The organism is Mycolicibacterium agri (genome assembly GCF_002553505.1).
Taxonomy (GTDB): Bacteria; Actinomycetota; Actinomycetes; order Mycobacteriales; family Mycobacteriaceae; genus Mycobacterium; species Mycobacterium agri.
Map to the genome: position 1 here is coordinate 1 of NZ_PDCP01000026.1, position 57,671 is coordinate 57,671.

At 67.9% G+C, this 57,671-nt stretch carries 52 protein-coding genes and 2 pseudogenes (1 of these 54 running past the window's edge); 30 read left to right on the plus strand and 24 right to left on the minus strand.

From position 1 onward, the window contains the following. Positions 1–845 precede the first annotated feature (845 nt). Together CQY20_RS15700 and CQY20_RS15705 are read left to right on the plus strand one after the other, a co-directional pair. Complete coding sequence (locus tag CQY20_RS15700; RefSeq protein WP_097941011.1) at positions 846–1,172, plus strand: transglycosylase family protein; 327 nt, start codon at positions 846–848, stop codon at positions 1,170–1,172. Positions 1,173–1,413: 241 nt separating this feature from the next. After that, positions 1,414–1,893, plus strand: a complete 480-nt coding sequence (locus CQY20_RS15705) for a transglycosylase family protein (RefSeq protein ID WP_097941012.1) — start codon at positions 1,414–1,416, stop codon at positions 1,891–1,893. On the opposite strand, the gene CQY20_RS15710 is transcribed toward CQY20_RS15705, so the two are convergent. Genes CQY20_RS15710 through CQY20_RS15720 form a run of 3 tightly spaced genes read right to left on the minus strand, consistent with a single transcriptional unit; the run spans position 1,885 to position 4,012 of the window. Next, positions 1,885–3,048, minus strand: coding sequence for an FAD-dependent oxidoreductase (locus CQY20_RS15710; protein ID WP_097941013.1), 1,164 nt, complete (start codon positions 3,046–3,048; stop codon positions 1,885–1,887). The genes CQY20_RS15705 and CQY20_RS15710 overlap by 9 nt on opposite strands. Positions 3,049–3,089: 41 nt before the next feature. Continuing rightward, the gene (locus CQY20_RS15715; RefSeq protein ID WP_097941014.1) at positions 3,090–3,620 is read right to left on the minus strand and encodes a PaaI family thioesterase; all 531 of its coding nucleotides are present in this window, start codon (positions 3,618–3,620) and stop codon (positions 3,090–3,092) included. Beyond that, on the minus strand, positions 3,617–4,012 hold the full coding sequence (locus CQY20_RS15720; protein WP_097941015.1) for a winged helix-turn-helix transcriptional regulator: 396 nt from the start codon (positions 4,010–4,012) through the stop codon (positions 3,617–3,619). Before CQY20_RS15720 ends, CQY20_RS15715 begins: the two co-directional genes overlap by 4 nt. A gap of 66 nt (positions 4,013–4,078) precedes the next feature. Between CQY20_RS15720 and CQY20_RS15725 the strand changes: the two genes are divergently transcribed. From CQY20_RS15725 to proB, 13 genes are all read left to right on the plus strand, one after another. Beyond that, positions 4,079–6,070: a S9 family peptidase gene (locus CQY20_RS15725; protein ID WP_097941016.1), complete on the plus strand. Its 1,992-nt coding sequence runs from the start codon at positions 4,079–4,081 to the stop codon at positions 6,068–6,070. An 11-nt stretch (positions 6,071–6,081) separates the two neighbouring features. Next, positions 6,082–7,338, plus strand: a complete 1,257-nt coding sequence (locus tag CQY20_RS15730) for a saccharopine dehydrogenase family protein (RefSeq protein ID WP_097941017.1) — start codon at positions 6,082–6,084, stop codon at positions 7,336–7,338. Between the two features lie 90 nt (positions 7,339–7,428). Further along, on the plus strand, positions 7,429–8,055 hold the full coding sequence (locus CQY20_RS15735; protein WP_097941077.1) for a DUF937 domain-containing protein: 627 nt from the start codon (positions 7,429–7,431) through the stop codon (positions 8,053–8,055). A gap of 115 nt (positions 8,056–8,170) precedes the next feature. Next, complete coding sequence (locus tag CQY20_RS15740) at positions 8,171–10,819, plus strand: valine--tRNA ligase (protein ID WP_097941018.1); 2,649 nt, start codon at positions 8,171–8,173, stop codon at positions 10,817–10,819. Next, the gene (gene folC / locus CQY20_RS15745) at positions 10,816–12,255 is read left to right on the plus strand and encodes a bifunctional tetrahydrofolate synthase/dihydrofolate synthase (RefSeq protein ID WP_097941019.1); all 1,440 of its coding nucleotides are present in this window, start codon (positions 10,816–10,818) and stop codon (positions 12,253–12,255) included. Before CQY20_RS15740 ends, folC begins: the two co-directional genes overlap by 4 nt. 56 nt (positions 12,256–12,311) lie before the next feature. Beyond that, the gene (locus CQY20_RS15750; RefSeq protein WP_097941078.1) at positions 12,312–12,650 is read left to right on the plus strand and encodes a DUF4233 domain-containing protein; all 339 of its coding nucleotides are present in this window, start codon (positions 12,312–12,314) and stop codon (positions 12,648–12,650) included. Positions 12,651–12,761: 111 nt separating this feature from the next. Next, entirely contained in the window at positions 12,762–13,865 is a 1,104-nt protein-coding gene (locus tag CQY20_RS34865; RefSeq protein WP_163700635.1) for a hypothetical protein, read from the plus strand. Positions 13,866–13,919: 54 nt separating this feature from the next. Further along, complete coding sequence (gene ndk / locus CQY20_RS15760) at positions 13,920–14,330, plus strand: nucleoside-diphosphate kinase (RefSeq protein ID WP_097941020.1); 411 nt, start codon at positions 13,920–13,922, stop codon at positions 14,328–14,330. 299 nt (positions 14,331–14,629) lie between these two features. Beyond that, positions 14,630–17,407 carry a ribonuclease E gene (gene rne, locus CQY20_RS15765; RefSeq protein WP_097941021.1) on the plus strand — a complete coding sequence of 926 codons (2,778 nt, stop codon included), beginning with the start codon at positions 14,630–14,632 and terminating at the stop codon, positions 17,405–17,407. A gap of 155 nt (positions 17,408–17,562) precedes the next feature. Continuing rightward, positions 17,563–17,874 (plus strand): 50S ribosomal protein L21, encoded by a 312-nt coding sequence (rplU, locus tag CQY20_RS15770; RefSeq protein WP_097941022.1) that lies wholly within the window; start codon positions 17,563–17,565, stop codon positions 17,872–17,874. A 13-nt stretch (positions 17,875–17,887) separates the two neighbouring features. Then, positions 17,888–18,154: a 50S ribosomal protein L27 gene (rpmA, locus tag CQY20_RS15775; protein WP_097941023.1), complete on the plus strand. Its 267-nt coding sequence runs from the start codon at positions 17,888–17,890 to the stop codon at positions 18,152–18,154. Between the two features lie 83 nt (positions 18,155–18,237). Continuing rightward, positions 18,238–19,683, plus strand: coding sequence for a GTPase ObgE (gene obgE / locus CQY20_RS15780; protein ID WP_097941080.1), 1,446 nt, complete (start codon positions 18,238–18,240; stop codon positions 19,681–19,683). Continuing rightward, positions 19,680–20,792: a glutamate 5-kinase gene (proB, locus tag CQY20_RS15785; RefSeq protein ID WP_097941024.1), complete on the plus strand. Its 1,113-nt coding sequence runs from the start codon at positions 19,680–19,682 to the stop codon at positions 20,790–20,792. Before obgE ends, proB begins: the two co-directional genes overlap by 4 nt. 38 nt (positions 20,793–20,830) lie before the next feature. Here the strand turns inward: proB and CQY20_RS15790 are convergent, their stop codons facing one another. The 4 genes and pseudogenes from CQY20_RS15790 to CQY20_RS15805 all read right to left on the minus strand — a co-directional run bounded on the left by CQY20_RS15790 (position 20,831) and on the right by CQY20_RS15805 (position 25,099). Further along, positions 20,831–21,667, minus strand: a complete 837-nt coding sequence (locus tag CQY20_RS15790; protein ID WP_097941025.1) for an NAD-dependent protein deacetylase — start codon at positions 21,665–21,667, stop codon at positions 20,831–20,833. Positions 21,668–21,684: 17 nt separating this feature from the next. Then, positions 21,685–22,163, minus strand: a pseudogene (locus CQY20_RS15795) (hypothetical protein). Then, positions 22,160–24,415, minus strand: a complete 2,256-nt coding sequence (locus tag CQY20_RS15800; protein WP_371871095.1) for a molybdopterin oxidoreductase family protein — start codon at positions 24,413–24,415, stop codon at positions 22,160–22,162. Before CQY20_RS15800 ends, CQY20_RS15795 begins: the two are co-directional and overlap by 4 nt. Before the next feature lie 144 nt (positions 24,416–24,559). Next, the gene (locus CQY20_RS15805; RefSeq protein ID WP_097941027.1) at positions 24,560–25,099 is read right to left on the minus strand and encodes a cysteine hydrolase family protein; all 540 of its coding nucleotides are present in this window, start codon (positions 25,097–25,099) and stop codon (positions 24,560–24,562) included. Positions 25,100–25,156: 57 nt separating this feature from the next. Between CQY20_RS15805 and CQY20_RS15810 the strand changes: the two genes are divergently transcribed. After that, complete coding sequence (locus tag CQY20_RS15810) at positions 25,157–27,214, plus strand: NAD(+) synthase (protein ID WP_097941028.1); 2,058 nt, start codon at positions 25,157–25,159, stop codon at positions 27,212–27,214. A 4-nt stretch (positions 27,215–27,218) separates the two neighbouring features. On the opposite strand, the gene CQY20_RS15815 is transcribed toward CQY20_RS15810, so the two are convergent. Both CQY20_RS15815 and CQY20_RS15820 read right to left on the minus strand, forming a co-directional pair. Then, positions 27,219–28,067 (minus strand): class I SAM-dependent methyltransferase, encoded by an 849-nt coding sequence (locus CQY20_RS15815; RefSeq protein ID WP_207767279.1) that lies wholly within the window; start codon positions 28,065–28,067, stop codon positions 27,219–27,221. A 108-nt stretch (positions 28,068–28,175) separates the two neighbouring features. Beyond that, positions 28,176–28,376 carry a hypothetical protein gene (locus tag CQY20_RS15820; protein WP_097941029.1) on the minus strand — a complete coding sequence of 67 codons (201 nt, stop codon included), beginning with the start codon at positions 28,374–28,376 and terminating at the stop codon, positions 28,176–28,178. Positions 28,377–28,439: 63 nt separating this feature from the next. Between CQY20_RS15820 and CQY20_RS15825 the strand changes: the two genes are divergently transcribed. Beyond that, on the plus strand, positions 28,440–28,922 hold the full coding sequence (locus CQY20_RS15825; RefSeq protein ID WP_097941030.1) for a pyridoxamine 5'-phosphate oxidase family protein: 483 nt from the start codon (positions 28,440–28,442) through the stop codon (positions 28,920–28,922). On the opposite strand, the pseudogene CQY20_RS15830 reads toward CQY20_RS15825, so the two are convergent. The 4 genes and pseudogenes from CQY20_RS15830 to CQY20_RS15845 all read right to left on the minus strand — a co-directional run bounded on the left by CQY20_RS15830 (position 28,912) and on the right by CQY20_RS15845 (position 31,230). Further along, a pseudogene (locus tag CQY20_RS15830) lies at positions 28,912–29,319 on the minus strand (methyltransferase family protein). The gene CQY20_RS15825 and the pseudogene CQY20_RS15830 sit on opposite strands and share 11 nt — an antisense overlap. Positions 29,320–29,333: 14 nt before the next feature. Further along, positions 29,334–29,942 carry a cation efflux transmembrane domain-containing protein gene (locus tag CQY20_RS15835; protein ID WP_097941031.1) on the minus strand — a complete coding sequence of 203 codons (609 nt, stop codon included), beginning with the start codon at positions 29,940–29,942 and terminating at the stop codon, positions 29,334–29,336. Then, a complete protein-coding gene (locus CQY20_RS15840) occupies positions 29,942–30,271 on the minus strand; it encodes an ArsR/SmtB family transcription factor (RefSeq protein WP_097941032.1) in 330 nt (109 codons plus the stop codon). The genes CQY20_RS15835 and CQY20_RS15840 overlap by 1 nt, the downstream gene beginning before the upstream one ends. 50 nt (positions 30,272–30,321) lie before the next feature. Beyond that, on the minus strand, positions 30,322–31,230 hold the full coding sequence (locus tag CQY20_RS15845) for a LysR family transcriptional regulator (RefSeq protein ID WP_097941033.1): 909 nt from the start codon (positions 31,228–31,230) through the stop codon (positions 30,322–30,324). 101 nt (positions 31,231–31,331) lie between these two features. On the opposite strand from CQY20_RS15845, the gene CQY20_RS15850 reads away from it, so the two are divergent. Next, entirely contained in the window at positions 31,332–32,378 is a 1,047-nt protein-coding gene (locus CQY20_RS15850) for a YeiH family protein (protein WP_097941034.1), read from the plus strand. On the opposite strand, the gene CQY20_RS15855 is transcribed toward CQY20_RS15850, so the two are convergent. Both CQY20_RS15855 and CQY20_RS15860 read right to left on the minus strand, forming a co-directional pair. Beyond that, positions 32,364–33,752: an MFS transporter gene (locus CQY20_RS15855; protein ID WP_097941035.1), complete on the minus strand. Its 1,389-nt coding sequence runs from the start codon at positions 33,750–33,752 to the stop codon at positions 32,364–32,366. The genes CQY20_RS15850 and CQY20_RS15855 overlap by 15 nt on opposite strands. Then, complete coding sequence (locus CQY20_RS15860; protein ID WP_097941036.1) at positions 33,749–35,020, minus strand: hydroxyacid-oxoacid transhydrogenase; 1,272 nt, start codon at positions 35,018–35,020, stop codon at positions 33,749–33,751. Before CQY20_RS15860 ends, CQY20_RS15855 begins: the two co-directional genes overlap by 4 nt. Before the next feature lie 206 nt (positions 35,021–35,226). On the opposite strand from CQY20_RS15860, the gene CQY20_RS15865 reads away from it, so the two are divergent. After that, positions 35,227–35,991 carry a sulfite exporter TauE/SafE family protein gene (locus CQY20_RS15865; protein ID WP_097941082.1) on the plus strand — a complete coding sequence of 255 codons (765 nt, stop codon included), beginning with the start codon at positions 35,227–35,229 and terminating at the stop codon, positions 35,989–35,991. Positions 35,992–36,026: 35 nt separating this feature from the next. Here the strand turns inward: CQY20_RS15865 and CQY20_RS15870 are convergent, their stop codons facing one another. Continuing rightward, complete coding sequence (locus CQY20_RS15870) at positions 36,027–36,371, minus strand: DUF202 domain-containing protein (protein WP_097941037.1); 345 nt, start codon at positions 36,369–36,371, stop codon at positions 36,027–36,029. Beyond that, the gene (locus tag CQY20_RS15875) at positions 36,364–36,735 is read right to left on the minus strand and encodes a YidH family protein (RefSeq protein ID WP_097941083.1); all 372 of its coding nucleotides are present in this window, start codon (positions 36,733–36,735) and stop codon (positions 36,364–36,366) included. Before CQY20_RS15875 ends, CQY20_RS15870 begins: the two co-directional genes overlap by 8 nt. Positions 36,736–36,942: 207 nt before the next feature. On the opposite strand from CQY20_RS15875, the gene CQY20_RS15880 reads away from it, so the two are divergent. Genes CQY20_RS15880 through CQY20_RS15900 form a run of 5 tightly spaced genes read left to right on the plus strand, consistent with a single transcriptional unit; the run spans position 36,943 to position 44,359 of the window. Next, positions 36,943–38,472: a 4Fe-4S dicluster domain-containing protein gene (locus CQY20_RS15880; RefSeq protein ID WP_097941038.1), complete on the plus strand. Its 1,530-nt coding sequence runs from the start codon at positions 36,943–36,945 to the stop codon at positions 38,470–38,472. A 9-nt stretch (positions 38,473–38,481) separates the two neighbouring features. Continuing rightward, the gene (locus tag CQY20_RS15885; protein WP_097941039.1) at positions 38,482–41,397 is read left to right on the plus strand and encodes a molybdopterin-dependent oxidoreductase; all 2,916 of its coding nucleotides are present in this window, start codon (positions 38,482–38,484) and stop codon (positions 41,395–41,397) included. A 1-nt stretch (position 41,398) separates the two neighbouring features. After that, on the plus strand, positions 41,399–42,271 hold the full coding sequence (locus tag CQY20_RS15890) for a molecular chaperone TorD family protein (RefSeq protein ID WP_097941040.1): 873 nt from the start codon (positions 41,399–41,401) through the stop codon (positions 42,269–42,271). After that, positions 42,265–43,377: a P-loop NTPase gene (locus CQY20_RS15895; protein WP_234816267.1), complete on the plus strand. Its 1,113-nt coding sequence runs from the start codon at positions 42,265–42,267 to the stop codon at positions 43,375–43,377. The genes CQY20_RS15890 and CQY20_RS15895 overlap by 7 nt, the downstream gene beginning before the upstream one ends. 37 nt (positions 43,378–43,414) lie before the next feature. Further along, on the plus strand, positions 43,415–44,359 hold the full coding sequence (locus tag CQY20_RS15900) for a LysR family transcriptional regulator (protein ID WP_097941041.1): 945 nt from the start codon (positions 43,415–43,417) through the stop codon (positions 44,357–44,359). Between the two features lie 128 nt (positions 44,360–44,487). Here CQY20_RS15900 and CQY20_RS34870 read toward each other — a convergent pair whose 3' ends face one another. The 4 genes from CQY20_RS34870 to CQY20_RS15915 form a co-directional block, all read right to left on the minus strand. Beyond that, entirely contained in the window at positions 44,488–44,661 is a 174-nt protein-coding gene (locus CQY20_RS34870) for a hypothetical protein (protein WP_163700632.1), read from the minus strand. 140 nt (positions 44,662–44,801) lie between these two features. After that, positions 44,802–45,809 carry a tripartite tricarboxylate transporter substrate binding protein gene (locus CQY20_RS15905; RefSeq protein WP_097941042.1) on the minus strand — a complete coding sequence of 336 codons (1,008 nt, stop codon included), beginning with the start codon at positions 45,807–45,809 and terminating at the stop codon, positions 44,802–44,804. Next, entirely contained in the window at positions 45,799–47,373 is a 1,575-nt protein-coding gene (locus CQY20_RS15910) for a tripartite tricarboxylate transporter permease (protein WP_097941043.1), read from the minus strand. The genes CQY20_RS15905 and CQY20_RS15910 overlap by 11 nt, the downstream gene beginning before the upstream one ends. A gap of 28 nt (positions 47,374–47,401) precedes the next feature. Then, on the minus strand, positions 47,402–47,956 hold the full coding sequence (locus CQY20_RS15915; protein ID WP_165789264.1) for a tripartite tricarboxylate transporter TctB family protein: 555 nt from the start codon (positions 47,954–47,956) through the stop codon (positions 47,402–47,404). A 722-nt stretch (positions 47,957–48,678) separates the two neighbouring features. Here CQY20_RS15915 and CQY20_RS15920 point away from each other — a divergent pair. Further along, positions 48,679–49,470 (plus strand): IclR family transcriptional regulator, encoded by a 792-nt coding sequence (locus CQY20_RS15920; protein ID WP_097941045.1) that lies wholly within the window; start codon positions 48,679–48,681, stop codon positions 49,468–49,470. Positions 49,471–49,566: 96 nt separating this feature from the next. Here the strand turns inward: CQY20_RS15920 and CQY20_RS15925 are convergent, their stop codons facing one another. Continuing rightward, a complete protein-coding gene (locus CQY20_RS15925; protein ID WP_097941046.1) occupies positions 49,567–50,964 on the minus strand; it encodes an MFS transporter in 1,398 nt (465 codons plus the stop codon). A gap of 254 nt (positions 50,965–51,218) precedes the next feature. Between CQY20_RS15925 and sauS the strand changes: the two genes are divergently transcribed. The 5 genes from sauS to CQY20_RS15950 all read left to right on the plus strand — a co-directional run bounded on the left by sauS (position 51,219) and on the right by CQY20_RS15950 (position 56,363). Further along, complete coding sequence (gene sauS, locus CQY20_RS15930) at positions 51,219–52,643, plus strand: acylating sulfoacetaldehyde dehydrogenase (RefSeq protein ID WP_097941047.1); 1,425 nt, start codon at positions 51,219–51,221, stop codon at positions 52,641–52,643. 3 nt (positions 52,644–52,646) lie between these two features. Further along, a complete protein-coding gene (locus tag CQY20_RS15935; protein ID WP_097941048.1) occupies positions 52,647–53,825 on the plus strand; it encodes a succinate--CoA ligase subunit beta in 1,179 nt (392 codons plus the stop codon). Then, entirely contained in the window at positions 53,825–54,715 is an 891-nt protein-coding gene (locus CQY20_RS15940) for a succinate--CoA ligase subunit alpha (protein WP_097941049.1), read from the plus strand. The genes CQY20_RS15935 and CQY20_RS15940 overlap by 1 nt, the downstream gene beginning before the upstream one ends. Positions 54,716–54,832: 117 nt before the next feature. Further along, positions 54,833–55,627, plus strand: coding sequence for an IclR family transcriptional regulator (locus tag CQY20_RS15945; protein ID WP_234816268.1), 795 nt, complete (start codon positions 54,833–54,835; stop codon positions 55,625–55,627). Between the two features lie 10 nt (positions 55,628–55,637). Beyond that, positions 55,638–56,363 carry a sulfite exporter TauE/SafE family protein gene (locus CQY20_RS15950; protein ID WP_097941051.1) on the plus strand — a complete coding sequence of 242 codons (726 nt, stop codon included), beginning with the start codon at positions 55,638–55,640 and terminating at the stop codon, positions 56,361–56,363. Between the two features lie 7 nt (positions 56,364–56,370). On the opposite strand, the gene CQY20_RS15955 is transcribed toward CQY20_RS15950, so the two are convergent. Next, complete coding sequence (locus tag CQY20_RS15955) at positions 56,371–57,387, minus strand: phosphotransacetylase (RefSeq protein WP_207767280.1); 1,017 nt, start codon at positions 57,385–57,387, stop codon at positions 56,371–56,373. A 28-nt stretch (positions 57,388–57,415) separates the two neighbouring features. Continuing rightward, a protein-coding gene (locus CQY20_RS15960) for an ABC transporter ATP-binding protein (protein WP_234816269.1) crosses the window boundary here: on the minus strand, positions 57,416–57,671 show its end. Its footprint extends 560 nt past the window's final position; the window shows 256 of its 816 coding nt (coding positions 561–816); its start codon lies off the right edge, out of view; the stop codon is at positions 57,416–57,418.

Consider the following 57,671-nt stretch of genomic DNA (forward strand, 5'->3'; position numbering starts at 1 on the left):
AGGCCGCCCAGCATCACAACCACTCACCTGCACCCACAAAGAACCTCAATCGAGCGCCAGGTGAAAGATCGAGGCTAACCGGCGAAACTGCTGGTCCAAAGGCGCGACAGCGTGCTACCGCAGCGCTGATAGGCTGCATGGAATATGCTGTGGCACTCTTACGTCATGAAACACGTTCAGAACCAACATGTTTCCAGCAGATCGTGGTGGCGTTGATCGACGCTTCGGTTGTTCTGGCACGCTGGTGCGAAGATACTGTGTGCCACGAAAAATGCTATGGCACAACGAAAAACAGACAGCTCGCCGTGAAAAGGGGCAGCAGCGAACCTTTTCAGTTGCTGACATCGCGAAAACCGCTGATGAGGGCCATATCTGGGGCTGATCCGGTCCAATTCCCCGTCGTGTCAACCCCGTTAAACGTGTCACGGGTCACAAAATGCACGTGATCTGACTCACGAAAATCCGGCGGGCAACGGCAATCTGACGACGCCGTCAAACGTCGCGATGACCTGCGCGGACGACGGTGAAAAGACGTCGTGATCTGTCCGTGATCTAACCGCGATCATGCCTATACCCGATATGACTTTGACGGAAACGGTTTGTACCGTCCCTGACGGCTCCAAAAGAGCAAACAAGTTCAGATAACCACGAACCTGCGTGTGAGTGGGGCTGCAGAGGTGGGATCGCCTTTGTAGCCGCCGGGCATCAAGCCCGGTGGAGGTCTGCCACAAACCTCCCGCTGTCGTGCCTGACCGAGAGGGCACGTCCCAACTCCCCTGCCTGAAAGGCACCTACGCCCGCGTCGACGGGCGTGGTTTTGGCGCGCGCTTGGCGAAAGGAAAGCAGTGAAGAACATCCGCAAGACGTTTGGGCTGGCCACCATCACCGGCGCCCTGGCCCTGGCACCGATGGCCCTGGCGACCGGCACCGCGAGTGCGGAAAGCGGCGTGAACTGGGACGCCGTCGCGGCCTGCGAGTCGGGTGGCAACTGGTCCATCAACACCGGAAACGGCTACTACGGCGGACTGCAGTTCACCATGAGCACCTGGCGCGCCAACGGCGGCAAGGGCTCGCCCCACAACGCCAGCCGCGAGGAGCAGATCCGGGTGGCCAACAACGTGCTCAAGACCCAGGGCATCGGCGCCTGGCCGGTGTGCGGTAAGCGCGGCTAATCCGCGGTTAACCAGGTCTTTGTGGGGGTGCCGGGCCTTCGGGCTCGGCACCCCCTCTTTTTCTCACCTATCACATCAAGCTCATCTGGCGCATCTTTCTCGCAAAACTCATTTAACTCATTTTTCCCATCGCTAGCTGGGATAAATCGCGTCTCGATAACGTCATTGCACCTCCCTTGTAACGCGTGACCCAACTCACTCGAAAGACCCATCAGTTACAAGGTCGGGGGAAGGACCGGAGATGAAGATTCGCCAGATAATCACCGGAGCGGCTCGCAAGGCCGCCTGGCTGGTCGCGATCACCGGGGCTCTTGCAGTGGCGCCTGTGGCCTTGTCGGCCACCGCGAATGCCGACACCGTCGACTGGGACGCCATCGCACAGTGCGAGTCGGGGGGCAACTGGTCCGCCAACACCGGTAACGGCCACTACGGCGGGCTGCAGTTCAAACCGACGACCTGGGCTGCACACGGCGGCTTTGGCTCGCCGGCGGCGGCGTCGCGCGAGCAGCAGATCCGCGTCGCCGAGAACGTGTTGCGCACCCAGGGCCTGCGCGCCTGGCCCAAGTGCGGATCGGCGGCGGGCGGACCGGCCGTGTGGACCGCGGTGACACCGATACCCGGACAGACGGGGTGCAAGGCCATGCGGAGCGGCGCGGTGCTCGGCCTCGTCGATCTGCGCCAGCTGTGCTCGACGTTCCTGGGCCCGCTCGGCCTAGGCTGACGCCGTCGCAGGCGCCTGAAACGCCGAGCGCGACGCGATGCCGGCCATGTGCCGCATCAGCACGGCTTCGGGCACGAGCGCCGACGCCCGGGTGGCCAGTGTGCTCAGAAGCGCCGGCCGCAGGTTGACGACCGTGCCCAGCAGCGCCGACTCGCGCACCAGCGCCCGCACCCGTGGGCGACGGAACTGAGCGAAGCGCGCGAACGCCGCGGCCAGGTCGTTAGTCCGGTCGACGAACGCGGCCAGGATCGCGGCGTCTTCCAGGCCCTGGCAGCCGCCCTGGCCCAGATGCGGGCGCATCGCATGGGCGGCGTCGCCGACCAGCACGATCGGCCCGCGCGACCACGCCCGCGCCTCGTCGCGGTCATAGAGGTCGTTGTGCAGGACAACGTCGGGGTCGGTGGCGGCCAGCAGCGTCGGCATCGGCTCGGCCCACGACGCGAACTTCTCCTTCAGGTACGCCAGCTCACCCTGGGCTGCGACCCGTCCTTCCGGCGCGCGTTCGGTGGCGAACCAGTAGGTGTGGCCGGGGCCCATCGGCACGTGTCCGCACTCGATGCCCGGGCCCATCGTCTCGCCGGCCAGGTCCGGATCGATCGACGTGTCCGCGACGCCGCGCCACGCCGTGTAGCCGACATAGCGGTTGCGCAGCGGCCCGTTCAGGTGGCGGGCCACCGAAGAGTGCGTGCCGTCGGCGCCGATCACCGCGTCCGCCCAGCGTGTGCTGCCGTCCGAGAGCATGACGCGCACGCCGTCCGGCGTGGCCTCGAACTGCTTGGCCGCGACGCCGTAGTGCACCGTGCCGTCGCGCAGCGCACCGGCCATCACGTCGTTCAGCGCCGAGCGGCGCACCACCACGAGCGGCTCGCCCAGCGCCTTGACCATTCGGTCGTGGGACGGGCGGCGCAGCCACGAGCCGTTGCGCCACCGGACCGCGCCTGCGGTCACCCTGCCGCCGGCCTCACGGACGGCGTCGCCGAGGCCGATCTGATCGAGGGCGGCCAGCGCGTTGGGCCAGATGCTGATGCCTGCGCCACTCGACGTGTCCGTGCGCGCCTCGATGACCGTGACGTCGTGGCCGTCCCGCTGCAGCGCGACCGCCGTCGCCAACCCCGCGATGCCTGCACCTACGACAAGGAACCGATGCCGCGCCACCCGTCGAACCTAGCGTGCGACGCCAAGGCTCTATAGATCTCCTACAGGTCGAACACCAGCAGTGTGCTGGTGGCGGTGGCGACGACGGCGCCGTTGGCGTCGGTGACCACACCCTCGGCGAAGCCGACCCGTGACCCGGATTTCACCACCGTGCCGGTGGCGGTCAGCGTTCCGCTGGACAGCCGCACGGCCTTCAGATAGTTCACCTTGATCTCAATCGACGTGTAGCCCTTGTTTTTTGGCAATGTGCTGTGAACCGCGCAACCGGTCACCGAGTCCAGCAGCGTGCAGACAAGGCCGCCGTGCACCGCGCCGATCGGGTTGTACATCGACTCGTCGGGCTCGCACTCGAACACCACCCGTCCCGGCTCGACCGACACGATTTTCGATCGCATCAGCCCGGCGATGGGCGCCCCTGGCAGTTCACCGTCGACGATGGCGCGCAGATAGTCGATGCCGGCCATGGCGAGGCCCTTGGCGGTGCTCGGCGCGGGGTCGTGCCATGTCACCGTGCGGGACCGCTGCGGGCCCCATCCGTCGCGGGTCGTCGCCTCGGCCAACTCTGCGGTCATCGGGATCCTCGCTTCATCAACTCGGTCATGGGTCGGTACCTGGGCCTGCGATCGGGATCGTCGGGGGCGACGGCGTGGCGCTTACCCCACTCCAGCAGGGCATCCAGCACCGGCAGCAGCGCACGGCCAGACTCCGTGAGCCGGTACTCGTAGCGCGGCGGGCCGTCGTGGTACGGCGTTCGGGTGACGATGCCCGCCCATTCCAGCGCCTTCAACCGGGCCGCGATGCGGTCCCGCGGCGCTCCGGTGCCCGCGACGATGTCGCTGAAGCGGGTGGAGCCGAGGGCAATCTCCCGGACGACGAGCAGCGCCCACCGCTCGCCGACGATCTCCAGGGCCGCCGCGATGGGACAGGGTCGGCCGGGCAGCTCCGCCAACGCCGTTGTGGTCACGCGAACCAGCCTGCCATCAGTAAGTTTGAAAATCAAACTTACTGTGTGTTGTGCTACCAAAGTCGGGTGAGCGAAACCCCATTCGACGACCTCGACCGCTACTTCGCGCTGCCGCGGGTGTCCGGGCTGGCGGTGTCGCCCGACGGCTCCCGCGTCGTCACCACTGTCAGCGAGCTCAACGACAAGCGCACCGAATACGTCACCGCCGTGTGGGAGCTGGACCCCGACGGTCGGCGCGCGGCGCGCCGGTTGACCCGCGGCGCCAAGGGCGAATCGTCACCGACATTCACCTCCGACGGTGATCTGCTGTTCGTGTCGGTGCGCCCGACGCCCGAGGACGACAAACCACCCGCGGCGCTGTGGCGCCTGCCCGCATCCGGCGGCGAGGCGATCGAGATCCTCGCCCCGCCAGGCGGAGTCGACGCCGTCAAGGCCGCGCGCGACGCCGCCGCGACGGTGGTCCGCACCTCGATGTTGCCGTCGGCGGAAAGCCTCGACGACGACCGCCGTCTGCGAAACCTGCGCAAAGACAACAAGATCGACGCGATCCTGCACACCGGCTACCCGATCCGATTCTGGGACAAGGACCTTGGGCCCGCGGCCCCGCACCTGCTGGCGCTCGACGATACTTCTCGACCCAACGACCTGACACCGCAACCCGAGGCGGCGCTGCGCGAAACCGACTACGACGTCAGCGCCGACGGCCGCTTCGTGGTGACGTCATGGCAGCGTCCCGGCCGCGGCGCAGCCCGGCGTTCGGTGCTGGTGCGGATCGACCTCGCCGACGGCACCCACACCGTCATCGCCGACGACCCCGACGCCGACCTGTGGAGCCCGGCTATCGCACCGGACGGGTCGGCGGTGGCGTTCCTGCGCGAGGGTTACTCCACGCCCGCGCAGGCGCCGCGAATCAGCCTGGGCTACTTGCGATTCGGCGAACAACCGCGAGGGCTCGCGCCGGAGTGGGACCGCTGGCCGGCCTCGGTGACGTGGTCGCGCAGCGGTGATGCGCTGATCGTCACCGCCGACGACGGCGGCCGGTGCCCGGTGTTCAGAATCGGCATCGGCGACGGCGCGGTCGAGGCGTTGACCGCCGACGACTACGCCTACACCGACGTGACGACGGCACCCGGCGGGGTGATCTACGCGCTGCGCAGTTCGTATGCGGCCACGCCGCATCCGGTGCGCATCGACGCCGACGGCACGGTCACGGTCCTGCCGTGCATCGACCAGCCGCAGCTGCCCGGCACGCTCACCGAGATGACGGCCACCACGGCCGAGGGGTGCGCGGTGCGCTCGTGGCTGGTGCTCCCCGATGTCGACAAATATGAAGCGCAGGCCCCGCTTCTGCTGTGGGTGCACGGCGGCCCGCTCAACAGCTGGAACGCCTGGCACTGGCGGTGGAACCCGTGGGTGCTGGCCGCGCGCGGTTACGCCGTCCTGCTGCCGGATCCCGCGCTGTCGACCGGATACGGCCAGGATTTCATCCAGCGCGGCTGGGGCCATTGGGGCGCGGCGCCGTACGAGGACCTCATCGCAATCACCGACGCAGCGTGCGCCCACCCGCGGATCGACGCCTCCCGCACCGCCGCGATGGGCGGCTCCTTCGGCGGCTACATGGCCAACTGGATCGCAGGCCACACCGACCGGTTCAACGCGATCGTCACCCATGCCAGCCTGTGGGCGCTCGACCAGTTCAACTCCACCACCGACGCCGCCTACTACTGGGTCCGCGAGATGACGAGGGAGATGGCGGAGGCCAACTCGCCGCACCGATTCGTCAAGGACATCCGCACGCCGTTGCTCGTCATCCACGGCGACAAGGACTATCGCGTGCCGATCGGTGAGGCGCTGCGGCTGTGGTACGAGCTGCTCAGCGAGTCCGGCCTGCCCGCCGCCGAGGACGGCACGAGCCCGCACCGGTTCCTCTACTTCCCGTCGGAGAACCATTGGGTGCTCAATCCCCAGCACGCCAAGATCTGGTACGAGGTGGTGATCGCCTTCCTGGCCAAGCACGTGCTCGGCGAGGACGTCGAACTGCCCGAGGCGCTGGGGTAGCGTCGGATTCGATGACGCAGGACCAACGTGAATTCGACATCGTCTTATACGGCGCGACCGGGTTCGTCGGGAAGCTGACGGCCGAATACCTCGCGCGGGCCGGCGGCGCCGTGCGGATTGCGCTGGCCGGTCGGTCCCAGGACAAGCTGCGGGCCGTCCAGCAGACGTTGGGCGAGAGCGCGCGGTCGTGGCAGCTGATCACCGCGGACGCTTCGCAGCCGGACACACTCAAGGCGATGGCCGAACGCACCCGGGTGGTGGTGAGCACGGTCGGGCCGTACAACCGCTACGGTGTGCCGCTGGTCGCCGCATGCGCAGAAGCGGGCACCGACTACGCCGACCTGACCGGCGAGCCGATGTTCATGCGCAAGTGCATCGACCTGTACCACAAGCAGGCCGTCGACACCGGAGCCCGCATCGTGCACGCGTGCGGATTCGACTCCGTCCCTTCGGATCTCAGCGTCTACGCGCTGCATCGGCGGGTCACCGACGACGGCGAAGGCGAACTCACCGACACCACGTTCGTGGTGCGCAAGATGGTCGGCGGCCTGTCCGGCGGAACGATCGCGTCGATGACCGACGTTCTCCGGGCCATGGCCAACGACCCGGAAGTGCGCCGCCTGCTTGAGGATCCCTACACGTTGACCCCGGACCGGGCCGCCGAACCCGAACTCGACCCGCAGCCCGACATGCCGTGGCGGCGCGGCAGCCAGATCGCGCCGGAGCTGGACGGAATCTGGACGGCCGGCTTCATGATGGCACCGGTCAATACGCGAGTCGTTCGGCGCAGCAACGCATTACAGGACTTTGCATACGGCAGGCGGTTCCGCTACTCGGAATGCCAGAGCGTCGGGTCCTCGCCGGTGGCGCCGGTCGCGTCGGCGGCGTTCGCGGGCGTCGGTGCGCTGGTGACCAAGGTGGGCACCCGCTATCTGAACAAGGTGCCCGAGCGCTACATCGAGAAGATTCTGCCCAAGCCGGGCAGCGGACCCAGCGAACGAACCCGCGAGCGGGGCCATTACACGGTCGAGACGTACACCAGGACCACCACGGGTGCGCGGTACCGGGCGAGGATGTCCCAGCAGGGCGACCCGGGCTACAAGGCCACGTCGGTGCTGCTCGGCGAGTGTGCGTTGGCGCTGGCGTTGGACCGCGACCGGCTGTCCGATCTGCGCGGTGTATTGACGCCCGCGGCAGCGATGGGTGACGCGCTGTTGGCCCGATTCCCCGCTGCCGGTGTGTCTTTGGACGTCACACGGCTGAATTGATCGGCGCGAGCCGAAGCCGTGTCAACCAAGATCAGCTGGACTAGTGTCATCTTCGGCATGCGGTAACCAGCGACGAGGGTGGAGTACGACATGGCAGGCCTTGACGATCTCTTCGCACAGATCCCGGTAAGCGACATCGCGAGCAAACTCGGCGAAGACGAGGGCGAGGTGAACAACGCCGTCAAGACGCTGGTTCCCGCGCTGGTGGGTGGGCTCGCCCAGAACGTGCAGTCCAATGACATCGACTCCAGCAAGCTTGAGTCCGCGGTCGCCCAGCAGGGCGGCAGCGGACTGCTCGATGGGGGAGTCAACGTCGAGCAGGTCGACGAGAACGAGGGCGACAACCTGGTCGCGCACCTGTTCGGCGGCAACGACAGCACCGCCGTCGCCTCCGCGCTCGGCGGAACCGGCGCCGGTAGCAGCGACCTGATCAGGAAACTGCTGCCGATCATCACGCCGATCGTGCTGGCCTACATCGGCAAGCAACTCAACAAGGGCTCCGCGCCGACGCCCCAGCCGCAGGGCCAGCAGTCGGGCGGCGGCCTCGGCGACATCCTCGGCAGCATCCTCGGCGGCTCGACCGGCGGTGGCGCTTCCGGCGGCGGTGCCGGCGGCGGGGACAACCCGCTGGGCAGCATCCTCGGCAGCGTGCTGGGCGGTCAGCAGGGCGGCGCGATCGGCGACATCCTGGGCGGGCTGCTCGGCGGCAGGAAGTAGCGGCTGGAAAAAGCGGCGGCAGCAGCGGCGGGGACCAGCCGCAGGAAACAGCCGGGAGATAGCCCGAGCAGTAGGCGCACCTGAGCGCGCGCAGCGCACTCCATAGAATGGCGCGGTGACCGCCAGTTCGAAGCCAGCTGCCGCCCTGCCCAAGTCGTGGGACCCGGGCGCGGTGGAAAGCGACCTCTACCAGGGCTGGGTCGACGCTGGCTACTTCACGGCCGACCCGCACAGCGACAAGCCGGCGTATTCCATTGTGTTGCCGCCGCCGAACGTCACCGGCAGCCTGCACATGGGCCACGCGCTCGACCACACGCTGATGGATGCGCTCACCCGGCGCAAGCGGATGCAGGGTTATGAGGTGCTGTGGCTGCCCGGCATGGACCATGCGGGCATCGCCACCCAGACGGTGGTGGAAAAGCAGCTGGCCGTCGACGGTAAGACCAAGGAGGACTTCGGCCGCGAGCTGTTCGTCGAGAAGGTCTGGGACTGGAAACGCGAGTCCGGCGGCACCATCGGCGCGCAGATGCGCAGGCTCGGCGACGGCGTCGACTGGACCCGCGACCGCTTCACCATGGACGAGGGCCTGTCCCGCGCGGTCCGCACAATCTTCAAGCGGCTCTACGATGCCGGGCTGATCTACCAGGCCGAGCGGCTGGTCAACTGGTCGCCGGTGCTGGAGACGGCCATCTCAGACCTCGAGGTGTCCTACTCCGACGTCGAGGGCGAGCTGGTGTCGTTCCGGTACGGGTCGATGTCCGACGACGAACCGCACATCGTGGTGGCCACCACCCGGGTCGAGACGATGCTCGGCGACACCGCGATCGCGGTGCACCCCGACGACGAGCGCTACAAGCACCTGGTCGGCAAGACGCTGCCGCACCCGTTCGTCGACCGCGAACTGATCATCGTCGCCGACGAGCACGTCGACCCCGAATTCGGCACCGGCGCAGTGAAGGTCACCCCGGCACACGACCCGAACGACTTCGAGATCGGGCTGCGGCACAAGCTGCCGATGCCGTCGATCATGGACACCAAGGCCAGGATCGTCGACACCGGAACCCAATTCGACGGCATGGACCGGTTCGAGGCCCGCGTCGCGGTGCGTGAGGCGTTGGCCGCCCAAGGCCGGATCGTCGAGGAGAAGCGGCCCTACGTGCACAGCGTCGGGCATTCCGACCGCAGCGGCGAGCCCATCGAACCGCGGCTGTCGCTGCAGTGGTGGGTGAAGGTGGAATCACTGGCCAAGGCCGCCGGTGACGCAGTTCGCAACGGGCAGACGGTGATTCACCCTGCCAGCTTGGAGCCACGCTGGTTCGGCTGGGTCGACAACATGCACGATTGGTGCATTTCGCGCCAGCTGTGGTGGGGGCATCGCATCCCTATCTGGCACGGCCCCAACGGCGAGAAGGTCTGCGTCGGACCGGACGAGGCGCCGCCCGAGGGCTGGGAACAGGACCCCGACGTGCTGGACACGTGGTTCTCCTCGGCGCTGTGGCCGTTCTCCACCATGGGCTGGCCCGACGCCACGCCCGAACTGGCCAAGTTCTATCCCACGACCGTCCTCGTCACCGGCTACGACATCCTGTTCTTCTGGGTGGCTCGCATGATGATGTTCGGCATGTTCGTCTCCGACGATCCGGCGATCACGCTGAACGGGAAGCGCGGACCGCAGGTGCCGTTCGAGAATGTGTTCCTGCACGGGCTGATTCGCGACGAGTTCGGCCGCAAGATGAGCAAGTCGCGCGGCAATGGCATCGACCCGCTGGACTGGGTGGAGAAGTTCGGCGCCGACGCGCTGCGGTTCACCCTCGCCCGCGGCGCCAGCCCAGGCGGTGACCTGTCGATCGGTGAAGACCATGCGCGCGCCTCGCGCAACTTCGCGACCAAGCTGTTCAACGCGACGCGGTTCGCGCTGATGAACGGGGCCAGTCCCGCGCCGCTGCCCGACACCGCCGAGCTGACCGACGCTGACCGCTGGATTCTGGGCCGCATGGAAGAGGTTCGCGCCGAGGTGGATTCGGCGTTCGACAACTACGAATTCAGTCGCGCGTGCGAGTCGCTCTACCACTTCGCGTGGGACGAGTTCTGCGACTGGTACGTCGAGCTGGCCAAAGTTCAGCTGGCGGAGGGCGTTACGCACACCACCGCCGTGCTCGCCGCGGTGCTGGACACGCTGCTGAAGCTGCTGCACCCGGTGATGCCGTTCGTCACCGAGACGCTGTGGAAGTCGCTCACCGGCGGCGAGTCGCTGGTCATCGCGCCGTGGCCGACCGCCTCCGGGTTCTCGATGGATCCTGTTGCGGTGCAACGCATCACCGATATGCAGAAGCTCGTCACCGAGGTGCGGCGGTTCCGCAGCGACCAGGGCCTCGCCGACAGGCAGAAGGTGCCCGCCCGGCTGACCGATGTCGCCGCCGCCGATCTGGACGCCCAGATCCCGGCGGTCACCTCGCTGGCATGGTTGACGCCCGCAGGGGACGGCTTCACCCCGTCTGCGTCGGTGGAGGTGCGGTTGACCCGCGGCACCGTCGTCGTCGAGCTCGACACCTCCGGCACCGTCGACGTCGCCGCCGAGCGCCGTCGGCTGGAGAAGGACCTGGCCGCCGCGGAGAAGGAACTCAAGGGCACCACCGCCAAGCTCGAGAACGAGGCGTTCCTTGCCAAGGCGCCCGCCGAGGTCGTCGACAAGATCCGGCGGCGCCAGCAGGTCGCCCGCGAGGAAGTGGACCGCATCAACGCCAGGCTGGCTTCGCTAACGTGACTTCGGAGCCGCAAGACCCGCGACACGAGGCGGCCGCAGGCCCCAGCCCGGACGAGGTCGCGGCGCTGCTGCAGGTCGAGCACCTGCTCGATCAGCGTTCGCCGGAAACGAAATTGGAGCCGAGCACGGCTCGGATCTCGGCGCTGATGGAGATGCTGGGTTCGCCGCAGCGCGGCTACCCGTCGATCCACATCGCCGGCACCAACGGCAAGACGTCGGTGGCCCGCATGATCGATTCGCTGCTCACCGCGCTGCACCGCCGCACGGGCCGCACGACCAGCCCGCATCTGCAGTCCGCCGTCGAACGCATCGCGATCGACAACAAGCCGATCAGCCCGGCGCAATACGTCGCGACCTACCGCGAGATCGAACCGTTCGTCGAGATGGTCGACAAACAGTCCGAGGCGGCGGGCGGCCCGCCGATGAGCAAGTTCGAGGTCGTCACCGCGATGGCGTTCGCGGCCTTCGCCGACGCGCCCGTCGACGTCGCCGTCGTCGAGGTCGGCATGGGCGGACGCTGGGACGCCACCAACATCGTCGACGCCCCGGTGGCGGTGATCACCCCGATCGGCGTCGACCACACCGACTACCTCGGCAGCGAGATCTCCGAAATCGCCACGGAGAAGGCCGGAATCATTGTCAAGCAGCCCGAGGCCCTGATCCCCGTCGACACCGTCGCGGTGATCGGCAGGCAGGTGCCCGAAGCGATGGAGGTGCTGCTGGCCCAGACGGTCAAAGCCGACGCCGCGGTCGCACGCGAGGACTCCGAATTCGCGGTGCTGAGTCGCCAGGTTGCGATCGGCGGTCAACTGCTCGAACTGCAGGGCCTGGGCGGGGTGTACTCGGAGGTGTTCCTGCCGCTGCACGGTGAACATCAGGCCCACAACGCCGCGGTCGCGCTGGCCGCCGTCGAGGCCTTCTTCGGCGCGGGCGCGCAACGCCAACTCGACATCGATGCGGTGCGCGCAGGCTTCGCGGCCGCCACCAGCCCCGGCCGGTTGGAGCGGATGCGCAGCGCGCCAACGGTTTTCATCGATGCTGCGCACAATCCGTTGGGCGCGGCCGCGCTGGCGCAGACCCTGGCCGAGGAGTTCGACTTCCGGTTCCTGGTCGGCGTGGTGTCGGTGATGGAAGGCAAGGACGTCGACGGCATCCTGGCCGCGCTCGAGCCGGTGTTCGATCAGATCGTCGTCACGCACAACGGCTCGCCGCGCGCGCTGGACGTGGAAGGACTCGCCTTGCGCGCCGAGGAGCGCTTCGGCCCCGAACGGGTGGTCGTCGCGCCGACGCTGCCCGACGCCATCGAAACCGCGACGGCGCTCGTCGAGGAGTCGGGCTTCGAGGGCGAGGGGTTCTCCGGCAGCGGGATGGTGATCACCGGCTCGGTCGTCACCGCGGGCGCGGCGCGCACCCTGTTCGGCAAGGATCCGGCGTGAGCGAGTTGCCGCGCAGCAGCGCCGCCCCCGACCCGTGGAAGAGCTTCCGCGGGGTGATGGCGGGCACGCTGATCCTGGAAGCCGTCGCCATCCTGCTGGCACTGCCGGTGGTGTCGCAGGCGTATGACGGGCTGACGGCGGCGACGGGCAGCTACCTGGTCGGGCTGGCGGTGGTGTTCATCCTGCTGGCCGGGCTGCAGGGCAGGCCGTGGGCCATCTGGGTCAATCTCGCCATGCAGGTGGTGGTGATCGCCGGGTGGGCGCTGCACGGCGCCGTCGGCTTCATCGGCCTGATCTTCGCGGGGGTGTGGCTGCTGATCCTCTACCTCCGCAGCGAAGTGAAGCGACGCCAGGAACGCGGCCTGCTGCCTGGTCAACAGCCGCCGCCCGAATAATCCCGGCGAACTGAAAGTGGGGTAGCGAACTACCTTCTATGACCGCCGGTTAAGTGCCATTGTTGTGCTCAGCGGACAGCAATTTCATCCAGTCGTGGATGGGACACAACGATGAACAAGCCGCGAGATGTCGACCGGACCCAGGAGTTCACCCCGCCAACGCGCGACCTCGCCCCGCCGACGCAGGACATCGCTCCGCCCACACAGGACATGGCCCCGCCGACGCAGGCCGCTCCGGTCGCGCCCCAGCCCACACAGCCCACGGCATGGTCGGAGCAGGATTCGGCCTACGGGCCGCCGGACGCCTATGCGCGGTACGAACAGCCGTATGAACAAGCGGGCAACTACTACGAGCAGCCGCCGCAGTACTACGGCCAGCCCGGTTACGGCCAGCCCGGTTACGGGCAGCCTGAGTACGGCCAGCCCGGGTACGGCCAGCCGCCGCCGGAGTATCAGGCGCCCGTCGACGCGCCGCTGGTGTGGTACCGGCGGCCGGGCGTGCTCTTCGGCGCCGCCGCGGGGGCGGCGGTGCTCGCCGTCGCGGTGTTGATCGCGACCTGGCAGCTGGACGACGGAGTGTCGACGACGCCGGCCAACACCACCGACACTCCCTCGCAGGCGCCGGTTCAACTGGTGCCTGCGCCCACCCAGGCTCCTGCGCCGCTGCCGCCGAGCCAGCCGGTGGTGGCGCCGCCCGCGCCGCGGCAACAGGCGCCCCGGCAGCAGGCGCCGGCCCCGCGCATCGCGCCCGCGCCGGGCGCCCCGGCACCGCAGTCGCCTGCGCCTGTGTCACCGGCCAACCCGAACCCGCAGGAGGAACAGCAGCAGCCTGGGCCAGAAGGCGAGCAGGGTCAGGGTGGCCAAGAGGGTCAGCAGGGCCAGCAGGGAGGCGAACAGGGCCAGCAGGGTGGCCAGGGCGGCGAGCAGGGTCAACAGGGCGGCCAGCAGGGCCAGCAAGGTGGCCAGCAGGGCGGCCAGCAGGGCCAGCAAGGTGGCCAGCAGGGCGGCCAGGAGGGCCAGCAAGGCGGCCAGCAAGGGCAACAAGGTGGCCAGCAGGGTCAACAGGGTGGCCAGCAAGGGCAGCAGGGTGGCCAGCAGGGTCAGATACCCGCTGGCGGTCAGGGCCCGGCCGGTGGTCAGGCTCCTGCCGGGGGCGGGCCCGCCGAGATGCCGCCGCCTCCTGCGAACGCCGTCTGCCTACCGGGTACGTGCTGACGCCGACCGAACTCCGCGCGGGGAGATGAAGCCTTCGCAGGTACGCTGTCGGCCGTGACCGAGCGGACCCTGGTGTTGATCAAGCCCGATGCCGTCAAGCGGAACCTGATCGGAGAGGTCGTCAGGCGAATCGAGGCGAAGGGGCTCACCTTCGCGGCCCTCGAACTGCGCAATGTCGACGACGCCCTCGCACGCAAGCACTACGCAGAACACGAAGGCAAGCCGTTCTTCGACGACCTGCTGGAGTTCATCACCTCGGGGCCCGTCGTCGCGGCGATAGTGGAGGGGCCGCGGGCAGTTGCTGCGTTCCGTCAGATCGCCGGCGGCACCGATCCCGTGGAGAAGGCCGCGCCCGGCACGATCCGCGGCGACCTGGCGCTCGTCACCCAGGACAACCTGGTGCACGGCTCCGATTCACCGGAATCGGCGGCCCGCGAGATCGAACTCTGGTTCCCGGGCCGGTAGCCAAACACGTCCGGCCTGGTCCGAGGACTGGGCCGGGTGTGGGATACTGAACGCGGGCAGACGGCTCAACACCAGGGCCGGACGTCCGAATGAAGACTTTGACGAGCGCGACCACCGCTCACCCGTGGTGTGGCGCCGACCGTCCCAGCCATCATTCAGCCAGGCACCGGGAGGGTTCGAAAAGCGAACCGCTCGGCGCGAGACCATAACAAGCCCCGGAGTACGTGTACCGGGCCAATAGCGGAAGCCCTCGCGTGGCCGCGTCGACAACGACGCGCCCGGGGGCTTGAGGAGAATACGTGGCCGACGATGCAGCTACCGAAGACAAATCAGAAGACACGCAGCAGCAGGAGGCCCCGCCGGAGGGGCTGACTGTACTCGCCGAGGAGCCCGGCGAGGCGGCCGTGCTCGCCGGCGACGACCAACCCGGCGAGGCGGCCGTGCCCGCCGACGACGACCAACCCGGCGAGGACCAGGCCGGCGTTGAACCCGACGCTCGGCTGATCGTGGAGACGTCCCAGACCGAGACGGTCGTGGAACGCGCCGAGTACATGCCGCTCTTCGTGGCGCCCCAGCCGGTGGCATTCGACGCCGACACCGACTCCGACGACGACTACGACGACGCCGACGACGGCGGCCCCGAGACGGAGGAAGACCAGGCAGAGCGGCCGAGCCGCAGGCGCCGTCGCGGCCGCCGAGGCAGGGGCCGCGGTCGCGGCGAGCAGAGCGGCGACGACTCCAGCGACGACTCCAGCGACGACTCCGACGACGCGCAGCTCAGCGGCCAGACCGACGACTCCGACGACGAGTCCGACGACAGCGGCGACGAGGACAACGGCACTCCCGATGGCGGCAGCAGGCGTCGTCGCCGCCGGCGCAGGCGCAAGTCGGGCGCCAGCGACGACAACGATGTGTCGCCCGACGATCCGCCGAACACCGTCGTGCATGAGCGCGCAGGTCGGGCCGACAAGGACAAGGACAAAGACAAGGACAACGGCGAGATCCAGGGCATCACGGGGTCCACGCGGCTGGAGGCGAAGCGTCAGCGCCGCCGCGACGGTCGTGACGCCGGGCGCCGCCGCCCGCCGATACTGAGCGAGGCGGAATTCCTGGCCCGCCGCGAAGCCGTCGAACGCGTGATGGTGGTGCGCGACAAGGTCCGCACCGAGCCGCCGCACGAGGGCGCGCGCTACACCCAGATCGCGGTGCTCGAAGACGGCGTGGTGGTCGAGCACTTCGTCACGTCGGCCGCGTCGGCGTCCCTGGTGGGCAACATCTACCTGGGCATCGTGCAGAACGTGCTGCCGTCGATGGAAGCGGCGTTCGTCGACATCGGCCGCGGACGCAACGGCGTGCTGTATGCGGGCGAAGTCAACTGGGAGGCGGCCGGACTCGGCGGCACCAACCGCAAGATCGAGCAGGCCCTCAAGCCCGGCGACTACGTCGTCGTGCAGGTCAGCAAGGATCCCGTCGGGCACAAAGGCGCCCGGTTGACCACCCAGGTGTCGTTGGCGGGCCGCTACCTGGTGTACGTGCCGGGCGCGTCGTCGACAGGCATCAGCCGCAAGCTGCCCGACACCGAGCGGCAGCGGCTGAAAGAGATTCTGCGGGAAGTGGTTCCGCCGGATGCCGGCGTGATCATCCGCACCGCCTCCGAGGGTGTCAAGGAAGAGGACATCCGCGCCGACGTCAGCCGGTTGCAGGCCCGCTGGGCGGAGATCGAGGCGAAGGCGGCCGAGATCAAAGGGAAGGCCGCCGGTGCAGCCGTCGCGCTTTATGAAGAGCCCGATGTGCTGGTGAAGGTCATCCGAGACCTGTTCAACGAGGACTTCTCCGGGCTGATCGTCTCCGGCGAGGAAGCCTGGAACACGATCAACAACTACGTGAATTCCGTTGCGCCCGACCTGGTTCCGCGGTTGACGAAGTATGAGCCAGCATCGCCGGACGGGCCCGACGTCTTCGCCGTGCACCGCATCGACGAACAGCTGACCAAGGCGATGGACCGCAAGGTGTGGCTGCCCTCGGGCGGCACGCTGGTCATCGACCGCACCGAGGCGATGACCGTCGTCGACGTCAACACCGGCAAGTTCACCGGCTCGGGCGGCAACCTCGAGCAGACCGTCACGCGCAACAACCTGGAGGCCGCCGAGGAGATCGTGCGGCAACTGCGGCTGCGTGACATCGGCGGCATCGTGGTCATCGACTTCATCGACATGGTGCTGGAGTCCAACCGCGACCTGGTGCTGCGCCGACTGACCGAGGCGCTCGCCCGCGACCGCACGCGCCATCAGGTCTCCGAGGTCACCTCTCTGGGCCTCGTGCAGCTGACGCGCAAGCGGCTGGGCACCGGGCTGATCGAGGCGTTCTCCACCCCGTGCCCCGAGTGCTCGGGCCGCGGCATCCTGCTGCACACCGATCCCGTCGACTCGGCGCCGTCGGGCGGGCGCAAGTCCGACTCGGGCCGTCGCGGCAAGCGCGGCAAGAAGAGCCGCACCGAGGAGGTGCCGGTCGCCAAGGTGCCCGAACATGCCGCCGAGCACCCGATGTTCAAGGCGATGGCCGCCGCCAACGGCCGACACGCGGACGACGAAGGCGACGAGACCGAGCAGGAAGACAAGGACGAGGGCAAGAAGGCCGTCGAGGAAGTCGCCGAGGCCGACACCGAGACGATCAAGAAGGCCGTCGTCGGCGCCCCCGAGGATCTCGAAGACGAAGATCTCGACGAGGACTACGACGACTCGGACTCCGACGACTCCGATGAGTCCGATGAGGACACCGACGACACCGACGAGATCGACCTGGACGAGGACGACGACGACATCGACGACGACATCGACGTGCTCGACTCGGACGACTCGGATGAGGACGAGGACTCCGACGACGACTCCGACGAGGACGAGGATGACGCCTACGCCGATGAGGACTCCGACGATGATGACGACGGCATCGACGACGATGACGATGACGACAGCGACGAGGATGACCAGCGCATCGACGCCTCGGCGGCGCCGATGATCGCCCGACGTCCGCGCCGTCGCGCCGCCGCCCGGCCGGCCGGTCCGCCGATCCACGACTGACCGACCCGCCGTGACCTGCGGCGATTTGACCGTGACTGCGCGGCTCACGTACCCTTGAGCGGTTGTCGCCAGGCCCCGCCGGCGACAGTCGGACACCCAGACCCAGCGCCGCCGCGAACGAGCGCGCTGCAAAGAAACGTAGGAGTGCTAGCACGATGGCGACGTACGCAATCGTCAAGACCGGCGGCAAGCAGTACAAGGTAGCCGAAGGTGACGTGGTCAAGGTCGAGAAGCTTGACTCGGAGCCGGGCGCCAAGGTCTCGTTGCCCGTCGCCCTCGTCGTCGACGGCGCGAAGGTCACCACCGACGCGAAGGCCCTGGAGAAGATCGCCGTCACCGGCGAGGTGCTCGAGCACACCAAGGGCCCCAAGATCCGCATCCACAAGTTCAAGAACAAGACCGGCTACCACAAGCGTCAGGGTCACCGTCAGCAGCTGACGGTCCTGCGGGTCACCGGCATCAAGTAGTAAGGCGTTCACAATGGCTCACAAGAAGGGCGCTTCCAGCTCACGCAACGGTCGCGATTCCGCCGCACAGCGGCTGGGCGTCAAGCGGTTCGGCGGCCAGATCGTCAAAGCGGGCGAGATCCTCGTCCGGCAGCGCGGCACGCACTTCCACCCCGGCGTCAACGTCGGCCGTGGCGGTGACGACACGCTGTTCGCAAAGGCGCCGGGTGCCGTCCAGTTCGGCGTCAAGCGCGGGCGCAAGACGGTCAGCATTGTGCGGCCGTCTGCTTCAGACGCCTAGTTCCGCGTCGAGACTGACGTTTTGGCGCGCGACTCTCGCACTTTTGCGCCCATATGTCGGTTTCGGCGAGGGAGGTGATCACGATGCCCCGCTTCGTCGACCGCGTCGTGATTCACGTGCGCGCAGGCAACGGCGGTAACGGCTGCGCCTCGGTCCATCGCGAGAAGTTCAAGCCGCTCGGCGGCCCCGACGGCGGCAATGGGGGTCGCGGCGGCAGCGTCATCCTCGTCGTCGACCCGCAGGTGCACACCCTGCTCGACTTCCATTTCCACCCGCACATCGTCGCGCCGTCCGGTAAGCAGGGCGCAGGCAGCAACCGCGACGGCGCCGCCGGCGAAGACCTCGAAGTCAAGGTGCCCGACGGCACCGTCGTGCTCGACGAGAACGGCAGGCTGCTGGCCGACATGGTCGGCACGGGCACCCGCTTCGTCGCCGCCGAGGGCGGTCGCGGCGGGCTCGGCAACGCCGCGCTGGCGTCGCGGGCCCGCAAGGCGCCGGGCTTCGCGCTGCTGGGCGAGAAGGGCCAGGCCCGCGATCTCACCCTGGAGTTGAAGACCGTCGCCGACGTCGGCCTGATCGGATTCCCGTCGGCTGGCAAGTCATCGCTGGTGTCAACGATCTCGGCGGCCAAACCCAAGATCGCCGACTACCCGTTCACCACGCTGGCGCCCAACCTGGGCGTGGTGTCGGCGGGGGAGAACACCTACACCGTCGCCGACGTGCCCGGCCTGATTCCCGGTGCCTCGCAGGGCCGCGGCCTCGGCCTGGACTTCCTGCGGCACATCGAACGCTGCGCGGTGCTGGTGCATGTCGTTGACTGCGCCACGCTCGAGCCGGGCCGCGACCCGATCTCCGACATCGACGCGCTGGAAGCCGAGCTGGCGGCGTATAAGCCGACGCTGCAAGGGGATACGACGCTCGGCGATCTGGCCGAGCGGCCGCGGGCGGTGGTGCTGAACAAGATCGACGTGCCGGATGCCCGCGAACTGGCCGAGTTCGTCCGCGACGACATCAAGCGGCGCTACGGATGGCCGGTGTTCGAGGTGTCCACCGTCAGCCGAGAAGGATTGCGGGCGTTGACCGTTGCGTTGTGGGACATGGTGTCGGCCTATCGCGCGTCGCAACCCGAGATCGTGCCGCGGCGCCCGGTCATCCGTCCGGTCCCCGTCGACGAGAGCGGTTTCACCGTCGAACCAGACGGGGAGGGTGGTTTCGTCGTGCACGGTGTGCGGCCCGAACGCTGGGTCGCCCAAACGGATTTCAACAACGACGAGGCCGTCGGCTACCTCGGCGACCGGCTGGCCCGCCTCGGCGTCGAGGACGAGTTGCTGCGGCTGGGCGCGCGGCCGGGGTGTGCGGTCACCATTGGTGACATGACCTTCGACTGGGAACCGCAGACCCCCGCCGGCGTCGACGTGCCGATGTCGGGCCGCGGCACCGACGCCCGGCTCGAGCAGAACGACCGTGTGCGAGCCGCCGAACGCAAGGCCGCGCGCAAGCAACGCCGCACCCCCGGCGGTGAGTCATGAGCGTGCACCGCGAGGCCGTCCGCACCGCCCGCAGCGTCGTCGTCAAGATCGGCACCACCGCGCTGACCACCCCGTCGGGCGTGTTCGACGCGGGCAGGCTGGCCACGCTGGCCGAAGCGATCGAAAAGCGCATGAACGCCGGCTCCGACGTGGTCATTGTGTCGTCGGGCGCGATCGCCGCGGGCATCGAACCCCTGCGGTTGAACAAGCGGCCCACCGACCTGGCCACCAAACAGGCCGCCGCTTCCGTCGGGCAGGTGGCGCTGATCAACGCGTGGAACACGGCATTCGCCCGCTACAACCGCACAGTTGGGCAGGTGCTGCTGACCGCACACGACATCTCGCAGCGGGTGCAGCACACCAATGCGCAGCGCACGCTGGACCGGTTGCGGGCGCTGCACGCGGTGGCGATCGTCAACGAGAACGACACCGTCGCGACCAACGAGATCCGGTTCGGCGACAACGACCGGCTCTCGGCGCTGGTGGCCCACCTCGTCGGCGCCGACGCGCTGGTGCTGCTGTCCGACATCGACGGCCTCTACGACGGCGATCCCCGCAAGGCGTCCAATGACAAGCCGGCGCGGTTCATCCCCGAGGTCGCCGGGCCCGAGGACCTCGACGGCGTGGTCGCCGGGCGCAGCAGCCATCTGGGCACCGGCGGCATGGCGTCGAAGCTGTCGGCGGCGCTGCTGGCATCCGATGCGGGTGTGCCGGTGCTGCTGGCCGCGGCGTCGGATGCCGCCACCGCCCTGGTCGACGCGTCTGTCGGCACGGTGTTCGCGCCGCGGCCCCAACGGATGTCGGCGCGCCGGTTCTGGGTGCGCTACGCCGCCGAAGCGGCCGGTTCACTGACGCTGGACGACGGCGCCGTGCGGGCCGTGGTGCGCCAGCGCCGCTCCCTGCTGCCCGCCGGCATCACGGCCGTGCACGGGCGTTTCCACGGCGGCGATGTCGTCGAACTGCGCGCCCCCGACAACACCATGGTCGCCCGCGGCGTGGTGGCCTACGATGCCGCCGAATTGGCGACGATGCTGGGCCGCTCGACATCGGATCTGCCGGCCGAGTTGCGCCGCCCCGCGGTGCACGCCGACGACCTCGTCGCCGTCTAGCCAGCGATTTCGGCGCGCTAAGCGGCGCTAGGCGCACGTTAGCGCGCCGAAATCGCGGGGGAGAGTTCGTCGGCGAGTAGGACCAGCGTGGGGGAGCAGCCGGCGTCGAGCTTCACCGTCGCCAACTCGTCGCCGCGGGTGCGGCCGCGGTTGACGATCGCGATCGGCATGCCGCGCGCGGCGGCGTGGCGCACGAACCGGAAGCCGCTGAACACCGTCAGCGACGAGCCCGCCACCAACAGCGCGTCGGCATTGTCAACCAACGTAAACGCTTGCGCCACACGGTCTTTCGGCACGTTCTCGCCGAAGTAGACGATGTTGGGTTTGAGCATGCCGCCGCAGGCGACGCAGTCGACGATCGAGAACGACGAGGTGTCGCCGACGACCGCGTCCGCGTCCGGCGCGACCGCGATGCCGCCGATCTTTTCTGCGCGCTCGGCGAAGCCGGGGTTGGCGGCCTCGAGCAACTCGGCCAGTGCCGCGCGGGTCATGGTGTGGCCGCAGTCCAGGCAGATCACCTCGGCGTAGGTGCCGTGCAGGTTGACGACGTTGCGGCCGCCCGCCTTGGTGTGCAACAGGTCGACGTTCTGCGTGATGACCCCCGACACCACGCCGGCCCGCTCCAGCGCCGCCAGCGCGCGGTGGCCCGCGTTCGGCTGGGTGGCGTCCATGTGCCGCCAGCCGACGTGGTTACGCGCCCAGTAGCGCTGCCGAAACACCGGGTCGGAAGTGAACTGCCGGATCGTCATCGGGTTGCTCGGCGGCGAGTCCGGCCCGCGATAGTCCGGAATCCCCGAATCGGTGGACATGCCCGCGCCGGTAAGGACGGCGACCCGGCGGCCTGCCAACAGCGCGACGAGTTCGGGGATTTGCACTCCGTCCAGGGTAGTGGTCAGTTCGCCAGTGCCTGCGGTGAGAGCTCCTTGAGCATCGCATTCGCCCACCGCATCTGCCGCAGCGCCTGCGGGTGACACCGCTGCGTCAAGTCGAGCAGCTCGGTGTCCTTGACGCCCTGGCGCCCTGCGCCAGCAGCTCCCAGTCCAGCGACACCCCTGCGGCCAGCCGGTGCAGCCGACGCAGGTCCGCCAACAGCAGCAACCCGGTCTCGGGTCGTCGGCCCATCCGGTCGCTGACCCAGGCCTGCGCAGACTCCGTCACGGCAGTGATGCGCGGATGGCGCCGCATTCGCACGCCGTAACGCTCACCGGTGTCCGCGATCAGCGCGATGTGCTCTCGCGACCACACGGCGAGGTCTAAAGCGACGTGGTAGATGCCGTGGTCGTTGTGATGGCGTGAGGCGATCGCATCGAGCGATCGCGCAAGCCGCATCTCGGAGCGATGCAATTCGTGCAGTGCGAGTCCCAGTTTCATCGCTGCTCCTCGTCGCGGTTCACCGGCCGCACCCGGGCGGCGGCGGTCTTGAAGATCGGCTGCTTGGACACCGGATCCCAATCGGTCAGCGTCATCTCGTTGGCGGCGCGGTGATGGCCGTCGGGGTCGTCGACATCCCAGTAGCCGTAGTGGAACGGCACGAACACCACGCCGTCGCGGATTCCGCCGATGCGGCACGGCGCGGTCACCGAATTCCGCGGAGTGGCGACCTCGACCATGTCGCCCTCGGCGATGCCGAGGCGTCCGGCGTCGGTGGCCGACATCTCGACCCACGGCTGCGGCGCGGCGTCGCGCAGTTGCGGCGCGCGGCCGGTCTTCGTGCGGGTGTGGAAATGGTAGAGCGTGCGACCCGTGATCAACGCCAAAGGGTAGTCCTTAGATGGCATTTCGTGCGGCGGCAGGTATTCGGCAGCTTTGATGATGGCCTTGCCGTCGGGATTCATCGCCCGATACTCGGTTGGTTCCAGCGGCGCCCCCGTGATGAGGTCGCGGCCGTAGGACTCGCAGTACTCGGGGTCGGCGGAAAACCGCCCGTCGCTGTAGAGCCGTTCGGTTCCGTCGGGATGCTCGGCGTTGCACGGCCATTGGATGCCATTGGACTCGCGCAGCTTCTCATAGCTCAACCCGGTGTAGTCGCAAGGACGCCCGGCGCTGCATCGCTTCCACGCCTCGAACGCCGACTCCGGATCCGTCCACGCCGGCAGCGGCTGGCCGTCCTTGTCGCGGAAGTCCATCCGCCGCGCGTAGTCGAGAAAGATCTCAAGGTCGGGGCGCGCCTGACCGGGCGGGTCGACGGCCTTCTCGGACAGATGCACGGTGCGGTCGGCGTTGGTGAACGTCCCGGTCTTCTCACCCCAGCCCGCGGCGGGCAGCACCACGTCGGCCAACTCGGTCGTCTCGGTGGCGAACATGTCCTGCACCACCACAAACAGCCGCTCCTGCGCCAGGATGCTGCGGATGCGCCGCAACTCCGGCAGCGACACCGCCGGATTCGTTGCGCTGACCCACAGCATGCGCAGCGTGCCCTGCTCGGCGAAGCGGAACATCTGCATCGCGTGCGTCGGCGGTGCGTAGTGCGGGATCTGGTGCATCTGCAGGTTCCACAGCGCCGACAGCTGTTCGACGTGAGAGTCGTTGGACCAGTTGCGGAATCCGGCCAGATCGCCGTCGGCGCCGCACTCACGGGTGTTCTCCGCGGTGGGTTGGCCGTTCATCTGCAGCACGCCGCATCCCGGCTTGCCGAGCATGCCGCGTAGCAGGTGAATGTTGTTGACCTGCACGGCCGCTGCGGTGGCCTGGCTGGCCTGATAGAACCCCTGCAGCACGGTGGATAGCAGCGCGGTGGCGGTGCCGATCAGGCGGGCGGCCTCCCGGATGTCGGCTGCGGACACCTTGCAGATGTCGGCGGCCCGCTCGGGCGGGAACTCGGCAACCCGCTTGACGAGTTCGTCGTAGCCCACGGTGTGGGCGTCGACGTAATCGCGGTCCACCCAACCGTTTTCGATGATCTCGTGCAGCAGGGCGTTCATCAGCGCCACATTCGTTCCCGGCAGGGGCGCCAGATGGACGGTCGCGTGCTGGGCCACCGGCGTCTCGCGCGGGTCGACGCAGATCACCGCGGGCGGATTGGGGCCGGCCAGCCGGTCCAGCATCCGCATCCACAGCACGGATTGGGTTTCGGCGACGTTGTGGCCGTAGAGCGCGATGACGTCGGCGTGGTCGACGTCGGTGTAGGAACCGGGCTGGCCGTCGCAGCCGAAGGACTCCTTCAGCGCCGCCGCGGCCGTCGCCGTGCACAACCGGGTGTTGCCGTCGACGTGGTTGGTGCCGATCGCCCCGTGCGCGATCACGCCCAACGTGTAGTACTCCTCGAGGAAGAGCTGACCCGACGTGTAGAAGCCGATAGCGCTGGGGCCGCGCTGTTCGAGCAGCTGCCTGCTGTGGCGCACGACGCGCCCCATCGCGGTGTCCCAATCGGTTTCGACGAGCTTGCCGTGCACCCGCATCAGCGGCGCGGTGAGCCGATCGGCCGAATTGTTGGCCTGCCAGCCGAACAGATCCTTGGCATCGACGCGGCCGTGGTTGACGCGATCGGAGGCGCGGCCGCGGACCCCGACGATGCCGCCGTCCTTGACCGCGATGTCGAGCCCGTCGCCGTTGGAGTGCAGCACCGACGCCGTCGGCACCCACCGATCGACCGAGTCGGGGTCCAGCTCGCCGTCGAGGAACATGTCGACCCGCGTCGGCCAGTCCTGCCCGGGACCGTACGGGGTTCGCTCGCCCCATGGCTCGGCGATGCGGTTCTTGCCGCTCACCGCAACCGGCTACCCGGGGCCGCCGCGGTCAAACGCTCAAATGGTCGCCTTACAGGCACTTCACAGCAGGCATTCGGCGGCCGGGACGATGTCGGCGCTCATGTTGGATTCCATCATCGTCAGCGCGGCGTCGCTGAGTTCGGGATCGATGTGCGCCACCGCGTCGGGCGGGACCACGACGGGGAAGTGCCGCACGTAGGCGTCCAGCGCGGTGTAGAGGATGCACTGCTCGGTGACCTGCCCGGTCAGGATGACCCGCTGCGGCTGCAGCTGGGTCAGCAGGTAGGCCAGCGGTGTGGCGTAGAAGGCGCTGTGGCGCACCTTGGTCATCTTGCGGCAGTCCTCCGGCGGCACGATCGGTTCGACCAAGTCAGGCCGGTCGCCGTTCAGCGCAGAGCGGACGAGGTCGCCGAACCCGGCGGTGAAGTCGCCGTAGTTGTCATTGACGTAGATCAGGTCGACGTCGTCGCGGCTCGAGGCCTTCGAAATGAGCCCCGACAGCGGCTCGATGATCTCTTCGACATGCGGTGACAGCTTTTCGGCGTCGGGATGGGTATAGGTGTTGAGCATGTCGATGACCAGAACGACGGTGTCACTCACGGAGTGTTGATACCCCGTCACCGGGTCTTGACACCAGACCGATGACAATGGAGCGTGATGGACTTCTACTCCGCCTACGCCCAGGGCTTCCTGCGAGTCGCCGCCTGCACCCTGCACACCGCGATCGGGGAGCCGGCGACCAACGCCGAATCCGTTATCCGGCTGGCGCGGGCCTGCCACGACGACGCCGTCGGGCTGGCGGTGTTCCCCGAGTTGACGCTGTCGGGCTATTCGATCGAGGACATCCTGCTGCAGGACGCGCTGCTGGAGGCGGTCGAGGACGCCCTGCTCGACGTGGTCGCGGCGTCGGCCGACCTGATGCCGGTGCTGGTGGTCGGCGCGCCGCTGCGCTACCAGCACCGCATCTACAACACCGCGGTGGTGATCCACCGCGGCAAGGTGCTCGGTGTGGTGCCGAAGTCGTATCTGCCGACTTACCGCGAGTTCTATGAGCGCCGGCAGATGGCCGCGGGCGACGACATGCGCGGCGCGATCCGGATCGGCCGCGGCGACGACTGGGCCGACGTGCCGTTCGGGCCCGACCTGTTGTTCACCGCCACCGACCTGACCGGTTTCGTGCTGCACGTCGAGATCTGCGAAGACATGTTCGTGCCGATCCCGCCGAGCGCGCAGGCCGCGTTGGCGGGTGCCACGGTGATCGCCAACCTGTCCGGCAGCCCCATCACGATCGGGCGCGCCGAGGACCGCAGCCTGCTGGCGCGCTCGGCGTCGGCGCGCTGCCTGGCCGCCTACGTCTACGCGGCGGCGGGGCTGGGCGAATCAACCACCGACCTGGCGTGGGACGGCCAGACCATGGTGTGGGAAAACGGCGAATGCCTGGTCCAGTCCGAACGGTTCCCGAAGGGCGAACAGCGCGCGATCGCCGACGTCGACTTGGAACTGCTGCGCTCCGAGCGGCTGCGCATGGGTACGTTCGACGACAACCGCAAGCATCATCAGATCACCGCGGAGTCGTTCCGCCGCATCGAATTTCGGCTGGATCCGCCGACCGGCGACATCGGCCTGCGCAGGCATATCGAGCGGTTCCCGTTCGTGCCGTCGGACCTCGATCGGCTCGAGCAGGACTGCTATGAGGCCTACAACATCCAGGTGGCCGGCCTCGAGCAGCGGCTGCGGGCGCTGAACTACCCGAAGGTGGTGCTCGGGTTGTCCGGCGGGCTCGATTCGACGCACGCGGTGATCGTCGCCGCGCGTGCCATGGACCGCGAAAACCGGCCGCGCAGCGACATTCTGGCGTTCACCCTGCCGGGGTTCGCCACCGGCGACCGGACCAAGGGCAACGCGATCAAGCTCGCCAAAGCGCTCGGTGTGACGTTCGAGGAACTCGACATCAAAGCGACCGCGGAGTTGATGCTCAAGGAGATCGGCCACCCGTTCGCGCGCGGCGAAGAGGTCTACGACGTCACGTTCGAGAATGTGCAGGCCGGGTTGCGCACGGACTACCTGTTCCGCATCGCCAACCAGCGCGGCGGCATCGTGCTGGGAACCGGCGATCTGTCCGAACTGGCGCTGGGCTGGTCGACCTACGGTGTGGGCGACCACATGTCGCACTACAACGTCAACGGCGGCGTGCCGAAAACCTTGATCCAGCACCTGATCCGGTGGGTAATCTCGTCGAATCAGTTCGATGACAACGTCAACGAAGTGCTGCAGTCGGTCCTCGACACCGAGATTAGCCCCGAACTGGTGCCGCCGAAGGGCGAGGACGAGGAGATCCAGAGCAGCGAGAGCAAGATCGGACCCTATGCGCTGCAAGACTTCTCGCTATTCCAGATGCTGCGGTACGGCTTCCGGCCGTCGAAGGTGGCGTTCCTGGCGTACCACGCCTGGCGAGACGCCGAGCACGGCGAATGGCCGCCCGGCTTCCCGGTCGACAAGCGGCCGGTGTACTCGCTGAAGGAGATTCGGCACTGGCTGCAGGTGTTCGTGCAGCGGTTCTACTCGTTCGCACAGTTCAAGCGTTCGGCGGTGCCGAACGGGCCCAAGGTGTCGCACGGTGGTTCGCTGTCGCCGCGCGGCGACTGGCGGGCGCCGTCGGACATGTCGGCCAAGACGTGGCTCGACGAGATCGAACGCGAGATCCCCGAGTCCTAGGTTTCTAGGTGGGGTCCTGGGTTTTGCGTAGCCGCCAGATCTCCTCGGACGGCCAGCGCCTGGCCCATGCGAGCCCTGCGTCCGATCGGTACGAGCTGACGGTGTCCGGTTTGGGCCGCGGCTCGATCAGGTCTTCGACGACGAAGCCGTTCGTGCGAAACAGCCGGATCCACTCGCCGTAGGGCAGATTGAACAACACCTCGTCGCCGTCCTCGATCTGGTGCATCCCGAAGTAGTCGAGCGCAAGCCGGTCGCCGACCTCGTCGGCGCCGGGCGGCCAGCAGAGCGTCTCGATCGGCGAGTCGTGGTTGAACGCGAACAGCCCACCTGGCCGCAGCAGGCGCGCCGCCTCGGGCACGGTCCGATACGGGTCGGCGAAACTCATTGCGCCGTGGTCGCAGAACACGATATCGAAACTGGCGTCCGGAAGCGGGACGGCTTCTGCGCTGGCGTGAATGAGCGGAAAGTCGACGCCTGCGTCGGCCATCAGTTTGCGGGCGTGCTGTAGCTGTCGCTCGGAGAGATCCAGACCCACCGGCCGGGCCCCGAGCCACGCCAGTGCGATCGACCACTGCGCAGCGCCGCAGCCGAATTCAAGGACGTCGCAACTCTTGACGTCGCCGAGGACGTGCAACTCCGATTCGGGAATGCGCATCGTGCCCCAGGCAAGCCCGCCGCAGACCACCAGATCGTCAGCGTGCTTGGCCTGATACTCATCGCTGAAGCCGTCCCACATCGCGCGGTTGCGGGCGGCGTGGTCGGTCAGGGCGGCGTCGTCGGTCGCAACGTCTGGCACGTCGGCGTCGTTTGTCATGGCGGCGTCAGAATCCGCCGGTGTGTCGGCATCGGGCACCCGTCGATGCTAGGACTCACCCCGCCCCGTCCAGCGCCGAGACCGACGAAATGGCGCGCCCTACTCGCACTTTTACGCCCATATGTCGGTTTGGGCGTTGGAGGGGGGCTACTTGTCGGAGGTGTTCCAGTTCGTTACGCGCGGTCTGCCTGCGCCGACCCAGCCGACCGCGGCGCCGACGAGCACGCCAACCGTCGACCACCACCATTGACCGGTCATCGCCGCTACGGTCGTTCCGAGGATCAGACCGATGATCAGCGGCATCCAGAGCCATGCGCGAAATTGCTTGTCTGTGGGTTGGGAAGCCATCGGGAACCACCGTAGTGGGTCATGACCTTCACTTCACGACGGCATGCGAGTAGACAAGACGCAATGGACACCGACGAATTGCACCGCGAACTGCATCAGCAAGGCGCTCAGGACTTGCTCAACGGCGTCTCCGCCCATCTCGCCTACACCGGGACCGACGGCTATCCGCGGGTGATCCCGGTCGGGTTTCTCTGGAACGGCGAACGCGTCATCATTTGCACGGCAACGACTTCGCCGAAGGTAGCGGCGCTGTCGGCTCGACCGCATGTCGCGGTGGCGATCGATGCGGGCAACACACCGGACGGCGCGAAGTCACTGCTTCTTCGCGGTGTCGCGACATTGGACACGGTCGACGGCGTTCCCGACGAATACCTCGCCCAGTCGGCGAAGACGATGGACAAGGAGCAGCAGGCGGTGTTCGAACGCGAGGTGCGCAGGGTCTACCCGCAGATGGTGCGCATCTCGATCGAGCCGACGTGGGCGCGGTTCTTCGACTATGGGGCAGGCCGACTTCCGCGGTTTCTCGACCAGCTCATCAACGGCTGACGCGGCCGACTCCTGGCACGAAACGTCCCACGCTGGCGAGGTAGTTGCGGTAGGCCCGGCCGTGTGTGGCGCCAAGATACGGCTTCGACGACGCGGACCTGCGCGAACCGAACACCGTCATCGCGGTGAAGATGGGATTGCGCGCCAACCCGAAACGCCTTTGCGGACAAGCGTTGTCGTCTCCGTCGAGTCGACCCCGATCCGCCACGAGTCGCCCATGTCGACCTGTGCGTACACCGTCGCGGCGATGCCGATCAGCGAACCACTCCACGGAGCCGACCCGGCCGCTGATTCCGCGGAAACCCGTCGACCCGGTCCGCCGATACTGAAGCCAACTGCGCCAACCGAATCCGAGCACCGCGAACGTCGCGAACAGCGCGAGCGCAACGATCGGCATAGCCGGACCTTCTTCTAGCAACACGGATCACCGCGCCAGGCGTCGCGGCCTTCGCGGACGGCGACCGCCGAGATCACCAGCGCGGCCGTCGGGTCGCCCCACGACCAGCCGGCGATCGCGTTGAGCAGCAGCCCGGCCAGCAGCGCCGCCGACAGATACGTGCACAGCAGCGTCTGTTTCGAATCCGCCACCGCCGACGTGGAACCGAACTCGCGGCCCGCGTGCCGCTGCGCCAGCGACAACACCGGCATCACGACGAGGCTGACCGCCGCGAGCACGATGCCGATCAGCGACGGCCGCGGTTCGCCGTAACCCAGCAGCGACAGCACCGCATCGACAGCGACATAGACGGCCAGCGCGAAGAACGACACCGCGATGAACCGCAGCGCGGTCTTCTCCCGCGTCTCCGGATCCTTCGCCGCGAACTGCCATGCGACGGCCGCCGCCGAGGACACCTCGATCACCGAGTCCAGCCCGAAGCCGAACAAGGCCGCCGACGACACCCGGGCACCCTCGCTCAACGCGACGACCGCCTCGATGACGTTGTAGGTGATCGTCGCCGCGACGAGCAGACGGATGCGGCGAGCCAGCACATCACGACGCGACCGAACCGGCGAAGCCATCAGCAGCAGTTGTCGGTGTCGGCGGCGGGACAGCAGGTCGGGTCGACGGCCAGCACCAGACCTATCAGATCCTCGAGTGCGTGCCCGATGCGTGCGTCGGCCAGCCGGTAGCGGCTCCGTCGCCCCTCGGGTTCGGCGACCACCAGCCCGCAGCCGCGCAGGCAGGCCAGGTGGTTCGACACAATCTGGCGTGTGACGCCGATCTTGTCGGCGAGCTCGGAAGGGTATCCCGGCGCATCGCGCAGCAGCAGCAGAATTTCGGCACGGGTGGGGTCGGACAACGCGTACCCGAACCGCGACAGCACGTCGCTGTGGGTTGCGGTCTGCACGCATCGAACAGTACAGCTAAAACTGGATTCAGAAAACTCTGAACTAAAATCTATCCGGCTTCGCGGTTGCGGCGCAGCACTAGCTTGAGCAGCTCGGCCGCAGGCCCGTCGAGCGTTCTCGGCGCACGCCACACCGCGCGGATGGTGCGCTGCAGGTCGAGGCCCTCCACCTCGACCACCTTCAGATCGCCCTCCGCGACGTCGTCGGCGATCGGCAGCGTGCTCAACACCGCCGGACCGACGCCGCTCAGCACGCTGGTGCGGATCGCGGCGCCGCTGCCCAGTTCAAGAAGCGGCGCCGGGCGCTCGAATTCGGCCAACACCACATCGAGCGTGTGGCGTGTGCCGGAACCGGGTTCACGCGTCAGCAGCGGAGTGGCGGCCAGCTCGGCCATGGTGAGCGGCCGGCGCCTGCGCGCCCACGGATGCTCCGGATGCACGACGACAACCAACCGGTCGCGGGCCACCGTCACCTTGTTCAAATGCTCCGGCACCGAAGGGCCCTCGACGAAGCCCAGATCGCACGAGCCGTCGGTGACGCGGTCGCACACCTGCATCGAGTTGATCACCTGCAGCTGGATTTGCACGCCGGGATTGAGGCGACGAAAGTCGCCCAGCCACTGCGGCAGCAAGGACTCCGCGACCGTCATGCTCGAAGCGACCCGTAACTGCGCTTCGCGTTCGACCCGCAGCGTCGCGGCCGCATCGACCAAGCGCTGGATGTCGACGAGCACCTGGCGCGCCCAGTGCGCGATCACGGTTCCCTGCGCGGTCAGCGTCGAACCCCGCGGGCTGCGCTCGACCAACCGCAAGCCGAGCCTGCGTTCAAGCTGGCGGATCGCGCGGCTGGCGTTCGGCTGCGACATGGCCAGCGCGCGGCTGGCGGCGCCAAGGCTGCCTGCCTCGTCGATGCGGACCAACAATTCGAGGGTGGCCACTTCTGGCCATTGCCGACTCATGCCCAAACGATATGTGTGAGGGCCGCCTCATATCAAAAACAAATGGGTTATTGCCGAATTGACGCCTACTGACCTGCGTCATTGTCCTGCATCGTGGCACTATGACCAGTCAGCTACACGCGCCGGTGGCGCAGTCGGCAAATAATGCTCCACGGTCGCGCCGTCTGGCCCCGCTGGCCGCGGTCGCGCCAGGGCTGATGCTGACCGCGGGCGCCACGGCGGCGGTGCTGCTCCTCGGCCGGCTCCTGCCGATGATCAGTCCGCTGCTCATCGCGATCGTCGCGGGCGCGGTCATGGCCAACGCCTGGGCCGTGCCGGAGCGGATGAAGCCGGGGCTGACGTTCTCGGCGAAGAAGCTGCTGCGGGTCGGCGTCGCGCTGCTCGGCCTGCAGCTGGTGTTGGGGGACGTGCTCGCGCTCGGGGCGGGCATGATCGCCGTCGTGGTCGCGGTGGTCGCGCTCGGCATCGCGGGCACGATGTTCGCCGGCCGCCTGCTCGGCCTCGGCTGGGCGCAGCGCTTCCTGATCGCGTGCGGCTTCTCGATCTGTGGGGCGGCCGCGGTGGCCGCGGTCGACGGTGTCGTCGACGCCGAAGAGGAAGAGGTGCTCACCGCCGTCGCGCTGGTCGTGGTGTTCGGCACCGCGATGATCGGCGTCGTTCCGGTGCTGGCGAGCGTGGCGGGCCTGCGCGACGTGCAGGCCGGCATGTGGGCCGGCGGCTCCATTCACGAAGTGGCGCAGGTCGTCGCCGCGGGCGGGGCGATCGGCGGCGGCGCGCTGGCTGTCGCCGTCGTCGTCAAGCTCGCGCGGGTGATCATGCTCGCGCCCGTCATCGCGGTGGTGAGCGCGCGCCAGCGGCGGCTGAGCCGTCACGCCGACAACGTCTCGCGCCCACCCCTGATCCCGCTGTTCGTGGTGGCGTTCCTGGCCTGCACGGCGCTGCGCACCACGGGCGTGCTGCCCGAAAATGTCTTGGTAACAGCGCATTTCACGCAGACTGCGCTGCTGACGGCGGCGATGTTCGCCCTCGGTGCCGGGGTGAACATCGCCGCCCTGCGCAGGGTCGGACCCCGCCCGCTCGTGCTCGCGCTGGTGTCCACCACGTGGGTGGCCACCGTCGCGCTGGCCGGCGTGCTACTGCTCGGCTGACACCCGCTGCGCCCGTTGGGCCTCCTGCAGTTCGGCGTCGACGATCTCGGTGTACATGTCCCGTTTCCGGATCGCCATCGTGGAGACCGCGCTGATCACACTGACGGCCACCACGTAGCCGATGATCAAGGAGATGCCGCCGCCCGCCTCGCGCAGCAGGAAGGCCAGTATCAACGGAGTCAGGCCGGAGGCCACGATGCCCGACAGCTGATAGACCACCGAGATACCGGTGTAGCGGACGCGGGTCGGGAACAACTCGGCGAACAACGACGCCTCCGGCGCGTACACCATCGGGTAGATCACCCCGAGCACCAGAACGATGGCGCCCGCGATGAACACGGTGTTGCCCGTGCCCAGCACCGCCAACGCCGGATAGGCCGCCACGCCCAGCAACACGATGCCGACGGTGTAAAGGTGTCTGCGGTCGAACCGGTCGGCGACGCGGCCGAACACCGGGATGAAGAACACCATCACCGCGGCCGCGGCCATCACCGACAGCAGGATCGGCTGCTTGCTGAGCCCGAGTGTGTCGGTGCCGTAGGAGATGGTGAAGACCGCCCACATGTTGAAGGCCACGCCCTCGGCCCAGCGGCTGCCCATGCCGAGCACCAGATGCCGGCGCGACAACCGCTCCTTCACCAACTGCAGGGCCGGGATGGTGGCCTTGGCCTCGGCCTCCTCAAGCTTGCGGAACGCAGGCGTCTCCATCACCTTCAGCCGGATGTAGAGGCCGACGGCGACCAGGACCGCGCTCAACATGAACCCGATGCGCCAACCCCAACTCATGAACGCCCCGTCGGACATGACGAAACCGAGCAGCGCGAAGACACCCGTGCTCATCGTCAGACCGATGGCCAGACCGATCTGCGGCATGCTGCCGTAGAAGCCGCGCCTGCCGGGCGGGGCGTATTCGACGGCCATCAGCACCGCGCCTCCCCATTCGCCGCCGACCGCGATGCCCTGGGCCAGCCGCAGCGCGACCAGCAGGATGGGCGCGGTGATCCCGATCGCCGCGTGGGTGGGGATGACGCCGATCAGGAATGTGGCCACGCCCATGATGAGCATGGTCGCGACCAGCGTGTTCTTCCTGCCGATCCGGTCGCCGATGTGACCGAAGATCAGCCCGCCGACCGGCCGTGCGACGAAGCCGACGGCAAACGTCGCGAAGGCCAGCAGCGTGCCGATGGCCGGCTCGCTGCTCGGGAAGAACAACTTGGGAAACACGATGCCCGCAGCCGTGCCGTACAGGAAGAAGTCGTACCACTCGACGGTGGTGCCGACGAGGCTGGACGCCACGACGGTGCGCAGCTCGGACTTCGAAACCTCTTCGGTGCCAGTGCTATTGGTGCCGTTGGTGTCGTCGGGTGTACTCACAGCGACTCCCGGAAGATGTCGGTCAGCGCCTGCCGCGTCACCGGCCGCGGCACCACGGCCAGCTGGCGCGTCTGCTTCATCGTCCCGTCGACGAGCGTGTCGAGATGCGACTCGTCGTAGCCGAAGCTGCGCAGCCCGGCGGGCATGCCGATGTCGGACATCAGCTCGTCGAGCACGTGAGCCAGCGCCTCGGCGCCGTCGGTCCGCGTGAACGTCTGCCCGGTGAGCAGTTCGGCCGCGCGCAGGTGCCGTCCCGGGTCACCCGGGTAGGTCCAACGGAAGACGGCCGCCGCCGTCGACGACACCGCCTGCCCGTGCGGCACCATCGGCATCTCCGGATACCCTTCGGCGCGGTAGTTCTGCACGGCGCCGGCGATGGGGTAGGCGTTGGCGTGCGGCAGGTGGGTGCCCGCGTTGCCGAATCCCGTTCCGGCCGACATCGACGCCAGCGCCATGTGATAGCGGGCCTCGAGGTCACGGCCGTTCATCACGGCGCGCCGCAGATACTGGCCGACGAGCAGAAGCGCCTGCTCGCACCACACGTCGCTGACCGGGTTCGAACCGCAGAACGCCGGGCGCTTCATCGGGTCCTCGGGCGCGGGCTTGGCGTCGAACCGCACGCTGGTGTAGCTCTCCAACGCGTGCGACAGCACGTCCATGCCACTGGCCGCCGTCACCTGTGGAGGCAGCGAGACGGTGGTCAACGGGTCGACGATGGCGAGGGTCGGGCGCAGCTTCGGATGGCTGACACCGGCCTTCAGGTGCAGGCCGAGGAAGTCGACGACGCAGATCGTGGTCGACTCCGAGCCGGTGCCCGCGGTGGTCGGCACCGCGATCAGCGGCTTGACCGGAAGCCACGGCGCCTTGCCTGCCCCGATCGGCGGCGTGACGAAGTCGAGCAGCTCACCGGGATGGGTGGTGAGCAGGTTGACGGCCTTGGCGGTGTCCATCGCAGAGCCGCCGCCGACGGCGATGAAGCAGTCCCAATCCTGTTGGCGTGCCCACGCCACGGCCTCGTCGATGCTTTGGTCGGTGGGCTCGATGGCCACCCGGTCGAACACCTCGGCCTTCATGCCCGCAGCGACCAGTTGGTCGTGAATGCGGTCGGGCACCCCGGTCTCGCGGACGCCCGCGTCGGTGATCACCAGGCACGAACTCGCGCCGAGAGCCGCGATCTCCGGGCCGATTTCGTCGATGGCGCCGTTTCCGAACTTCAGCGGCGGAGCCGCCCAGGTGAAGACGCTTTCGTTGCCGTGTCTTTCGTACATCCAATATCCCCCTTCGGGATGTGCTCGTTCGTGTTGCCGTATTGCGGCGGGCCGTTCACCGAGTCGGGCGTGGCGGTGCGCGGGTCCCGGCGGCGACCGCGAGGTCGTCGCGCGGATTGGCACCTTCGATCGGTGAGGTACTGGTGCTTGTCGACGGCGCGACGACCGACAACGGTATTAGCCGGCGGGGCGGCGGAGGAGGCTGGATGGGCGCGACGGTGTGGACGCTGTCGCCGCTTGCCTGGGTGCTCGTGCTGGCCGTCATCGTCCTCGGCGGCGTGGTGCGCGGCTTCGGCGGCTTCGGCGCATCCATGGTGTGGGTGGTCGGCCTGTCGCTGGTGCTGCCGCCGTCGTCGGCGATCCCCACCGCGTTTGTGCTGGAGGTGCTGGCCAGCGTGCAGCTGTTGCCCAGCGTGTGGCGGCACGTGAACTGGCGCTCGCTGCGCTGGCTGCTGCTTGGCGCCGTGCTCGGCACGCCGGTGGGGACCTGGCTGCTGAAGGTCATTCCGGTCGACCCGATGCGGATCCTGCTGGCCTGCGCGGTGCTCGCGGCGGCCATCGCGATGGCGTCGAGGTTTCGGGCCAGCCGGCTGCCGGGGCCTGCGGCGACGACCGCGGTCGGGGGAGTGTCCGGGGTGCTCAACGGCGCGTTCGCGATGGGCGGGCCGCCCGCGATCCTGATGTATTTCTCCAGTCCGGCCGCCGTCGCCGCGGGCAGAGCCACGCTGATCGTGTACTTCCTCGGCACCGACGTGTGGGCGACGGCGACCGCCGCGGCCGGGGGACTGATCACGGCCCGGCTACTCGCGCAGGTCGCGGTGTTGTTCCCGGTGTCGTTGGCCGGTGTCGCGGTGGGGAGCTGGTTGTTCAAACGGACTCCGTCAGCGGATTCGCAGCGATACGCGCTGTGGCTGCTGGCGGCGATGTCGGCCGCTGTGCTGGCGCAGGCACTGTGGCAGTGGCTCCGGTGAGGTGCCCGGCGGAATGTCTGAAGGAAGTCATAGAGCTAGCGGCCGGCCATCTGCACCAGGGCCAGGACGACCGTCATCGCGGTGAGCGCGGTGAGAGTGCGGACCGATCCGGCAGACGCTACGGCCATCTTGCGGGTGATCCTTCGGTTGGTGGCGTGATAACGACCGACACCTAAAAGGTACGTCGCGGCGGCGGAGCAGATCGCGATCACTCCTGGCAGAGCATCCATCGGCCGGCCGGTATCGAGCCCGGCGTGCAGCATCAAGGCGCCTACGGCCCCGAACGCCAGCGCGGTCCGCGACCACGCCAACCGGGTGCGCTCGGCCTGCAATCCCGAATCCAGCACCGGCCGCCGATCGCGTTGCCCCCGGTCAGCCACTGACGATCACCAGGAACAGCGTCACCACCGCGATCAGGGTCAACCCTCCTGCCAACAGTCGCGGAATGATCGAGGGCTGCAGCGCCTGGCCCAGCCGCATCGTCCGCTCGTTGGCGGTCCACCGGAAGTAGCTACCGCCGGCGACGATGATCGCGAGCAGGACCAGGGTGACACCCAGGATCAGTCGGCCGCCGTGGAACTTGAACGCCGGGACCAGCTGCACGGCCGCCACACCCGCGGCGAGCAGCGCCAACGCGGTGCGGATCCAGGCCAGAAACGTCCGTTCATTGGCAAGCGAAAACCGGTAGTCGGGGTCCTGCCCCACCGATTGCAGCGGTGGCCAGCGCGCGCGCACTCGCTGCATCAGACCGCCGCCGCCGTTCTCGGGGGCGTCCGCAGGCGCCTGCCGATGGTCGCCGAGCGGAGTCTGTGCCACAGGCAACTCCTTCGTCTCGTGTCCACTAACCAGTGTGGCAAGGATCATGCCGAAGTTCCTCACAAGTCCGCTTTGTATCGGTACAAGGCTGTTTGAGATGTCGCGACCCCTGCAGTAGCGGATATGTTTCAAAGCATGGAGCAGTTGGCGCAGCGCCCTGCCCGATGGCTGAAGGTGCTCGATCAATCCAGATGCATCGGGTGTCACGCGTGTACTACGGCGTGTAAGAGCGAGAACGAAGTACCGGTGGGGGTCACCCGCACCTACGTGAAGTCCGCCGACGTCGGCACGTTTCCGCAGGCACGGCGGGCTTTTCAGGTAACAAGGTGCAACCAGTGCACCGACGCGCCGTGCGTCACCGCCTGCCCGACCGAGGCGATGTACAAGCGGCCCGACGGCATCGTCGACTTCGACAAGGAGATCTGCATCGGGTGCAAGGCGTGCATGGCCGCCTGCCCGTATGACGCGATCTTCATCAACCCCGAGGACCACTCGGCCGAGAAGTGCAACATGTGCGCCCATCGGATCGACGCGGGTCTCGAACCGGCCTGCGTGACGGTGTGCCCGACCCAGGCGATCCTCGTCGGCGACGGCAACGACCCGACCTCCAAGGTCGCGCAGCTGGTGCAGCGCAAGCCCGCGCTGGTCCGTCGGCCCGAGAAGGAGACCGGGCCCGGTGTGTTCTACCTGGGCGCGCACCAGGCCACCCTCGACCCGCTGGGCGCGACCCGGCCCGAGGGCGGACTGTATGCCTGGGCCACCCAGGGCGCGCCCGATCCGCAGCTGGTGACCTCCGGGCATCCGGAGGGCGCCCGGTCCTCGGCGGCGGCGCTGCTGTCCTACGACATCCCGCACCACGCCCCGTGGGGATGGCGGGTCAGCCTCTACACCTGGACCAAGAGCATCGCCGCGGGCGCGCTGCTGCTCGCGGTGTTGATGGCGTTGACCGGGCTGCTCGACTGGTCCGACGGCGTCACCCGCTGGGTGGCACCGGTGATGGCGCTGGTGTTCCTCGGCATCACCGGGGTGCTGCTGATCTGGGACCTCAAACACCCGTTCCGGTTCTATCTGATCTTCACCAAACATCACTGGACCAGTTGGCTGGTGAAAGGCGCGTTCGTCATCGGCGCCTACGGTGCGGTCGTCGTGCTGTACCTGGCCGCAGCGGTGTTCGATGCGCGAGCCGCGCAGCAGATCTTCGGTGTGCTGGGCATCCTGCTCGGGTTGGCGACCGCCTGCTACACCGCGTATTTGTTCGCGCAGGCGAAGGCCCGCGATCTGTGGCAAAACCCGTTGCTTCCCGCGCACTTGGCCGTGCAAGCGGTGTTGGCCGGGGCGGCGGCGCTGCTCCCGTTCGCGGTGTGGCTGTCGCCGGCGGCGGGGGTGCGGTCGCTGGAAGTGGTGTTGGCGGTCGCCGCGGTCGCTCACCTGCTTTTGGTCTGGACCGAGAACAGCCTGCCGCACGTCACGGCCCACGCCCGCCTGGCCACCCACGAAATGGTGTCCGGCCGCTACGCGACCGTGTTTCGTGTGGGCGTCGTCGCCGTCGCGATAGCGGTCGCGGCTCCCTGGATCGGCGTCCTCGCCGTTCCGTTCGCGCTCATCGGACTGCTGGCCCACGAGCACGCCTACGTGCAGGCCGGCCAATCCGTCCCACTTGCCTGAGGAGGCCTGATGGCACTGTCCCTTTCCGCTCGCGCCAAGCGGGTGTCGGCCGCCCGCAAAGACGTCGAATCCCGCGGCGAAACCTTCTACCAGGGCCCAAGCGGCGTGCACCTGTCGGCGTTCCCGCCGAAGGAGCGCTGGGACGACTGGGTCGAGGTGAGCTCACGGGCGTGGCCGCGCAAAGAGGAGCACCACTACATGCTGGTGCCCACGACGTGCTTCAACTGCGAATCCGCCTGCGGTCTGTTGGCTTACGTCGACCGCGAGGACATGCACGTGCGCAAGTTCGAGGGCAACCCAGAACATCCCGGCTCGCGGGGACGCAACTGCGCCAAGGGCCCGGCGACGATCAACCAGGTGACCGACCCGGACCGCATCCTCTACCCGCTGAAGCGGGTCGGCAAGCGGGGCTCGGGCCAGTGGGAGCGGATCAGCTGGGATGAGGCGCTCGATGCGCTCGCCGCCCGCATCCGCGCGGCGATCATCGAGGAACGCCAGAACGAGATCATGGTCAGCATCGGCAGGCCCGGCGAGGACGGCTTCACCGAACGGGTGCTGGCCAGTTGGGGTGTGGACGGCCACAATTCCCACACCAACGTCTGCTCCAGCGGCGGGCGCACCGGTTTCCAGTTCTGGATGGGCACCGACCGGCCGAGCCCCGATCACGCCAACGCCAAGGTGATCTACCTGATCAGCTCGCACCTGGAGACCGGCCACTACTTCAACCCGCACGCCCAGCGGATCATCGAGGCAAAAGCCAACGGCGCCAAGGTGATCGTGCTCGACACCAGGATGTCGAACACCGCCACCCACGCCGACTACTGGCTGTCCCCGCAGCCCGGCAGTGAAGCCGCGATCAACCTGGCCATCGCGCGGCACCTCATCGTCACGGGCCGCTACAACCGCGAGTTCGTGCGGCGGTGGTGGAACTGGGACGAGTACCTGCAGGCGTGCCGGCCCGACCTGCCCGCGGACTTCGCCAGTTTCGAGGCCGAGCTGCTGCGGCTCTACGACCAGTACACCTTCGACTACGCGGCCGCCGAATCCGGCATCGACGCCGCCACCCTGGAAGAGGTCGCCGAGACCGTTGCGGGCGCGGGCACCCGCTTCGCCCCGCACTGCTGGCGCTCGGCTGCGGCATCGAATCTCGGCGGCTGGCAGGTCTCCCGCACCCTGACGCTGATCTCGGCGCTGCTCGGCGCCATCGGCACCGAGGGCGGCTTGTTCGCCAACACGTGGAACAAGTTCGTGCCCAAGCCGATTCACACTCCGCCGCACCCCCGCGTGTGGCAGGAGCTGACGTGGCCGATGGAATACCCGTTGGCGCAGAACGAGATGTCGTTCTTGCTTCCGCACTTCCTCAAAGACGGCCGGGGCAGGCTCGACACCTACTTCATCCGCGTCTACAACCCCGTCTGGACCAACCCCGACGGCCTGTCGTGGATGGAAGTGCTCACCGACGAACAGATGGTCGGCTGCTTCGTCGCGCTGACCCCGACGTGGAACGAGTCGGCCTACTATGCCGACTACGTGCTGCCGATGGGGCACAGCTCGGAGCGCCACGACACCCACTCCTACGAGCAGTACGACGGCCAATGGCTGGGCTTCCGGCAACCGGTGCTGCGCGCGGCGCGCGAACGGCTCGGCGAGAAGATCACCGACAGCCGGGAGGTCAATCCCGGTGAGGTGTGGGAAGAAAACGAGTTCTGGATCGAGCTGTCGTGGCGCATCGACCCCGACGGCTCGCTCGGCATCCGCCAGTACCACGAGTCGCGGGCCAACCCCGGCGAGAAGCTCACCGTCGACGAGTACTACGGCTGGATGTTCGAGAACTCCGTGCCCGGTCTGCCCGAGCGCGCCGCGAAGGAAGGCCTGACCCCGCTGGAGTTCATGCGCCGCTACGGCGCGTTCGAGATCGCCAAAGGCCTTGGCGCGCAATACACCTACCCGGTGCCCTCCGAGGAGTTGTCCGACGTCAACGTCACCCCGACGGGACGGGTGTATACGGCCGCGCCAAAGCCCGCCAACCCCAACATCGTTCCGATGGGCGCACCGGGGCCCGATGATGCCGGGCGACGAGCGGTGGGTGTCGAGGTCGACGGAGTCGTGCGTCGCGGCTTCCCGACGCCGTCGGGCAAGCTGGAGTTCTACTCGTCGACTCTGGCCAACTGGGGGTGGCCCGAGCACGCGCTGCCCGGCTACATCAAGAGCCACGTGCATCCGGAGAAGCTGGCCCCCGACCAGATGGTGCTGCTGTCCACCTTCCGGCTGCCCACCCAGATCCACACCCGGTCGGCGAACTCGAAGTGGCTCGACGAACTCGCCCACACCAACCCGGTGTGGATCCACCCCAGCGACGCCAAACGGCTCGGTGTCGAGCACACCGGCGACCTCGTGCGGGTGCAGACCGACATCGGCTACTTCGTCGCGAAAGCCTGGATCACCGAGGGCATTCGGCCCGGGGTGGTCGCCTGCAGCCATCACATGGGTCGGTGGCGCACGGCCAACCAGAAGGGCTTCGCCGGCGGTTTGATGGCCACCGTCGACCTGGAGCGCGGCGACGGCGACTGGCGGATGCGGCGGCTGTCCGGGGTCCGCCCGTACGAGAGCAGCGACCCCGACACGCAGCGCATCTGGTGGAGTGACACGGGCGTGCACCAGAACCTGACGTTCCCGGTGCACCCGGATCCCATCTCGGGCATGCACTGCTGGCATCAGGCGGTCCGGGTGACACCGGCGGGTCCGCAGGACGAGGCGGGCGACATCTTCGTCGACACCAACAAGGCGCGCGAGGTGTACTACGAGTGGCTGAAGATGACCCGCCCGGCCGGCTCGTGCTCACCGGACGGCACGCGCCGCCCGCACTGGCTGATGCGTCCCCTCAAGCCCAGCGCCGAAGCGTTCCAACTGGTTTCGGAGACCTGACGTGTGGGAGTTGTTCCGATCGCTTGGCGCGGCCATCCTCACCCCGCCGCCGGGCAACAGCGCGGTGTGCGCGGCGCTTGACCTGCCGATCCCGACCGGCGCCGAGCACACCGACGCCTTCGTGCTCAGCGCCCCGCCGCACGCCGCGATCCATCTCGGCCCCGAGGGCAAGCTCGGCGGCGAGGGCCTCGACCGCATCGCCGGCTTCTGGCGGGTGCTCGGGCTGAAGCCACGCGAAGACGCCGACCACCTGGGCGCGCTGCTGATGCTGTACGCCGAACTCGGTGAAGCAGAAGAGAAGGCGACCGGCGACGACACCCGCGGGCAGCTGCACCGGGCCCGCGCCGCCCTGTTCCACGAACACATTTGGAGTTGGGCCCCCGGATATCTGCGCGCGGTCAACGGGCTGGGCATCGCCTCGGTCGCCGCGTGGGTTCAACTGACCGAGCAGGCGCTGCGCGCCGAGTACGCCGACCTCGGCCCCGCCGAGCTGCTGCCGTTGGCGCTGCGGGCCGCACCGCCCGCGATGAGCACCGAGGACTCGCTGGACGAAACGCTGGACGCGCTGGTGGCCCCGATCCGCTCCGGCATCGTGCTGACCCGCCGCGATGTGGCCGACTGCGCGCAGCAGATCGGCGTCGGATTGCGGCGCGGGGAGCGGCGTTTCGAGCTGAAAGCGATGCTGGAGCAGGACGCGTTCGCGACGCTCGGCTGGCTCGCCGCGCACGCCAGGCGCTGGGCGGACCGTCCGTCGGTGCGGGGATCGACGACTGACCCGTGTGCGTGGTGGGCGCATCGCGCCGCCACCACCGCGCGAGTCCTGCAGGCGTTGGCGACGGCGAAAGCCGAGAGCAGAGAGGAAGTGCCGTGCTGAGATTGGGACGTCAAGCCGTTGACGTCGCCGCGGTGCGGGACGCGGTCGGCGCCGTCGTCGATCCCGAATTGCAGCGCCCGCTCGGCGAATTGGACATGATCCGCGGCGTGACAGCGGGCCGCAACGGCCGCGTCGAGGTCGAGGTGGCGCTGACCACGCCGGGCTGCCCGATGACCGAGCTGTTGGCCCGCGACGTCGCCGCCGCGGCGTCCACGGTGCCCGAAATCGGCTACGTGCGAGTGAATTTCACCGTCATGCCCGAATCCGAGCGCCGGGCTCTCGCGGACCGGGTCCTGACCCACCGCGACACCGGTGCGACGGCAGCCTCGGCGGTATATGCCGTCGCCAGCGGCAAGGGCGGGGTCGGCAAGTCGAGCGTGGCGGCCAACCTCGCGGTGGCCTTGGCGCGCACCGGCAAGTCGGTCGGCCTGCTCGACGCCGACGTGTGGGGCTATTCGGTACCGCAGCTGTTCGGCGTGCGGCGCAGCCCGATCGCCATGTACCACACCATGTTTCCGGTGCAGGCCCACGGTGTGCGGCTGATGTCGCTCGGCTTTTTGACCGACGAGGACGAACCCGTCGTGTGGCGCGGCCCGATGCTGCACAAGGCGCTGACCCAGTTCGTGCACGACGTGCACTGGGGCCAACTCGACGTGCTGCTGCTCGACCTGCCGCCGGGGACCGGCGACGTGACACTGTCGGTGCTGGAGCTGCTGCCGGACGCGTCGCTGCTGGCCGTCACCACACCGCAGCAGGCCGCCAGGAGCGTGGCCAGCCGGGTCGGCGTGATGGCCCGCGACATGGGCATGCCCATCGCCGGGGTGGTGGAGAACATGTCCGAACTGGTCTGCCCGCACTGCTCCGGCCGCTCTGAGCTGTTCGGCGCCGGGGGAGGGCAGCGGCTCGCCGATGAGCTGAATGCGCCGCTGCTGGGGCAGATCCCGCTCGACGCCGCGATGCGAGCCGCTGGCGACAGCGGAGTACCCGTGGTGAGTTCCGCACCCGAAAGTCCGTCGGCGCAAGCGCTTATCGACGTGGCGGCGGCGCTGCGACCGGCCCGAAGGCCACTGGTCGGTCGTTCACTCGGGGTGCAACCGGTCGGCTAGCTACAAGCGCACCTTGTACCCCAGCTACGGTTATGGAGTGTCGCTGAGCCCGCGGATGCCTGAGCTGGGGGCGCTTGAGGTGCTGCTCGCCGTCGCCCACACGGGCAGCCTGAACGCTGCCGCGCGCGAAGTCGGCGTCACCCAGCAGGCCGTGTCGGCGCGCATCGCGTCGATCGAGGCGCAGACCGGTGTGCAGATGGTGATCCGCAGCAAGCACGGCTCGACCCTGACGCCGGCCGGGGTGCTCGTGTCGCAGTGGGCGGCGCGGCTGCTCGACGTCGCAGGCGAGCTGGATGCCGGGATTGCGGCGCTGCGCCACGACCTGCGCATGCATGTGCGGGTGAGCTCCAGCCTGACCATCGCCGAGCATCTGCTGCCGGGATGGCTGGTGTCGATGCGGGCCGTGGCGCCCGACCGCAACGAGTCGGCCGAGGTGGTGCTCACCGCTGCCAACAGCGACACCGTGATCCAGCAGGTGCGCGAGGGCGAGGCCGACATCGGGTTCGTCGAGGGGCCCTACATTCCGCGTGGTATCCGCAGCCGGGTGATCGCCCGCGACGAACTGGTCGTGGTGGTGCGTCCCGATCACCCGTGGGTGCGTAAACGGCGCGTGCTGACCGCCGCCGAGCTGAACGAGATTCCCTTGGTCAGCCGCGAGGAGGGGTCGGGCACGCGCTATGCGCTACGCGCCGCGCTGGAAGCGGCGCTCGGGCGGCACACCCCTCAGGCGCCGCCGGCGCTGGTGTTGTCCACCACTTCGGCGGTGCGGGCCGCCGTTCTCGCGGGCGCCGGGCCCGCGGTCCTCAGCGAACTGGCGGTGGCCGACGACCTGGCCAGCAACCGCCTCGGCCGGGTGATGGTCAGCGGCATCGATCTGCGGCGCCCATTGCGGGCGATCTGGATCGGGCCCCGCAATCGGCCCGCGGGTCCGGTGCGCGACCTGCTCGCGCATATCCTCAGCCAACCTCCGCGAACGCGCTGAGCCCTAGTCCATCGACCGCGAAACGGAATTTAGGCAGCGAAAATGCGAGTACGCGCCTGTGTGGATTCCGTCTCGCGGGGGAGCGCGTTAGCGCTCGGGGCGGGAACCTGACGCTCGCGGCGGGAAACTCAGTCGCCGAGCCCGCGGCGGGTGGCGGCCAGCGCGTCGGTCAACGCCACCAAGGTGCGGCGCAGGACCGACGGCGGCGCTTCCGCGCGCTGTTCAGTTGCGGCTCCACCCTCACGGGGCGGGGCCAGAACGGCGTCCGCACCAGGACCGGGATCCACAAACTGGCTGAGCATTTTTCGACCTCTTTCACATGATGGATTTGACTTCCATCATCCGGAAGGTCGGAGGTCCCGGCTATAACGCGCGCCACAAATACGGCGTGCGGTTAGTCACTCCCACGAGGGCAGAATCAGGCCAGAATCAGGCCCGATGATCAGCCGCCGATGTTGTAGGACTTCAGCTGCTCACCGATCAGCGTCTGCTGTTCCTCCAGGAAGGACTGGAACTCGTCGGCGGGCTGATAGCTGTCCGCCGCGGCGAACACCTGCTCCTGGAACTTGGTCATCTCGGGCGTCTTGACGGCTTCGCCGCAGGCATCGGAGAGCGCCTGGACGACGTCGTCGGAGGACTTCGACGAGACGACGAGTCCGCGGAACTGCGGGAGCACCACTTCTTCGGGAAGCCCTAGTTCGCCGGCCGTGGGAACGTTCTCGAAGCCCTTGACCTTCTCGTCGGAGATCAGGATCACCGGCACGAAGTCGCCGGAATCCAGGTACTGCTTGACGTCGCCGAGCTGCTCGTAGAGCACATCGACGCCGCCGCCCAGCAGCGCGGCGTACCGCTCGCTCGGCTCGGAGAAGGGCACCGCACGGAACTGGGTGCCGAGCTTGTCGCGCAGCGCGGCCAGCACGATGTCGTCGACGCTGTTGGTGCCTACCGTCGCGACCTTGAGCTGTCCCGGCCGCTCCTTGGCGGCGGCGGCCAGCGCATCCCAGTTGGGGAATGTGCCCTTGCGGACCATGATCGCCGACGGCATCGACTGCAACCGGCAGGCGCCGCGCACTTCGTCGAGCTTGAACGATGCCGTGCCTGCGGGAACCGTGGTCAGCGTGTCCTGGATGAGGATGGCCATCGACTCGCCCGGCCGTCCGGACAGCATCTTGGTCATGCCGGTGCTTCCCGTCGCGCCGGGCACGTTCACCACGGGGATCTGCTGGTCGATGATGCCTTCCATCGCCGCGGCCGACGCGCGGGCCACCTGGTCGGCGCCGCCACCGGGCCCGAACGGCACCACGAGATCGACCGGTCTGCGGAAGACGTTCTTGCCGTCGGCGCTGCCGCTGCTTCCGCTACTGCTCTCGCCACAGCTGGCGGCAACCATCGCGAGCGCCGCGACCGATCCGACCACGAATGCTTTGCGGCGTCTGGACTTATCGGACATCTTTGGTCTCCTCTGCTGGTACACCGGTTGTTTGCACTGGATCGTCTTCTCGCGGTCCTACGGCGGCGCTGATGCGGCCCCTGCGTGCCTGGGTGACGCTGCGGTAGACGAGGAATGCGAGCACCGCGACCCAAATGACTAAGAGCACGGCCGAGATCGGGCGCGTGACGAAGATCGTCGGATCGTTGCCCGACGAGATCATCGCGGTGGTGAAGTAGCGCTCGGCCAGCGGACCGAGGATGGCGCCGAGCACCAGTGGGGCAAGCGGATATCCCCACTTCTGCAGGAAGAAGCCGAGGACCGCGAACAACGTCATGATCCACACGTCCGACATCGAATTGCGGATCGCGAACGCGCCGATGTAGGCGAACAGGACGATGATCACCGCGATGTACTGCTCGGGCACCTTGAGTAGTCGCACCATCGGCCCGCTCGTCGCGATGCCGAGCACGAACATGAGGATGACGCTCACCAACAGGGCGGCGATGATGGTGTAGACGAGCTCGGGCTGGGTCTGGAAGATCTGCGGACCCGGCTGCACGTTGTGCAACAGCATCGCGCCGAGGATCACCGCCGTGGCGGCGCTGCCCGGGATCCCCAGCACCAGCAGCGGAATGAACGCTCCGCCAACGGTTGCCGTCGACGCAGCCTGAGGGCCGATGACGCCGTTGGGTGATCCCTTGCCCACCTGGGCTCGGTCCTTGCCGAACTGCTTCTCCAGACCGTAGGAGACGAACGACGCCACCGTCGCGCCCGCGCCGGGCACACCACCGAGCAGCGAACCGGTGACAACGCCGCGGCCCATGCTGCCGCTGCGCTCGCGGAACTGCCGAAGCGACGGGATCTTCGTCTTCACCCGACCCGGCTGCGGGGCGTTCTCGGCCGCGAAGCCCTCGCCGAACCGCACCAGCACGTGACCGAGTGCATAGATGCCGACCATGACGGGGAGGTAATCGATCCCGTCGCGCAGCGTTTCAGAGCCGAAGTCGAAGCGGACCGTTCCGTACACGGCGTCCACGCCGACCGTCGCCAGCAGCATGCCGATCAGCAGGGCGGCAAGGGATTTGGTGACCGAGCGCTCGGCGAGGGCGAGCACGCTGGTGAGGCCCAGCAGAACGATCACGAAGTATTCGGCCTGACCGAACTTCAATGCCACATGCGCGATGGGGCGGGCCGCGAACACCAGCAACACCCACGCCGCCAGGCCGCCGACGAGGGCCGCGAACGCCGCCCAGCCGAGTGCCTCTGCGGCACGGCCCTTGCGCGCCATGGTGTAGCCGTCCCACAGCAGCGGCACATTGTTCGGTTCACCGGGTATGTGCAGCAGGATCGAGGTGATCGCCCCGCCGTAGGTGCCTGCGACATAGACCGCCAGCATCAAGACGATGCCGGTCTCGGGGTCCATGCCGTAGGTGAAGGGCAGGATCAGGATGACGCCCATCACGAACGTCAGACCCGGCAGCACGCCCACGATCAGCCCCGTGATCACGCCGAGGACGAGGATGATCCACACCGTGGGCGAGAACGAGGCGAACTCGTTCATCACTCCTGTCAAAGTTTCCATCTGTTTCTCCGAAAGCGGTGGGGGCGGGTCAGTAGGCGCCGATCAGCTCGAAGAGCCGGATCGAGAACTCGTCGAAGACGCCCACGCCGGTCGGCAGCGACAGGTAGACGACCTTGACGAACATGTACGCAAAGCCGATCGAGACCACTGCGGCAAGCGGGACGACGATGAGGAGGTTCCGCTTGCCTGCCAGCACCAGGAAGGCGATGACCAAGAGGAAGGTGCCGATCACCCAGCCGAGGTAGATCGTGCCGATGACGTAGGCCACCGACAGCGCGATGACGATCGCGACCCGGCGCGGGCTGATGAGAGAGGCTTCGAGTTCGGCGCCCTCCTCCGGCATCGCCTCGTCGTCTTCTTCCTGCGCGACGGGCGCGCCGCGGCGCACCGTGCGGATGTCCTGCACGATTCTGACCACCATGGACAGCGCGAAGAGCCCGATCAGCAGTCGCGGGAAGAACGCGGGTCCCGGACCCTCCGCACCCCCGGTCGGCCACTGTGTGGTCGCCATCCAGAGCGGAACACACAAGGCTATCCCGGCCAGCGGCGGCACTAGCACCGCCCACCGCCGCATTTGGGACATCCCGCTCGCCTTCACTTCCTGGCCCCGGGGTTCTGACTTCTGTCGCGGTGGGGCGCTCGAATCCGTTTCAGTCATGCGCTACCTCTCCATCGGGACTGGCGTCGGCCGGCCGTGATTCCGCAGGCTGAGGAAGCTTCCACGGAGGCTACTCGGGGGGAATGTGACCTCAGCCACCAGATTCGGACCCCTCGCCGGCGACGCTACGAATGTTCGGAAAGACGCTCGAAAAGGGTCGTGCTGGGGGACTGTGCCCGGCCTACGCACCCCGTCGCCAGCGATCGGATCCAGCGTGGCGAGCGGATCCTGCATGTCTGGCCTCTTTCAAAATATGGAATCGAATACCACATGCGACCGTAGAACACTCAGGTTTCCTGTGTCAACGGTCACATGGCCAGCAAAATGTGAGCGCCGCGACAACCAATCTGGCGATTCCCTGGACAGTTAGTGAAACTTGTTACCATAATGTGGAATGGCATTACAGCGGTTGAACAGGCCTTTTGCAGGTTGTGGCCAGGGTGCTCCGTCGCCATCTCGGAAGGCATCGTGCCAGAGGGAACGGACAAGCCACAGGATCAAAATCAGCCGCTCCAAAAAGCTTGCGGAGACCGGCGGAACCATGAGAGGCGGTCACGCGTCCCCATACGGGGCGTCAGGAAGCTCCCGGCGACCCCATGCCGCTCTTGTTAGATTGCGGTGACTAGGTGGGAAGGGGGACAGGCGTCATGACCGCGGCGGAGCCGCCCCGGAACGAACAGGTTGCGGGCACGCAGACCATCACCAGGGCGCTCAACGTGCTCGGCGTGCTGAGAGACGCCAACACCGACGTCGGAGTCATCGAACTGGCACGGGCACTGGACCTGCACGCGAGCACAACTCACCGGATCCTGCGGGCCCTGGTGGCCGCCAACTACGTCGTGCAGAACGCGCAGACCGAGCGTTATCGCTTGGGGCCTGCGGCTTTTCTGCTCGGCCGCGCCGCCGAACGCACGCTCGGATTCGACGAGGCGATGCCGCTGCTCGAGAAACTCGCCGCGGTCACCGAGGAATCGGTCAACCTCGTTATCCGCGACGGCGACGAGGGTTTGGTCGTCTTACGCGTCGAGTCCGAACATCCGCTGCGCTTCATTCAGCCCGTCGGTGCGCGAATCCCGTTGTACTGCAGCAGTACCGGCAAAGTGTTGCTCGCCTTCGGCGGCGACCTGCACGAAGAGGTGGCGCGACTCGGCGAGATGCAACGCCTGACGCCGAGGACGATCACCTCGCCGCGCGACCTGCTGGGCGAATTGGAGGAGATCCGCGCACGCGGGTACGGCGTCAACAGGGGAGAGCGGATCCCCGGCGTCTACGGTGTCGCCGCCCCCGTGCTGACCACCGACGGGATCGCCACCACCGCCCTGGCCGTCCAGGGTCCCGAGATCCGGATCACCGATGAACGGGTCCCCGAACTGGGACGCCTCGTCATCGAGACTGCCGATACGATCGCCGCCATCATGCCCTCAGGCTTTCAACTCTGACTGGGGCGCAAGGGATTTCGGCTAGAAAGTGTGATCGGCCCGCCCGGACAGGGGTAGCACGGGCGGGCCGATAGCCTCAGTGGGCCGCCGATAGCCTCAGTGGGCCTTCGCGGGCACGCTGGCCGCCACATCGGGCAGCCGCTTGGTCGGATCGATCCACAGCGCCGCGAGACCGCCGACGACCAGCAGGGCGGCCGACAGTGTGAACGACGCGATGAACGTGCCGGTGGCATCGATGAGGTGACCGAAGATGATCGGCGACACGATGCCCGCGATGCCGAAGCCGGTGTTCATCAGCCCACCTGCGGTGCCGGCGTGGTTGGGCGCGATGTCCATCGGGATCGACCAGATCACCGGGTTGGTCAGCTCCAGCAGGAAGAACGCCACGCCCAGGCACACCGTGGTCAACGCGAGGTTGTGGGTGAAAAGCGTCGGCAGGATGAACACGAACGAGCCCAGCAGCCCGACGACCAGCACGGCACGGCGCGCGATCTTCAGGCTTCCGGTGCGGCGCAGCAGGTAGTCGGACAGCACGCCGCCGACGGTGTCGCCGACCACGCCGCCGATCAGCACCAGCGCCGAGAACAACGCGAACTTCTTCAGTTCCAGGCCATAGCTCTCGTGGAAGAACGACGGGATCCAGGTGAGGTAGACCCACAGCATCCAGCCGTAGCAGAAGTCGACGAAGGTCACCGGCAGGATGCGGGCGAACATCAGCTTCCACGGCACCGGCGGGCGTGCGTCCCGCTGCTGATCGACGGTCAGCTCGGCGAGTTCTTCCTCGGTCATCTTCGGGTGATCGGCGGGCCGGTCCCGATAGCTGACCACCCAGGCGAACGCCCAGAGCAGGCTGATGACGCCGAAGACGAAGAACGCCAGCCGCCAGTTCCACAGGCCGATCAGCGCCGCCACTGCCAGCGGGGCGATCGCGTTGCCGATCCGGGCGAACGCGTGCGTAATGCCCTGACCGAATGCTCTGCGTTCCAGAGGCAGCCACTTGGCCATCGCAGTGGTGGCCGTCGGGAAGGACGCGCCCTCCCCGAACCCGAGCGCCAGGCGGGCGGCGAAGAGCGAGATCAGTCCGACGGCGAATCCGGTCAGCAGAGTGGCCGTCGCCCATACCAGGCCGACGACGAAGAGGACTCTGCGCGGCCCGAACTTGTCGCCGAGGATGCCGCCGAAAATCTGGAAGAACGCGTACGGGATCGAGAACGCGGCGAGCGCCAACCCGAGTTGGGTGTTGTCGAGCCCGAGGTCTTCTTTGATGAACGGGGCGGCCGTGGAGATGTTGACCCGGTCCATGTAGGTGATCAGGTACATCAAGCACAGCAGGACCAGGATCTTGGTTCGTACCCGATGGCGGAACGCGTCGAGGAAGCTGCGTCCCGGTGGGGAGGGCTGGTCGGTTCGGGTCTGCGAGTCTGGTGCGAGGGAAGCGGTGGCGGCGGGGCTGTTGTGGTGGGCTGGGCCGTCCTCGCTGACTGCGTTCGCCATGTGCAAGCCTTCTTTCCAGAATGTGGAATCGAATACCACAGGCGACCGTAGACCCGTTGAGATTCATGTGTCAACGCTCACATGGCCAGCAAAAAGTGGGGGCAACGACATGCTTTACGGTGGTTCACAGCAGTAAGTGGAACCTGCTACCATAATGTGGAATTACCGGCTTGGACCCGTTGAACAGGCATTTTGCCATCGGCCCATCGGTGTTCAGTCGCCACCGTCGTCGACATCGTCTCGGAAGGATCGATATGTCGGAGAAACCAAACTCGACCGACTCGGCGAATGTCGCCGCGGAGATCGCAGAACTCATCGCCAAGGCGCGGGCCGCGCAGGCTGTGTTCGAGACCTATCCGCAGGAGCGCGTCGATGACGTGGTGGCCGCGGTCGCGTGGGCCATCTACGAGCCCGAACGCGCCAAGGCGCTGGCCGAACTCAGCGTGCAGGCCACCGGCCTGGGCAATGTGGCCGACAAGATCACCAAGAACCAGCGCAAGACCATCGGAACTCTGCGCGACCTGACCGGGGCACGATCCGTCGGGATCATCCACGAGGACCCGGACAACGGCATCACCGAATACGCCAAGCCGGTGGGCGTGGTGGCCGCGGTGTGCCCGTCGACCAACCCGGCGGCCACGCCCGCGAACAAGACGATGATGGCGCTCAAGGGCGGCAACGCCGTGATCCTCTCGCCGTCGCCGAAGGGCGCCTCGACCTGCGCCCTGTTGGTCCAGTACATGCACGCCGAACTCGACAAGGTCGGCGCCCCGCGCGAACTGGTGCAGTACATCGCCCAGCCGAGCAAGGCGCTGACGAACGAGCTGATGCGGCAGGCGGATCTGGTCGTAGTCACCGGTTCGCAGCGCAATGTGCGGGGCGCCTACAGCAGCGGCACCCCCGCGATCGGGGTGGGGGCAGGCAATGCCCCCGTGATCATCGCGGCCGACGCGAACCTCGCCGATGCCGCCGAAAAGATCAAGCGCAGCAAGGTATTTGACTACGCGACGAGTTGCTCGTCGGAGAACTCCGTGCACATCGACGCCGCCGTCTACGACGATGCGCTGGCGCAGTTGCGCGCGCAGGGCGGTTATCTGCTGACCGCGCCGGAGAAGGCGCGGCTGCAGTCGGTGATGTGGCCGGACGGCAAGTTGAACTCCGCTGTCACGGCGCAACCACCGGAGAAGATCGCCGCACTTGCTGGTCTCGATGCGCCGGAGGCGCGCGAAGCCGACTTCTTCATGGTGGAGGAGGACGGCGTCGGCCCCGACTACCCGTTCAGCGGCGAGAAGCTGTCGGTGGTGCTGACCGTCTACCGCTACCAGGACCTCACCGAGGGGCTGCAGCGCATCCAGCGGCTGCTCGATTTCCAAGGGGCAGGCCACTCGTGCGGCATCCACACCTTCGACGAGAAAAAGGTTGCGGCGGTTGCCGAGCGGTTGCGGGTGGCCCGTGTCCTGGTCAACCAGGCGCACTGCTTCGGCACCGGCGGCGGATTCGACAACGGCCTCGGCTTCACCCTGACCATGGGTGCGGGCACCTGGGCCGGCAACAGCATCAGTGACAACCTCTCCTACCGGCACTTCCTCAACACCACTCGAGTGGCGCGCGTCATCCCCCCGCGTGTTCCCACGGAGGAACAGCTGTGGGGCCGCTACTTCGAGACCTATGGACGGTGAATCGTGAAACTTCTTGAACACCAAGGCAAGAGCCTGCTGTCCCGGGAAGGGCTGACCACACCCGACGGTGCGGTGGCCGCCGAGGCCAGCGAGGCCGCGACCATCGCCAACGCGATCGGCGGGCGTGTGGTCATCAAGGCGCAGATCCCAGCGGGCAAGCGCGGCAAGTCCGGTGCGATCCGCTTCGCCGACAGCCCGGCACAGGCTCACCAGGCCGCGGCCGATCTCATCGGCAAGCCGATCAACGGATTCCCCGTCACCGCAGTGCTCATCGAGCAGGCGTTGCCGATCGCGCGCGAACTCTATGCCGCCGTGCTCAACGACCCGGCCAGCAAGGGACCGCTCGTGCTGTTCTCGGTCGAGGGCGGCATGGACATCGAGGAGGTCAACGCGCAGTCACCGGAGAAGGTGCTGCGGCTGCCGGTCGACATCCGCGTCGGGCTCTCGCATCAGGATGCGGCGACGCTGTTGTCCGGCACCGACCTGAGTGAAGCCGAGCAGGCCGCCGTCGCCGACGCGCTGGTCCGGCTCTACTCGGTGTATCTGCAGGTGGAGGCCGACCTGGTGGAGGTCAACCCGCTGGTGGTCACCGAGGACGGGCGGGTCGTCGCGCTCGACGCGAAGGTCAGCCTGGACCCCGGCGCGCTGGCGCGCCAGCCCGCCGAATTCATGCAGAACCTGGAGGGCGACCAACCCCCCGACCGGTCGGCTCTGGAAGAGGAAGGCGCCCAACTGGGTCTGCAGTTCATCGAACTCGACGGCTCGGTCGGGGTGCTCGCCAACGGAGCCGGGCTCACGATGGCCACCCTCGACGCGGTCAACCACTACGGCGGCCGACCGGCGAACTTCCTGGAGATCGGCGGCGACGCCTACACCAAGGCCACCCCGGCGCTTGCGCTGGTGTTGAAGAACCCCAACGTGCGCAGCCTGCTGGTCAACTTCTGCGGCGCCTTCGCCCGTACCGACGTGATGACCGAAGGCGTCGTCAACGCGATCGAGGCCCTGCGCCCCGAGATCCCGGTGTACTTCTCCATCCACGGCACCGGAGAGGAAGAGGCCATCGCCCTTGTCCGCAACCGGCTGGGGTTGGAACCGTATGACCTGATGGACGACGCGGTGCGCGCCGCTGTGGCCGCTGCCGGGTACAAGCAACAAGAGCTAGTCAACGAGGGAGCGCGCTGATGATCGTCACCGGAACCGAAACGGTTGTCGTCCAGGGCATTACCGGCAAGCAAGGCTCCTTCTGGACCGAGCGGATGATCGAGTGCGGCACCAACGTGGTGGCCGGCGCGACCCCGAACAAGGGCGGCCGCGAGGTGGCCGGGATACCGGTCTACAACTCGGTCGTCGAGGCCGCGAAGGATCAGCGGCTCGACGTGTCGGTGTTGTTCGTCCCGCCGCTGGCCGCCAAGGCCGCGGTGCTGGACGCCATCGAGGCCGGTGTGCGCAAGATCGTGTTCCTCACCGAGCACGTGCCCTACCACGACGTGATGCACGTGCTGGCCGAGGCGCGCGACAACGGCGTGCAGGTGCTGGGCCCGAACACCGCCGGGCTGGTCGTGCCGGGTGAAGCGTCGGTGGGCATCATGCCGGGCTTCGCGAAGAACATCTTCCAGTCGGGCAACATCGGCGTGGTGTCGCGCAGCGGCAGCCTCGGCACCCTGCTCGCGATGAACCTGGTCACCGCGGGCTACGGGCAGTCGGCGTTCATCGGCATCGGCGGCGACCCGATCCTGGGCACCACCACGACCGACGCGGTCCGCATCCTCGACGCCGACCCCCGCACCGACGCGATCGTGCTGGTCGGCGAGATCGGCGGGACCATGGAGGAGGACGCCGCCGAGGTGATCGCGGGCATCGACAAGCCCGTCGTGTCGTTCATCGCCGGGCGCAGCGCTCCGCCCGACCGTCGCATGGGGCACGCGGGAGCCATCGTGACCGGCAACCGTGGCAGCGGCCAGTCCAAGGTCGACGCCCTCACCAAGGCGGGTGTCGCGGTGATCGACGTGCCCAGCCAGGTCAGTGACGCGCTGCAGCGCTTCGGCGTGATGCCGACCGCGGCACGGGTGTAATCGCTGGCAGGCGAGGGCCGGAGCATGGTTCCGGCAACCCGAATCACGGCGCGAAGTCCCCAGCGACCGCGGGGCCACTTGTTAGATTGCGGTCACCATGTGGGAGAGAGGTCAGGCGTGAGCTCGACCGCGGAGCAACCCCGAAACGAGCAGGTCGCCGGCACGCAGACGATCGCGCGGGCGCTGTCCGTGCTGGCGGTGCTGCGGGACGCCGACGACGACGTCGGGGTCATCGAGCTGGCGCGGGCGCTGGACCTGCGCGCGAGCACCGCGCACCGGATTCTGCGGGCCCTGGTGGCCGCCGGATACGTCGTGCAGAACACCCAGACCGAACGGTATCGGCTGGGGCCCGCCGCGGTGCTGCTGGGACGCGCCGCCGAGCACACGCTCGGATTCGACCAGGCGACACCGCTTCTGGAGCAACTGGCGGAAGCCACCGGGGAGTCGGTCAACCTCGTGGTCCGCGACGGCGACGAGGGCCTGGTCGTGCTTCGCGTGGAGTCCAAACATCCGCTGCGCTTCATCCAGCCCGTGGGCGCGCGAATCCCGTTGTACTGCACGAGTACTGGGAAAGTGCTGCTGGCGTTCGCCGGCGACCTCCACGAGGAGGTGGCCCGGCTCGGCGAGCTGAACCGGCTGACCCCGACGACGATCACCTCGCCGCGCGACCTGCTGCGCGAACTGGAGGCGATCCGCGAGCGCGGCTACAGCGTCAACAGGGGAGAGCGAATCCCCGGTGTCTACGGTGTGGCCGCACCGGTGTTGACCGCCGGTGGGGTCGCCACCACCGCGCTCGCCGTGCAGGGACCCGAGACCCGCATCCCCGACGAACGCGTCCCCGAACTCGGAGAGCACGTCATCGAAACCGCCCGCGCGATCGCCGACATCATGCCCTCCGGCTACCAGCTGTAGAGGCGAGCGATTGACGCTTGCGCTCGGCGTCGTGTGCGTCGCATTCGGCTGCCTCGTCGGCGGGGCAACCGGTTTCGGCTACGCACTGGTCTCGACGCCGCTGCTGTTGCTCGCCGGTTTCAGCGTGCCCGAGGTGGTGTTCGTCAATCTCGTCGTCGGACTGGTCACCCGAGGCACCGTGACCTGGTCGCTGCGCGCCCACATGGTCCTGCCGCGTGTCGGTCTGTTCGCGCTCGGAAGCATTCCCGGCGCCTGGATCGGGGCCGAGGTCTTGCACATGCTTCCCCTGCATCACCTCAAGCTCGGGGCGGGTGTCGTGGTAGCGCTGTGCGGGATCGCGATGCTGGTGCCCGACCCCGAGGGGCACCACGCACCCTCGCGGGGCGCGACGGCTGCCACCGGCGCTGTGGGCGGGTTCCTCAGCACCACAACGTCTTTGAACGGCCCGCCGCCGGCGCTGCTGCTCGCCCGCGCCGGCGTACCGCCCCTGGTCTTCATCGCCGACCTGGCCGGATACCTCACCGTCGTCAGCGCGGTGTCGCTGATCATCCTCGGAGCACGCGGCCAGATTCCGCACTCGGTGCTGTGGCCTGCGCTGCCGATCATGTTGGCGGCGGGGCTCAGCGGAAACGCCGCGGGGTTGTGGATCGCACGCCGACTTCCGGTGCGCGTGTTCCGGTTCGCCGTCATCGCCCTGGTGATCATCGCCGGTGCGCTGACGGCGCTGACGGCGTGACGAACGCTTACTGCCGCAGCGCCACCGCTTGCACCGCGCTCACCAGAGACATCACCTCGATGTCCTGGCTGCTGCATCCGCGGGACAGGTCGTTCAGCGGCGCCAACAGACCCTGCAGGATCGGACCGAGCGCCATCGCACCGCCCAGCCGCTCGGCGATCTTGTAGCCGATGTTGCCCGCACCGAGATTGGGAAAGACCAGCACGTTGGCCTCACCGGCGGCGTCGGAGTCGGGGGCTTTGGCGGCCGCGACCGATTCGACCAGCGCGGCGTCCAGCTGCAGTTCGCCGTCGACGCGCAGCTCCGGTGCCCGCTGGCGCACCAATTCCGTTGCTTGACAGACTGTTTCGACGTCGGGATGGCTGGCGCTGCCCTTGGTGCTGAACGACAGCATCGCGATCACCGGCTCGGTGTCGGTGAGGCTTCGGTGGGTGGCGGCGGCCGCGATGGCGATGTCGGCCAACTCCTCGGCCGATGGGGCGGGCACGACGGCGCAGTCGGAGAACGTGAGTTGGCGACCGTCGGGCAGCAGCATCAGAAAGGCGCTGCTCAACGTCTTGATGCCGGGAGCCAACCCGACGATGCGCAGTCCGGCCCGCAGCACGTCGGCCGTGGGCCGGGTGGCGCCCGCGACACACGCGTGCACGCGTTCGGCCCGCACGGCCGCCGCCGCCACCGACACCGGATCTTTGGTGGCCGCGGGGATGCGTTCGGGCTGGCGTGCCAAACCGTCCTCCAGACAGGCCCGCACGTCGTCGTCGGCAAGCACGTCGGCGAGGTCGACGACGGTCTCCTCGCGAAGTTTGACCCCGTGCTCATCGGCGGCGGCGTGGATGCGCGACGGATCCCCGAACAGCCGGGGAGCGACGAGGCCGTCGGCGCTCAGTTGCGCGGCGGCTTGCAGCGCGCGCGGGTCCTCCGAATCGGGAAGGGCCACAACCAATCCGGCGTCGGCAACGGTTTCCCGCCATCGGTTGACGATGTCCTCGCGACCGTCCGGTTGCATGCCGTTGACGGCGGCCATCAATGAATCACTCCTTAGCTGCCTGCCCTCAGTGGGCGGCAGACTCGTAGATCTTGCTGCTCACCCTGTCGCGCAGCGCGGTGAACTCGGGCAGGCTGCGCAGTTCGGCGCCGAGCCGCTCGCCGACCTGCTGTGAGAAGCTGACCGGCTCGTCGAACACGATGCGCCCGGGGCGGGCACTCATCACGATCACCCGACTGCCGAGGAAGATCGCCTCCTCCACGCTGTGTGTGATGAAGAAGATCGTCTTGTGCGTGTCGCGCCAGATGTTGAGCAACTCGAGT

What these genes read in the sequence shown, in the direction of transcription:
- CQY20_RS15705 (WP_097941012.1), top strand. Translation starts at nt 1,414, where the DNA reads ATGAAGATTCGCCAGATAATCACCGGAGCGGCTCGCAAGGCCGCCTGG.
- CQY20_RS15715 (WP_097941014.1), bottom strand. Translation starts at nt 3,620, where the DNA reads ATGACCGCAGAGTTGGCCGAGGCGACGACCCGCGACGGATGGGGCCCG.
- CQY20_RS15730 (WP_097941017.1), top strand. Translation starts at nt 6,082, where the DNA reads ATGACGCAGGACCAACGTGAATTCGACATCGTCTTATACGGCGCGACC.
- CQY20_RS15735 (WP_097941077.1), top strand. Translation starts at nt 7,429, where the DNA reads ATGGCAGGCCTTGACGATCTCTTCGCACAGATCCCGGTAAGCGACATC.
- CQY20_RS15750 (WP_097941078.1), top strand. Translation starts at nt 12,312, where the DNA reads ATGGCGGGCACGCTGATCCTGGAAGCCGTCGCCATCCTGCTGGCACTG.
- CQY20_RS34865 (WP_163700635.1), top strand. Translation starts at nt 12,762, where the DNA reads ATGAACAAGCCGCGAGATGTCGACCGGACCCAGGAGTTCACCCCGCCA.
- rplU (WP_097941022.1), top strand. Translation starts at nt 17,563, where the DNA reads ATGGCGACGTACGCAATCGTCAAGACCGGCGGCAAGCAGTACAAGGTA.
- rpmA (WP_097941023.1), top strand. Translation starts at nt 17,888, where the DNA reads ATGGCTCACAAGAAGGGCGCTTCCAGCTCACGCAACGGTCGCGATTCC.
- obgE (WP_097941080.1), top strand. Translation starts at nt 18,238, where the DNA reads ATGCCCCGCTTCGTCGACCGCGTCGTGATTCACGTGCGCGCAGGCAAC.
- proB (WP_097941024.1), top strand. Translation starts at nt 19,680, where the DNA reads ATGAGCGTGCACCGCGAGGCCGTCCGCACCGCCCGCAGCGTCGTCGTC.
- CQY20_RS15800 (WP_371871095.1), bottom strand. Translation starts at nt 24,415, where the DNA reads ATGTTCCTCGACGGCGAGCTGGACCCCGACTCGGTCGATCGGTGGGTG.
- CQY20_RS15810 (WP_097941028.1), top strand. Translation starts at nt 25,157, where the DNA reads ATGGACTTCTACTCCGCCTACGCCCAGGGCTTCCTGCGAGTCGCCGCC.
- CQY20_RS15820 (WP_097941029.1), bottom strand. Translation starts at nt 28,376, where the DNA reads ATGGCTTCCCAACCCACAGACAAGCAATTTCGCGCATGGCTCTGGATG.
- CQY20_RS15825 (WP_097941030.1), top strand. Translation starts at nt 28,440, where the DNA reads ATGGACACCGACGAATTGCACCGCGAACTGCATCAGCAAGGCGCTCAG.
- CQY20_RS15835 (WP_097941031.1), bottom strand. Translation starts at nt 29,942, where the DNA reads ATGGCTTCGCCGGTTCGGTCGCGTCGTGATGTGCTGGCTCGCCGCATC.
- CQY20_RS15845 (WP_097941033.1), bottom strand. Translation starts at nt 31,230, where the DNA reads ATGAGTCGGCAATGGCCAGAAGTGGCCACCCTCGAATTGTTGGTCCGC.
- CQY20_RS15850 (WP_097941034.1), top strand. Translation starts at nt 31,332, where the DNA reads ATGACCAGTCAGCTACACGCGCCGGTGGCGCAGTCGGCAAATAATGCT.
- CQY20_RS15860 (WP_097941036.1), bottom strand. Translation starts at nt 35,020, where the DNA reads ATGTACGAAAGACACGGCAACGAAAGCGTCTTCACCTGGGCGGCTCCG.
- CQY20_RS15865 (WP_097941082.1), top strand. Translation starts at nt 35,227, where the DNA reads ATGGGCGCGACGGTGTGGACGCTGTCGCCGCTTGCCTGGGTGCTCGTG.
- CQY20_RS15875 (WP_097941083.1), bottom strand. Translation starts at nt 36,735, where the DNA reads ATGCAGCGAGTGCGCGCGCGCTGGCCACCGCTGCAATCGGTGGGGCAG.
- CQY20_RS15880 (WP_097941038.1), top strand. Translation starts at nt 36,943, where the DNA reads ATGGAGCAGTTGGCGCAGCGCCCTGCCCGATGGCTGAAGGTGCTCGAT.
- CQY20_RS15885 (WP_097941039.1), top strand. Translation starts at nt 38,482, where the DNA reads ATGGCACTGTCCCTTTCCGCTCGCGCCAAGCGGGTGTCGGCCGCCCGC.
- CQY20_RS34870 (WP_163700632.1), bottom strand. Translation starts at nt 44,661, where the DNA reads ATGCTCAGCCAGTTTGTGGATCCCGGTCCTGGTGCGGACGCCGTTCTG.
- CQY20_RS15905 (WP_097941042.1), bottom strand. Translation starts at nt 45,809, where the DNA reads ATGTCCGATAAGTCCAGACGCCGCAAAGCATTCGTGGTCGGATCGGTC.
- CQY20_RS15910 (WP_097941043.1), bottom strand. Translation starts at nt 47,373, where the DNA reads ATGGAAACTTTGACAGGAGTGATGAACGAGTTCGCCTCGTTCTCGCCC.
- CQY20_RS15915 (WP_165789264.1), bottom strand. Translation starts at nt 47,956, where the DNA reads ATGTCCCAAATGCGGCGGTGGGCGGTGCTAGTGCCGCCGCTGGCCGGG.
- CQY20_RS15920 (WP_097941045.1), top strand. Translation starts at nt 48,679, where the DNA reads ATGACCGCGGCGGAGCCGCCCCGGAACGAACAGGTTGCGGGCACGCAG.
- CQY20_RS15925 (WP_097941046.1), bottom strand. Translation starts at nt 50,964, where the DNA reads ATGGCGAACGCAGTCAGCGAGGACGGCCCAGCCCACCACAACAGCCCC.
- sauS (WP_097941047.1), top strand. Translation starts at nt 51,219, where the DNA reads ATGTCGGAGAAACCAAACTCGACCGACTCGGCGAATGTCGCCGCGGAG.
- CQY20_RS15940 (WP_097941049.1), top strand. Translation starts at nt 53,825, where the DNA reads ATGATCGTCACCGGAACCGAAACGGTTGTCGTCCAGGGCATTACCGGC.
- CQY20_RS15955 (WP_207767280.1), bottom strand. Translation starts at nt 57,387, where the DNA reads ATGGCCGCCGTCAACGGCATGCAACCGGACGGTCGCGAGGACATCGTC.